This is a genomic window from Pelosinus baikalensis (assembly GCF_020819555.1).
In the GTDB taxonomy this organism is placed as follows: Bacteria; Bacillota; Negativicutes; order DSM-13327; family DSM-13327; genus Pelosinus; species Pelosinus baikalensis.
The window spans coordinates 1-57,671 of sequence record NZ_JAJHJB010000021.1 but is presented as its reverse complement, the minus strand read 5'-3'; the positions used below and the strand labels follow the sequence as shown (position 1 = coordinate 57,671).

At 39.7% G+C, this 57,671-nt stretch carries 50 protein-coding genes and 3 pseudogenes (1 of these 53 running past the window's edge); 46 read left to right on the top strand and 7 right to left on the bottom strand.

The features are described 5' to 3' along the window. From LMF89_RS15050 to LMF89_RS14970, 17 genes are all read left to right on the top strand, one after another. Positions 1-1,427: the 3' portion of a diguanylate cyclase domain-containing protein gene (locus tag LMF89_RS15050; protein WP_229535812.1), read on the top strand. It extends 889 nt beyond the left edge of the window; the window shows 1,427 of its 2,316 coding nt (coding positions 890-2,316); the start codon falls outside the window, past its left edge; its stop codon occupies positions 1,425-1,427. Between the two features lie 138 nt (positions 1,428-1,565). Continuing rightward, positions 1,566-2,597 carry an N-acetyl-gamma-glutamyl-phosphate reductase gene (argC, locus tag LMF89_RS15045; RefSeq protein ID WP_229535811.1) on the top strand — a complete coding sequence of 344 codons (1,032 nt, stop codon included), beginning with the start codon at positions 1,566-1,568 and terminating at the stop codon, positions 2,595-2,597. A 31-nt stretch (positions 2,598-2,628) separates the two neighbouring features. Next, complete coding sequence (argJ, locus tag LMF89_RS15040; RefSeq protein ID WP_007961597.1) at positions 2,629-3,834, top strand: bifunctional glutamate N-acetyltransferase/amino-acid acetyltransferase ArgJ; 1,206 nt, start codon at positions 2,629-2,631, stop codon at positions 3,832-3,834. Between the two features lie 12 nt (positions 3,835-3,846). Further along, positions 3,847-4,731: an acetylglutamate kinase gene (argB, locus tag LMF89_RS15035; protein WP_007961599.1), complete on the top strand. Its 885-nt coding sequence runs from the start codon at positions 3,847-3,849 to the stop codon at positions 4,729-4,731. A 43-nt stretch (positions 4,732-4,774) separates the two neighbouring features. After that, positions 4,775-5,965 (top strand): acetylornithine transaminase, encoded by a 1,191-nt coding sequence (locus LMF89_RS15030; protein WP_229535810.1) that lies wholly within the window; start codon positions 4,775-4,777, stop codon positions 5,963-5,965. A 56-nt stretch (positions 5,966-6,021) separates the two neighbouring features. After that, a complete protein-coding gene (argF, locus tag LMF89_RS15025; protein WP_007961601.1) occupies positions 6,022-6,954 on the top strand; it encodes an ornithine carbamoyltransferase in 933 nt (310 codons plus the stop codon). 28 nt (positions 6,955-6,982) lie between these two features. Then, positions 6,983-8,197 carry an argininosuccinate synthase gene (locus tag LMF89_RS15020; RefSeq protein WP_229535809.1) on the top strand — a complete coding sequence of 405 codons (1,215 nt, stop codon included), beginning with the start codon at positions 6,983-6,985 and terminating at the stop codon, positions 8,195-8,197. Continuing rightward, entirely contained in the window at positions 8,194-9,609 is a 1,416-nt protein-coding gene (gene argH, locus LMF89_RS15015; RefSeq protein ID WP_229535808.1) for an argininosuccinate lyase, read from the top strand. Before LMF89_RS15020 ends, argH begins: the two co-directional genes overlap by 4 nt. Positions 9,610-9,848: 239 nt before the next feature. Continuing rightward, positions 9,849-10,922, top strand: a complete 1,074-nt coding sequence (locus tag LMF89_RS15010) for a branched-chain amino acid aminotransferase (protein ID WP_229535807.1) — start codon at positions 9,849-9,851, stop codon at positions 10,920-10,922. Positions 10,923-11,082: 160 nt separating this feature from the next. Beyond that, positions 11,083-11,901, top strand: a complete 819-nt coding sequence (cdaA, locus tag LMF89_RS15005; protein WP_007961606.1) for a diadenylate cyclase CdaA — start codon at positions 11,083-11,085, stop codon at positions 11,899-11,901. After that, the gene (locus LMF89_RS15000; RefSeq protein ID WP_229535806.1) at positions 11,901-12,824 is read left to right on the top strand and encodes a CdaR family protein; all 924 of its coding nucleotides are present in this window, start codon (positions 11,901-11,903) and stop codon (positions 12,822-12,824) included. Before cdaA ends, LMF89_RS15000 begins: the two co-directional genes overlap by 1 nt. Before the next feature lie 33 nt (positions 12,825-12,857). Then, entirely contained in the window at positions 12,858-14,453 is a 1,596-nt protein-coding gene (locus LMF89_RS14995; protein WP_229535805.1) for an NAD(P)/FAD-dependent oxidoreductase, read from the top strand. A 22-nt stretch (positions 14,454-14,475) separates the two neighbouring features. Continuing rightward, entirely contained in the window at positions 14,476-15,819 is a 1,344-nt protein-coding gene (gene glmM / locus LMF89_RS14990) for a phosphoglucosamine mutase (protein WP_229535804.1), read from the top strand. Positions 15,820-16,214: 395 nt separating this feature from the next. Further along, positions 16,215-18,044, top strand: coding sequence for a glutamine--fructose-6-phosphate transaminase (isomerizing) (glmS, locus tag LMF89_RS14985; RefSeq protein ID WP_229535803.1), 1,830 nt, complete (start codon positions 16,215-16,217; stop codon positions 18,042-18,044). A 281-nt stretch (positions 18,045-18,325) separates the two neighbouring features. After that, entirely contained in the window at positions 18,326-19,042 is a 717-nt protein-coding gene (locus LMF89_RS14980) for an alpha/beta hydrolase (protein WP_229535802.1), read from the top strand. 231 nt (positions 19,043-19,273) lie between these two features. Continuing rightward, the gene (locus LMF89_RS14975; protein WP_229535801.1) at positions 19,274-19,744 is read left to right on the top strand and encodes a Dps family protein; all 471 of its coding nucleotides are present in this window, start codon (positions 19,274-19,276) and stop codon (positions 19,742-19,744) included. 332 nt (positions 19,745-20,076) lie between these two features. Beyond that, positions 20,077-20,502 carry a universal stress protein gene (locus tag LMF89_RS14970; protein ID WP_229535800.1) on the top strand — a complete coding sequence of 142 codons (426 nt, stop codon included), beginning with the start codon at positions 20,077-20,079 and terminating at the stop codon, positions 20,500-20,502. Between the two features lie 49 nt (positions 20,503-20,551). Here the strand turns inward: LMF89_RS14970 and LMF89_RS14965 are convergent, their stop codons facing one another. Next, positions 20,552-22,003 carry a SulP family inorganic anion transporter gene (locus LMF89_RS14965; RefSeq protein ID WP_229535799.1) on the bottom strand — a complete coding sequence of 484 codons (1,452 nt, stop codon included), beginning with the start codon at positions 22,001-22,003 and terminating at the stop codon, positions 20,552-20,554. A 412-nt stretch (positions 22,004-22,415) separates the two neighbouring features. On the opposite strand from LMF89_RS14965, the gene LMF89_RS14960 reads away from it, so the two are divergent. Beyond that, positions 22,416-24,089, top strand: coding sequence for a ribonuclease J (locus tag LMF89_RS14960; RefSeq protein ID WP_229535798.1), 1,674 nt, complete (start codon positions 22,416-22,418; stop codon positions 24,087-24,089). Positions 24,090-24,434: 345 nt separating this feature from the next. Beyond that, positions 24,435-25,202, top strand: coding sequence for a 4-hydroxy-tetrahydrodipicolinate reductase (locus LMF89_RS14955; protein WP_229535797.1), 768 nt, complete (start codon positions 24,435-24,437; stop codon positions 25,200-25,202). Positions 25,203-25,383: 181 nt separating this feature from the next. Here the strand turns inward: LMF89_RS14955 and LMF89_RS14950 are convergent, their stop codons facing one another. Further along, positions 25,384-26,283: a PhzF family isomerase gene (locus LMF89_RS14950; protein ID WP_229535796.1), complete on the bottom strand. Its 900-nt coding sequence runs from the start codon at positions 26,281-26,283 to the stop codon at positions 25,384-25,386. 170 nt (positions 26,284-26,453) lie between these two features. On the opposite strand from LMF89_RS14950, the gene LMF89_RS14945 reads away from it, so the two are divergent. From LMF89_RS14945 to LMF89_RS14905, 11 genes and pseudogenes are all read left to right on the top strand, one after another. Continuing rightward, the gene (locus LMF89_RS14945; RefSeq protein WP_229535795.1) at positions 26,454-27,359 is read left to right on the top strand and encodes a LysR family transcriptional regulator; all 906 of its coding nucleotides are present in this window, start codon (positions 26,454-26,456) and stop codon (positions 27,357-27,359) included. A gap of 1,437 nt (positions 27,360-28,796) precedes the next feature. Further along, the gene (locus LMF89_RS14940) at positions 28,797-31,133 is read left to right on the top strand and encodes an ATP-dependent DNA helicase (RefSeq protein WP_229535794.1); all 2,337 of its coding nucleotides are present in this window, start codon (positions 28,797-28,799) and stop codon (positions 31,131-31,133) included. Between the two features lie 387 nt (positions 31,134-31,520). Further along, positions 31,521-32,411: a LysR family transcriptional regulator gene (locus LMF89_RS14935; RefSeq protein ID WP_229535793.1), complete on the top strand. Its 891-nt coding sequence runs from the start codon at positions 31,521-31,523 to the stop codon at positions 32,409-32,411. 412 nt (positions 32,412-32,823) lie between these two features. After that, positions 32,824-34,128: pseudogene (locus tag LMF89_RS14930) on the top strand (cation:dicarboxylate symporter family transporter). A 263-nt stretch (positions 34,129-34,391) separates the two neighbouring features. Beyond that, complete coding sequence (locus LMF89_RS14925; protein WP_229535792.1) at positions 34,392-35,417, top strand: aminotransferase class V-fold PLP-dependent enzyme; 1,026 nt, start codon at positions 34,392-34,394, stop codon at positions 35,415-35,417. Between the two features lie 259 nt (positions 35,418-35,676). Further along, complete coding sequence (locus LMF89_RS14920) at positions 35,677-35,973, top strand: hypothetical protein (protein ID WP_229535791.1); 297 nt, start codon at positions 35,677-35,679, stop codon at positions 35,971-35,973. Beyond that, positions 35,973-36,107, top strand: a pseudogene (locus LMF89_RS26255) (hypothetical protein); the annotation flags it as partial. The gene LMF89_RS14920 and the pseudogene LMF89_RS26255, both read left to right, overlap by 1 nt. Positions 36,108-36,114: 7 nt before the next feature. After that, on the top strand, positions 36,115-36,219 hold the full coding sequence (locus tag LMF89_RS26250) for a helicase C-terminal domain-containing protein (RefSeq protein WP_369412612.1): 105 nt from the start codon (positions 36,115-36,117) through the stop codon (positions 36,217-36,219). Positions 36,220-36,623: 404 nt separating this feature from the next. Beyond that, positions 36,624-37,064: a MarR family winged helix-turn-helix transcriptional regulator gene (locus tag LMF89_RS14915; protein WP_229535790.1), complete on the top strand. Its 441-nt coding sequence runs from the start codon at positions 36,624-36,626 to the stop codon at positions 37,062-37,064. 41 nt (positions 37,065-37,105) lie between these two features. Continuing rightward, positions 37,106-38,833 (top strand): ABC transporter ATP-binding protein, encoded by a 1,728-nt coding sequence (locus LMF89_RS14910; protein WP_229535789.1) that lies wholly within the window; start codon positions 37,106-37,108, stop codon positions 38,831-38,833. Beyond that, complete coding sequence (locus tag LMF89_RS14905) at positions 38,830-40,698, top strand: ABC transporter ATP-binding protein (RefSeq protein ID WP_229535788.1); 1,869 nt, start codon at positions 38,830-38,832, stop codon at positions 40,696-40,698. The genes LMF89_RS14910 and LMF89_RS14905 overlap by 4 nt, the downstream gene beginning before the upstream one ends. Before the next feature lie 156 nt (positions 40,699-40,854). On the opposite strand, the pseudogene LMF89_RS14900 reads toward LMF89_RS14905, so the two are convergent. After that, positions 40,855-41,121: pseudogene (locus LMF89_RS14900) on the bottom strand (transposase); the annotation flags it as partial. Positions 41,122-41,392: 271 nt separating this feature from the next. Here LMF89_RS14900 and LMF89_RS14895 point away from each other — a divergent pair. From LMF89_RS14895 to LMF89_RS14860, 8 genes are all read left to right on the top strand, one after another. Then, positions 41,393-42,910: an ArnT family glycosyltransferase gene (locus LMF89_RS14895; RefSeq protein WP_229535827.1), complete on the top strand. Its 1,518-nt coding sequence runs from the start codon at positions 41,393-41,395 to the stop codon at positions 42,908-42,910. Positions 42,911-42,935: 25 nt separating this feature from the next. Beyond that, on the top strand, positions 42,936-44,129 hold the full coding sequence (locus LMF89_RS14890) for a nucleotide sugar dehydrogenase (protein ID WP_229535787.1): 1,194 nt from the start codon (positions 42,936-42,938) through the stop codon (positions 44,127-44,129). Then, the gene (locus LMF89_RS14885) at positions 44,129-45,148 is read left to right on the top strand and encodes an NAD-dependent epimerase/dehydratase family protein (RefSeq protein WP_229535786.1); all 1,020 of its coding nucleotides are present in this window, start codon (positions 44,129-44,131) and stop codon (positions 45,146-45,148) included. The genes LMF89_RS14890 and LMF89_RS14885 overlap by 1 nt, the downstream gene beginning before the upstream one ends. Before the next feature lie 243 nt (positions 45,149-45,391). Further along, positions 45,392-46,255 carry a lysophospholipid acyltransferase family protein gene (locus LMF89_RS14880; RefSeq protein WP_229535785.1) on the top strand — a complete coding sequence of 288 codons (864 nt, stop codon included), beginning with the start codon at positions 45,392-45,394 and terminating at the stop codon, positions 46,253-46,255. A gap of 109 nt (positions 46,256-46,364) precedes the next feature. After that, positions 46,365-46,550 (top strand): hypothetical protein, encoded by a 186-nt coding sequence (locus tag LMF89_RS14875; RefSeq protein ID WP_229535784.1) that lies wholly within the window; start codon positions 46,365-46,367, stop codon positions 46,548-46,550. Between the two features lie 20 nt (positions 46,551-46,570). After that, positions 46,571-47,371, top strand: coding sequence for a glycosyltransferase family 2 protein (locus LMF89_RS14870; protein ID WP_229535783.1), 801 nt, complete (start codon positions 46,571-46,573; stop codon positions 47,369-47,371). Further along, positions 47,355-47,759 (top strand): GtrA family protein, encoded by a 405-nt coding sequence (locus LMF89_RS14865; protein WP_229535782.1) that lies wholly within the window; start codon positions 47,355-47,357, stop codon positions 47,757-47,759. The genes LMF89_RS14870 and LMF89_RS14865 overlap by 17 nt, the downstream gene beginning before the upstream one ends. A gap of 93 nt (positions 47,760-47,852) precedes the next feature. Continuing rightward, positions 47,853-48,002 carry a hypothetical protein gene (locus LMF89_RS14860; RefSeq protein ID WP_229535781.1) on the top strand — a complete coding sequence of 50 codons (150 nt, stop codon included), beginning with the start codon at positions 47,853-47,855 and terminating at the stop codon, positions 48,000-48,002. A gap of 41 nt (positions 48,003-48,043) precedes the next feature. On the opposite strand, the gene LMF89_RS14855 is transcribed toward LMF89_RS14860, so the two are convergent. From LMF89_RS14855 to LMF89_RS14845, 3 genes are all read right to left on the bottom strand, one after another. Next, positions 48,044-49,474 (bottom strand): sensor histidine kinase, encoded by a 1,431-nt coding sequence (locus LMF89_RS14855; RefSeq protein WP_229535780.1) that lies wholly within the window; start codon positions 49,472-49,474, stop codon positions 48,044-48,046. Further along, a complete protein-coding gene (locus LMF89_RS14850) occupies positions 49,458-50,084 on the bottom strand; it encodes a response regulator transcription factor (protein WP_229535826.1) in 627 nt (208 codons plus the stop codon). The genes LMF89_RS14855 and LMF89_RS14850 overlap by 17 nt, the downstream gene beginning before the upstream one ends. A 635-nt stretch (positions 50,085-50,719) precedes the next feature. Next, a complete protein-coding gene (locus LMF89_RS14845; protein WP_229535779.1) occupies positions 50,720-50,998 on the bottom strand; it encodes a winged helix-turn-helix transcriptional regulator in 279 nt (92 codons plus the stop codon). 192 nt (positions 50,999-51,190) lie between these two features. Between LMF89_RS14845 and LMF89_RS14840 the strand changes: the two genes are divergently transcribed. Next, positions 51,191-52,090, top strand: coding sequence for an aldo/keto reductase (locus tag LMF89_RS14840; RefSeq protein WP_229535778.1), 900 nt, complete (start codon positions 51,191-51,193; stop codon positions 52,088-52,090). A gap of 128 nt (positions 52,091-52,218) precedes the next feature. On the opposite strand, the gene LMF89_RS14835 is transcribed toward LMF89_RS14840, so the two are convergent. Then, positions 52,219-53,097, bottom strand: coding sequence for a helix-turn-helix transcriptional regulator (locus LMF89_RS14835; RefSeq protein WP_229535777.1), 879 nt, complete (start codon positions 53,095-53,097; stop codon positions 52,219-52,221). A 90-nt stretch (positions 53,098-53,187) separates the two neighbouring features. On the opposite strand from LMF89_RS14835, the gene LMF89_RS14830 reads away from it, so the two are divergent. From LMF89_RS14830 to LMF89_RS14800, 7 genes are all read left to right on the top strand, one after another. Next, complete coding sequence (locus tag LMF89_RS14830) at positions 53,188-53,358, top strand: 4Fe-4S binding protein (RefSeq protein ID WP_229535776.1); 171 nt, start codon at positions 53,188-53,190, stop codon at positions 53,356-53,358. A gap of 21 nt (positions 53,359-53,379) precedes the next feature. Then, positions 53,380-54,366, top strand: coding sequence for an aldo/keto reductase (locus LMF89_RS14825; protein WP_229535775.1), 987 nt, complete (start codon positions 53,380-53,382; stop codon positions 54,364-54,366). 55 nt (positions 54,367-54,421) lie between these two features. Beyond that, the gene (locus tag LMF89_RS14820; protein WP_229535774.1) at positions 54,422-55,279 is read left to right on the top strand and encodes an NHL repeat-containing protein; all 858 of its coding nucleotides are present in this window, start codon (positions 54,422-54,424) and stop codon (positions 55,277-55,279) included. Positions 55,280-55,541: 262 nt separating this feature from the next. Beyond that, the gene (locus tag LMF89_RS14815) at positions 55,542-55,802 is read left to right on the top strand and encodes a hypothetical protein (RefSeq protein WP_229535773.1); all 261 of its coding nucleotides are present in this window, start codon (positions 55,542-55,544) and stop codon (positions 55,800-55,802) included. Between the two features lie 349 nt (positions 55,803-56,151). Beyond that, positions 56,152-56,487 carry a PadR family transcriptional regulator gene (locus LMF89_RS14810; protein WP_229535772.1) on the top strand — a complete coding sequence of 112 codons (336 nt, stop codon included), beginning with the start codon at positions 56,152-56,154 and terminating at the stop codon, positions 56,485-56,487. A 16-nt stretch (positions 56,488-56,503) separates the two neighbouring features. Further along, entirely contained in the window at positions 56,504-56,980 is a 477-nt protein-coding gene (locus LMF89_RS14805; protein WP_229535771.1) for a permease, read from the top strand. A 1-nt stretch (position 56,981) separates the two neighbouring features. Next, complete coding sequence (locus LMF89_RS14800) at positions 56,982-57,506, top strand: permease (protein ID WP_229535770.1); 525 nt, start codon at positions 56,982-56,984, stop codon at positions 57,504-57,506. Positions 57,507-57,671: the final 165 nt, after the last annotated feature.

Here is a 57,671-nt window from a genome sequence, read left to right as displayed (position 1 = left end):
AAGAAAGTTTAATAGAAAGCGAAGAGCAATTTCGGCAAATGTTTACCAAACAAGAGGTCATCATGTATCTTGTGGACCCAGAGACCTACGACATTTTAAATGCCAATGAAGCTGCTCAAAAATTCTATGGCTACTCACTAGAAACCTTTAAACAAATGAAGATCACTCATCTAAATCTTCTTTCCACAACTGAAATACGAGAGGTGCTTACGAAAGCATTTCAGGAAAAAAGCGGACAGTGGGAGTTTAAGCATCGACTAGCCAATGGGGAAATTCGAGATGTGGAAGTTCGCATGACTCTTATTGGCTTGCGGACAAAACAATTTTTCTTTATTATTGCTCATGACATATCAGAGCGCAAGAAAACAGAAGAACGATTGCGTTATGTGACCTTCCACGATTCACTTACAGGGCTATATGCCAGATCCTATTTTGAAGAAGAAATACGACGCTTAGACATGCGCCGCAGTGGGGCAGTCGGCTTAATGGTATGTGATTTGGATGGTTTAAAATTAGTAAATGATACATTAGGTCATGAGAGCGGTGACCAAATGCTCATTAATGCTGCCAGTATTTTTAAGAATAGCTTCCGTGATGGTGATGTGGTATCAAGAGTCGGTGGTGATGAATTTGTTGTAATTATGGAGAATATTACAAGAGAGCACATGGAAGAAGCTTGCCAGCGATTAAAAAATGGAATCCGGATGAATAATGAATCAAATCAGGATGTACCCGTTAGTTTATCCATCGGGTTTGCTATCAGCAGCGGACCTTCTATGACGATGAGAGAGCTATTTAAAGAAGCAGATAATAATATGTATCGAGAAAAGCTGCACCGCGGACAAAAGGCACGCAGTGCAATTGTACAAACCGTTGTCAATCTTCTGGCAGAACGGGATTTTATTATCGATGGTCACGGAGATCGCCTACAGGATATGGTATCAAGTCTTGCTAAGGCAATTGGTCTATCGGAAAGAAAAATACGTGATATGCGTCTTTTAGCTCAATTTCATGATATTGGGAAGGTAGGTATATCGGAGAAAATTTTAATGAAGGAAGAGCCACTCACTCCTGAGGAAGCGATGGAAATGCGAAGGCATTGTGAAATCGGTCAGCGGATTGCTTTATCCGCACCGGATCTTACTTCGATTGCCGATTGGATTTTGAAGCATCAGGAATGGTGGGATGGCACTGGCTATCCATTAGGTATTGCAGGTGAAGATATTCCCATTGAGTGCCGTATACTTGCAATTGCCGATGCGTATGATGCGATGACAAATGATCGTCCCTATCGCAAAGGTATGCCTCATGACAAAGCAATTGAGGAACTAAAACGCTGTGCAGGAACACAATTTGATCCTATGCTTATTGAAAAGTTCTGTGAGATCATGGGAGCTTGTGATGAAAAAAATAGAATCGAATCATGATTTTATAATGAAAGAGAATAATAAGGTGGACAGGATCATCCTAAATCATTCGAGAAATAAGAGCAAATAGCGTAAAAAAGTTATTGCATTATTATGCATGTATAATGTATAATTATAACATTATAAGGGGGGACGGTAATGAAAGTAAGCGTCATCGGTGCAACAGGGTATGCTGGAGCGGAATTATTACGTATTTTAAGCAATCATCCAGAAGTAGAGGTTGCTGCGATTACCTCAGAAAGTCACACGGGTACGAGCATTGCAGAAATATATCCTCATCTGGTGGGGTTTTATGATAAAAAATTAACGAGCATGAACGATCTTGACCAATTTGCTGATAGTCAGGCGGTATTTATTGGTTTGCCTCATGGTCATGCCATGGCTATTGGCAGACCATTGGCAGAACAAGGCATAAAAGTGATTGATTTAGGAGCTGATTATCGTTTTCATGATGAATCCATATATGAAGCTTGGTATAAAGTAGAACATACTCACCGTAATTCCGGTGCGGTATACGGGCTGACAGAACTATATCGTCAGAAAATCAAGACGGCCAGTATTGTAGGTAATGCAGGTTGTTATACTACGGCTAGTATTTTAGCCTTGGCTCCTTTGGCAAAATCCCATTTAATTGATACTAAAAATATTGTAGTAGATGCTAAATCAGGCGTTTCCGGTGCGGGACGCGGACTCAGTCAGAACGTTCATATGGCAGAGATGGCTGAAAATCTGAAAGCTTATAGTATTGCAGGGCATCGTCATACACCTGAGATTGAACAGGCATTGCAGGAGATTTCCGGTCAGGATTCTCTGATTAGCTTTACACCTCATTTGATTCCCATGTCACGAGGAATCTTGAGTACTTGCTATGCTACCTTGCAAGAAGGAGTAAAACCGGAAGACGTTGATCAGGCATTTTATGAGATGTATGGTCAAGAATTCTTTATCAGGCTCTTAGGACGGGGCGGGTATCCTGCTGTGAAGCATACGCGAGGGTCTAATTTCTGTGATTTAGGCTGGCACATCGATTCTCGTACCAACAGAGTCATTGTGGTATCGGCGATTGATAATTTAGTAAAAGGTGCAGCAGGTCAGGCTGTACAGAATTTAAATGTAATGTTTGGTTTGGACGAAGGCAGCGGCTTAAAGCAAGTTGCGTTATACCCTTGAATTAGCTTGGAATTATAAGGAGGTTTCTTACATGTATACAGAAATTAAAGGCGGTATTACAGCACCTAAAGGATTTAAGGCTGCTGGAGTGCAGGCAGGGATAAAAAAGAGCGGTAAACATGATGTAGCAGTCATTTACAGTACAGTACCTGCTAGTGTGGCAGGAGTATGTACGACTAATACCATGGCAGCAGCTCCAGTGGCTGTATCTCGTTTAGCTTTTGAAAGCGGTATTGCTTCTGCGATTGTTGTGAATTCTGGATGTGCCAATGCTTGCACGGGTGAACAGGGACTTTCTGACGCCAATGCGATGGCTCAAATTACAGCCGATCTTCTAAGCATACCAAAGGAAGATGTTCTAGTGGCATCTACAGGTATTATTGGAGTGACACTGCCAATGGAGAAAGTAACAGCGGGCATAAAAGCGGCTGTTGCCCAGTTAGGTCCAGATGAACAAGATTATTCTACCCAGGCGATTATGACTACGGATACGTTTCAAAAGCATTGTGCTTATGAATTTAAGCTAGGGGGTGTGCCTGTACGTATTGCTGGTATTGCCAAGGGATCAGGAATGATTCACCCTAATATGGCTACGATGCTGGCATTTATTACAACTGATGCTGCTATTGCTCCGGCTCTGCTGAAACAAGCGTTGACAGATGCTGTGAATGTATCGTTTAATATGATTTCTGTAGATGGAGATACTAGTACGAATGATATGGCAACCGTACTGGCAAATGGCTTGGCAGGCAATAAAAAGATTGAGACTAAGAATGAGGATTACGCTGCCTTTACAAAAATACTCACAGAAGTATGCATTTATTTAGCAAAAAAAATTGTTGTTGACGGTGAAGGTGCAACCAAGTTCTTGGAACTGAATGTAACAGGAGCTGCCAGTTTTGCCGATGCGAAAAAGACTGCCATGGCGATTGCGAAATCACCGTTGGTTAAAACCGCATTCTTTGGTGAAGATGCCAATTGGGGACGAATTTTATGTGCTGTAGGTTATTCAGAAGCAGCGGCAGATCCTACTAAAATATCCTTGTCCATTGGTGATTTGACCATTGTAAAACAAGGTCTAGGTGTTACAATTGACGAACTTGAATTAAAAAAAATTATGGCTGAACATGATATTAGAGTCGTTGTGGACTTAGGATTAGGCCAAGCAGAAGCTACGATGTGGACTTGTGATTTTTCTTATGAATATGTAAAAATTAACGGAGAATACCATACATAAGGAGGTAGAAATGTGAAAAATTCCTTGGAAACTGCTGCCGTATTAATTGAAACCTTGCCATATATGCAGGATTTTTATGGCAAAACAGTGGTAATTAAATATGGCGGTAATGCCATGATTAATAGTGAATTGAAAAATAGTGTAATTCAAGATATTACATTATTAAAATATGTAGGAATGAGACCCATCGTTGTTCATGGCGGTGGTCCGGAAATTACCAGTGTTTTAAATAAATTCGGTAAAAAGACAGAGTTTATCAGTGGTCTTAGGGTAACAGACGAAGAAACTGTATCCATTGCAGAAATGGTGCTTGTTGGTAAAATTAATACAGAAATTGTGAACTTGCTGAATCGCCATGGATCCAAAGCAGTAGGCTTAAGCGGGAAAGATGCCAACTTGATACTTGCAAAAAAACATTTTGCTGAAGTACATGAAAATGGTGGAATCAGCATGGTAGACATTGGGTTTGTGGGAGAAGTAGAATCAATCAATACCAATATACTCAATACCCTTATCGACAGCGGTTACATTCCTGTTATTGCACCCATTGGAGTAGGGAAAAACGGTGAAAGCTACAACATTAATGCCGATTATGTAGCGGGCGAAGTCGCGGGTGCTCTGGGGGCCGAAAAACTAATAATGTTAACAGATGTAGAAGGGATTTATCGCGATTATCAAGATAAAGGCTCCTTTATCTCCTCTTTATCTCTTGAGGAAGCCCAACAGATGATCGCACAAGGAAGTATCGGAGGCGGCATGATTCCTAAGGTAGAAACATGCATCAAAGCGTTGCAGGGTGGCACTGGAAAAACACATATTATTGACGGAAGACAGCCTCATTCCATATTACTTGAAATATTTACTTCTCAAGGTATCGGTACACAGGTTGTAAAATAAAAGGGTGTTTGAAAAAATTTTACATGAAGGAGGACGTAACGATATGAAAACACAAGAGATTATTCAAACTGTTGATGACAATTACATGCCGGTATTTGCCCGTTATAGCATTGCATTATCACACGGTGAGGGTCCGTATGTGTATGATAATGACGGTAAGAAGTACTTGGATTTTCTAGCTGGTATTGCAGTAAATGTGCTAGGCCATGGGCATCCTGCCTTAGTGGCAGCGATTAGCCAGCAGGCTGGAAAATTGATTCATTGCTCCAATTTATACTACACAGAAGTGCAGGCAAAATTGGTGGAAAGTTTAGCGAAAGTCAGTGGTCTGGGGAAAGTTTTTATGGCAAACAGCGGTGCCGAGGCCAATGAAGGCGCCATAAAACTAGCTCGCAAGTATGCAAAAAAAATAAATGCAGATAAAGTCGAGATTATTAGTGCTCAGCATTGTTTTCATGGACGAACGTTAGCGACTCTTACTGCCACTGCCCAGCCTAAATATCAGAAAGGGTACGAACCTCTGCCTGGTGGCTTTAACTATGTGCCTTTTAATGATATAGAGGCTCTTAAAGCTGCTGTAACGGAAAAAACTTGTGCGATTCTTCTTGAACCCATTCAAGGGGAAGGCGGCATCAACATGCCGGATGAAACGTATTTACAGCAAGTACGCCAGTTGTGTAATGAAAAGGAAATACTGCTTATACTCGATGAAATCCAAACAGGTATGGGACGTACTGGTACGATGTTTGCTTATGAGCAATATGGCATTGTCCCTGATATCGTCACATTAGCAAAAGGATTAGGAGGCGGCGTGCCCATTGGTGCGTTTATTGCCAGTGATAAAGTAGCTTCTGTTTTTACCAGCGGTGACCATGGTTCCACCTTTGGCGGTAATCCACTGGCTTGTGCGGCTGCTAATGCTGTACTATTGGCGATTAAGGAAGAAGGATTGCTGGCAAATGCCAAAAAATTAGGAAACTACTTTGCAAAAGGCTTGCTAGTCTTACAAGCTAAGTATCCTAAGTTAATTACCCAGGTACGTGGTAAAGGTCTGATGCTCGGGGTGCAGTTAACTCTTCCCGGCAGAGATATTGTAAATGCTTGTTTGGCAAAAGGTGTGATTATCAACTGCACCGCAGGTGATGTATTACGATTTGTTCCACCGCTTACCATTGAGCGTGCTCATGTGGATGAAGTATTGGCTGTGCTGGATGCAGTGCTGGCTGAAATATAAGAATAAAAGAAAGTTATATTGCAAGGATGATATAACTATGTATGGGGGTTATTGTTGTGGGTATAGAGGTGAAGGATTTATTATCTATTCATGATTTGTCGACAAAAGAAATCAATGACATATTGGACTTGGCTAAAACGCTAAAAACACAGTTGAAAAACGGTGAACAACATCATTTGCTAAAAGGAAAAACGCTGGGAATGATCTTTCAAAAAGCATCGACCCGTACCAGAGTCTCTTTTGAAGTAGGTATGTGGCAGCTAGGCGGTGCAGCGTTATTTCTAAATGCCAATGATATGCAAATTGGCCGAGGGGAACCTGTCAAAGATACTGCCCGTGTATTATCACGGTATGTAGATGGCATCATGATTCGCACTTTTTCCCATGATGAAGTGATCGAACTGGCTCAGTTTGCTACGATACCAGTGATTAATGCTCTCACAGATTTGATGCATCCTTGCCAAGCGTTAACAGATATATTCACGGTCTTAGAACATAAAGGAAGGCTGCAAGGGTTAAAGATGGTTTATATTGGTGACGGCAACAACATGGTAAATTCCTTGTTGCAGGCTTGTGCAAAAGTCGGTATGGATATTTCCATTGCTACACCAAAAGGTTATGAACCAGATGCTGCTATTGTAGCGGAGGCTTTAACCGTTGCAGCCGAGACTGGCAGTAAGATTGTATTGTGTGAAGATCCTCTTGAAGCTGCTAAAGATGCAGATGTGTTGTATACCGATGTATGGGCAAGTATGGGCAAGGAGATCGAACAAGAAGACAGACGAGAAGTATTTGTCAATTACCAGATCAATCAAAACGTAATGAATGTTGCCAAAAAAGATGCCATCGTTTTACACTGCCTGCCAGCCCATAGAGGAGAAGAAATTACGGAGGAAGTTCTGGAAAGCAAGCAATCTGTTGTCTTCGATCAGGCAGAAAATCGTTTGCATGTACAAAAAGCAATTATGGTATTATTAATGGGAAAATAGAAAATGTTACATAAGGGGGATTACAAAGATGAGTGAAATTAAAAAAGTAGTATTGGCCTATTCTGGAGGATTGGATACTTCAGTTATTATTCCGTGGCTGAAAGAAAACTATAACTGCGAAGTAATTGCTATGTGTGCGGATGTCGGTCAAGGGGATGAATTAGCACCTGTTCACGATAAGGCCCTTAAATCTGGAGCCAGTAAAGTATATATCGAAGATTTAAAACAAGAGTTTGTGGAAAGTTATGTTTGGCCTACTTTGAAGGCTGGTGCTGTATATGAAGGGAAATATTTGTTAGGTACTTCTTTTGCGAGACCGATTATTGCGAAAGCCTTAGTCGCCATTGCGGAAAAAGAAGGGGCAGATGCCATCGCCCATGGTGCGACAGGTAAAGGTAACGACCAAGTACGTTTTGAACTTACCGTAAAAGCATTAGCACCTCATTTGAAAATTATTGCTCCTTGGAGACTTTGGGATATTCGTTCCCGTGAAGATGCCTTTGATTATGCTGAAAAACACAACATTCCCATTCCCGTAGCAAAAAGCCGTCCTTACAGCATGGATCGTAATATCTGGCATTTAAGTCATGAAGGTGCAGATTTAGAAAATCCAGCAAATGAACCAATGGATGATGTATATCTGGTATCAAAATCTCCTGAGAATGCACCGGATAAAGCGGTTTATGTAGATATCTGCTTTGAGAAAGGTATTCCAGTAGCCGTTGATGGTGAAAAACTTGGCGCCGTGGCACTATTAGAGAAATTAAATATTCTTGGTGCCCAGCATGGTATCGGGATTACAGATATCGTAGAGAATCGTTTGGTAGGCATGAAATCTCGCGGCGTATATGAAAATCCAGGCGGATCTATTTTGTACTATGCACATCGGGAATTAGAATATTTGACCTTGGATCGGGCAACGATGCATTATAAAGAACAAGTCGCGATCCGCTATGCAGAACTTGTATATGATGGCATGTGGTTTTCTCCATTAAAAGAAGCCTTGGACTCATTTGTTGATTCCACGCAGCAGACGGTAACCGGTACGGTTCGTTTGAAATTATACAAAGGTAATATTATGAGTGCTGGATCTAAATCTCCATACTCTTTATACCATGAAGGATTCGTAACCTTTGGTCGTGATGAAGTGTATAACCAGAAAGATGCAGAAGGATTTATTAACCTTTTCGGCTTGCCATTAAAAGTCAGAGCACTAATGCTGAAAGAGGCGGAAAAGAAATGAGTAAGTTATGGGGCGGTAGATTTGCCAAAAATACAGATGTAATGGTGGAGGAATTTACCTCCTCCATTTCTTTTGATAAGCGTATGTACGCAGAAGATATTGCAGGGAGCATTGCTCATGCTGCGATGCTGGCCAAGTGCGGCATTATTGCCAAGGAAGAAGCAGATACGATTATTGAAGGACTTAAAACCATATTAACAGATATTGAAGCTGGTAATTTTAGTTTCGAAATTTCCTTGGAAGACATCCATATGAATATTGAAAAACGCTTAACAGAACGCATCGGATCGGTGGGAGGAAAACTTCATACCGCTCGCAGCCGTAATGACCAAGTTGCCTTAGATACCCATATGTATTTGAAGCACGAAATTGCAGCGATCGGTACCTTACTGCAAGATTTGCAGCAGGCCATTGTAGACGTGGCGCAAAAATACCAAGGTGTGGTTATGCCTGGCTATACTCACCTGCAAAGGGCACAGCCTATTCTTTTCTCTCATCATATGATGGCGTACTTTTCCATGTTAACCCGTGACTTTAGACGACTAAAAGGTGTATGGGAAGGAACAGACATTCTGCCATTAGGAGCAGGAGCGTTGGCTGGTACTACTTTTCCCATTGATAGGCACTTTGTGGCAGAGCAGCTTAATTTTAGTCAAGTATATGAAAATAGTATGGATGCAGTAAGTGATCGAGACTATATTTTAGAGTTCTTATCCTTTGCCTCGATTCTCATGATGCACCTTAGCCGAATCAGTGAAGAGATTATTTTATGGTCTTCAACAGAGTTTTCCTTTATTGAATTAGATGACAGTCATTGTACTGGCTCTAGCATTATGCCGCAGAAGAAGAACCCCGATGTGGCAGAATTGGTCCGTGGGAAAACCGGGCGGGTTTTTGGTCATTTAATGGCCTTATTGACCACAGCCAAAGGGTTGCCATTGGCCTATAATAAGGACTTGCAGGAAGACAAAGAAGGTATGTTTGATACCATTGATACATTAAAATTTAGTTTAAGTGTTTATGCCTCGATGCTAAGAGCAATGAAAGTAAATGAAGAAGTTATGGGCTCCGCGGTACGTAATGATTTTTCCAACGCTACGGATATGGCCGATTATCTGGTGAAAAAAGGCTTGCCTTTCCGTCAGGCTCATGAAGTCGTAGGAAAATCAGTGGCCTATTGCTTAGGTACTAATAAGTGGCTGATGGACTTATCCTTAGCTGAGTTTAAAGAATTTTCCCCTCTGTTTGAAACTGATATTCTTGAAGCCATAAAAGTGGAAACTTGTGTGGATGCTCGGAATTCTTATGGCGGAACTTCGTCCACTGGAGTAAAACAGCAATTTACGGTAGCTCAAGATATCTTGACGAAGCAACAAAGTGTACTTGACATGTATACAAAAGGCAATATATAATAACCATAAATTAGAGCAATTTAGCAGACCCTGTAAAGCGTTTTTGGAGGAAGAAAGCAGCCGCTTTCTTAATTCCTATTAAGACGACTAAGGGTCTGCCTGTTGCATTAAAAAGTTGATGTTTGTGAGATCTTTCTTCAATGAAACTGCAAAGGCGCAGAGTATGCTGGTAGTCCTATGCGTTTTTGTGGTAAAAGGACTACCAGCGTTTTTCTTAAATGATAAGGAGGCACTCTACTATGACTGAAATCGCATTTACAAAAAGCAATACACTTGGGATAATGCCACCTGAGGAACAGCTAGGGTTTGGCAAATATTTTACCGATCATATGTTTACGATGGATTATGATCCTCAAAATGGGTGGCACAATCCGGCAGTTATTCCTTATAATGAATATTCTGTTTTACCGGCGGCAATGGTTTTTCATTATGGGCAAGCTATCTTCGAAGGAATGAAAGCCTTTCGTACGGAAGATGATCGGATTATTATTTTCCGCACGAAAGATTATTTGGCACGGTTCAATCGTTCTGCAGATGCTCTGTGTATTCCGAATATTGATATAGATGTGGTGACCGAAGGTTTAAAAAAGGTAATTGAAGTAGATAAAGCATGGGTACCAACAAAAGTAGGTACAGCCCTGTATATCAGACCTTTTATTATTGCTACCGATCCTTATATAGGGGTAAAAGTATCGGATACCTATAAATTATTTATCTTATTATCACCAGTAGGTGCTTACTATGCTGCAGGGTTCAATCCTGTAAGCATTAAAGTGGAAGACAAATATGTACGTGCTACGTTAGGCGGTTTAGGAGAAGCAAAAACTCCTGCCAATTATGCGCTGAGCTTAAGAGCGCAAGAAGAAGCTAAAAAAGAGGGCTTTGCTCAAGTATTGTGGCTCGATGCTGTAGAACGCAAATACATTGAAGAAGTCGGTACCATGAATATTTTCTTCAAAATCAACGGAGAATTGATTACTCCTGATTTAGTCGGCAGCATTTTAGGCGGCATGACAAGAAGAACCGTATTAGAATTGGCGAAGGCATGGGGTGTAAAAGTTTCAGAACGTCGTATTTCGGTGGAAGAAGTCTTTGCAGCTCACGAGAAGGGGCAGCTGGAAGAAGTTTTTGGTACAGGAACGGCAGCTGTGATTTCTCCTGTTGGAGAATTGTCCTGGAAAGGCAAAAAGATTATTATTAATCAGAATCAGACAGGAGACTTTGCCAAAAAGTTATTTGATACTGTGACAGACATACAATATGGTAAAGTGGAAGATACCTTAGGCTGGGTTGACGAAGTAACCAAATTATAGATTAAAAATTAAAAAAAATGTCCAAAATAATACCTCTGACACCCTGAGGTATTATTTTTTTATTTATAAGGGGAAATATTAAAGGTTTTCCGTAATATTGGGTAGAATAAATTAATATTTATTGTTATTATTCTTACGATTATGATGAGGAGTTTGGCGTATGTTGCTACAAATTCAAGGAATTATCTCTACGATTAGTTTATTAGATCTTCTGGATATGGTCATAGTGGCTTTTGTTTTGTATAAGCTGTATGTCATGATCCGCGACACAAGAGCCCTGGCTTTACTGAAAGGACTGATTGTGCTTTTAATTGCCACAGTTATCAGTAAGTGGCTGGGACTTAATGTAATTAATTGGTTGCTGAACAAAACCATGACAGTTGTTTTGGTAGCCTTGCCGATTGTTTTTCAGCCAGAGCTTAGACGTGCCTTAGAACAATTAGGTCGAGGAAATTTATTCAAGAAAAGTGTGTTTTTGGATGAACAGGAACAAGAAAGTCTATTAGATGAACTAGGAAAAGCTGTAGCTGTGCTAGCTAAAAATAAAATTGGCGCTCTTATTGTACTAGAACGTGAAACCGGTCTTAGTGATTATATTGAAACCGGGATCAAAGTAGATGGTCTTGTTTCCAATGAGTTTTTAATTAATATTTTTATTCCTAATACCCCTATGCATGATGGGGCAGCCATCTTAAGGGGAAGTCGAATTATGGCAGCAGGCTGTTTACTGCCATTGACGGAAGATCGAAGTTTGAATAAAGAATTGGGTACAAGACACAGAGCCGCGATTGGTATTACGGAGCAGTCAGATGCTGCAGTGGTGATTGTGAGTGAAGAAACAGGAATTATTTCCCTAGCCCGAGGTGGGAGACTGGTACGAGATCTGGATGCAGAGTCATTAAAAGAAAAAATACGTCCGTTGTTTACCAGTAAAAATCACACCTTCGGCAACTTCTTGAACTGGAGGCAGTATTCATAATGGATAGACTTCCAAAGAAAAATATGACAGCAAAAATTATAGCGCTCATTTGTGCAATTATTTTATGGGTTTATGTAATGAATGAACAAAATCCTCCTGTAGAAATTAATATGGAGATTCCTCTGGAAGTACGCAATCTTTCCAGTACCGTTGTAGCTGTGGATGTTCCTGACTCGGTTCGAATCAGAGTACGAGGGCCAAGGACGATTATTGCCGGACTTGCGAAACAAGATATCAAGACATACGTTGATTTAAAAGGTTTATCAGAAGGCGTTAATACCGCCAAAGTGCATACCACGATTCCCACAAGTATTGAAGTGGTGGAAGTAAGCCCTGATCCTATTACTTTTCACTTAGACAGTATTGTCAGCCGGCAGGTTCCCGTGGAAGTGAAATTAAGTGGTGCACCACCTGCTGATATCATCGTAGACAAAATAACCTACAGCTCTCAGAATGTCGTTGTGGTGGGACCAAAAGGTCTATTAGAGACAGCGGCTAAAGCTGTAGCCTATGTAGACGTGGCAGGAAAAAGCGCGGATTTCACTTTAGGGGTTCCCTTGAAGTTGTTAGATCACAATGGTAAGGGCGTAGGAGAAGGCCTGCAAATGAAGCCCAATAGTATGTACGTTTCTTTATTCTTTGTCCCCAGTGTCGTTAAAAAGACTGTTGATATTAAACCGAATATCACAGGACAGTTAGCAAAAGATGTTGCGCTAAAGCAAATTCTTACGAACCCAAATAAAATAGAGGTCAGCGGTAACCGCCAAATCATAGACCAAATTGATGCAGTTTATACCGAACCGATTAGCTTGGATGGAATTGATAAAGATGTGGAAGTGGAAGGAAAACTGCAGGTTCGAGAAGGCGTTACCTATAGTAGAAACACTATAAAAGTGAATATTACTGTAATCAAACAGCAATGATAGAAATATGGCAATGCGAAGGAGCGAAAATCGTTGTTACGGATCATTAATATGCGGGTGCTGCTAGACAATGAGACATCTTTAAATAAGTTGGCAGCAAAAAGGCTTAAAATACCACCCCAAGCTGTGCTTGAGGTGGTCATTGTACGTCGGGCTTTAGACGCTCGTCGAAAAAGTAATATTAGTTTTGTTTACACTCTGGATGTGAAGGTTGCAATACCCGAAGGCCAAGTACTGTCGCATTTGAAAGGTGATAAGGATATATCTGTAGCCAAGGAATATGTGCCAGAAGTGATTGTACAAGGGCAGAATACATTAGAACACCCCCCAGTTGTGATTGGTTTTGGACCTGCTGGTATGCTGGCAGCCTTGACCTTGGCGCAGCATGGTTATAAGCCAATTTTATTAGAACGGGGACGAAATATTGAGCAGCGAACCCGGGATGTAAGTATGTTTTGGCAGACGGGGCAATTTGATGCCATTTCCAATGTGCAGTTTGGCGAAGGGGGGGCAGGTACCTTTTCTGATGGTAAGCTGACCACTCGCGTCAATGATCCTCTCATGCGCCAAGTTCTGGATATTTTGATTAAGGCCGGAGCACCAGAAGAAATCGCCTATTTGCATAAGCCCCATATTGGTACAGACAAACTGCGTGAAATCGTAAAATCCATCAGGCAAGAGATTATTGCTTTAGGTGGGCGAGTGGAATTTGAATCCAAGGTTACCGATATTGACGTAAAAGAAGGAAAGCTAAAAGGTATAGTTGTCAATGGGACTACTTACATACCCTGCTGCGCAGCCCTATTTGCTATTGGGCACAGCGCTCGGGATACCTATGAGATGCTGCACAAGCAAGGAGTGGCCATGGAGGCAAAAGCCTTCTCCATGGGGGTACGAATTGAACATCCCCAAGAAGTGATTGATACATCTCAATATGGCATATCGGCAGGACATCCGCAGCTAAAGGCAGCGGATTATGCTCTTGTCTATCATGCAAAAGACACTGGTCGTACGGCCTATTCTTTTTGCATGTGTCCAGGCGGTCTGGTAGTGGCTGCTTCCTCTGAAATTGGAGGAGTGGTGACCAATGGTATGAGTTTGTACAAAAGGGCTTCAGGAGTGGCTAACAGCGCTTTGGTGGTCAATGTAACGCCGGAGGATTTTGGTGGCGAAGTCTTAGGCGGTATCAATTTTCAGCGTAAATATGAGCAATTGGCTTTTGTCTGTGGCGGCAGCAATTATCATGCTCCTTTGCAGACTGTAGGTGATTTTCTTGCAGGGACAACTGGCAGTACCGCTTTTGCAACGAAGCCTAGCTATAAGCCGGGAGTACAGGCAGCGGACTTGCGCCAATGCTTGCCTGATTTTGTAACCAATACCCTTGCACAAGCATTGCCAGATTTTGAACGTAAAATTAAAGGTTTTGCCAGTCCGGAGGTGGTTATGATTGGGGTAGAAACGAGAACCTCAGCTCCAGTTCGAATCTTGCGTGGCAGTGACTATCAGTCGTTAAATACGAAAGGGTTATATCCGATTGGGGAGGGTGCCGGCTATGCTGGTGGTATCATGAGTGCCGCACTTGACGGCATTAATTCCGCAATTTCGATAATAAAAAAGAGCAAGGTCTAAGAAAAGGGGGAACGTAAAATATATGGGTAGACTTTTTGGAACAGATGGCGTACGTGGGGTAGCCAATGCACAGTTAACGCCAGAATTAGCTTTTAAATTAGGCTGGGCAGCAACAACCTATTTTGGTAGAGAATATCATACCAGTCCGGTCATGGTGATTGGTCGTGATACACGGGTTTCAGGACATATGCTTGAAGCTGCATTAGCAGCTGGGATTTGCTCCGCAGGAGGGCAGGCAATATTATTAGGGGTGGTTCCCACTCCGGCAGTAGCCTATTTAGCAGGAAAAATCAATGCCCAAGCTGGGATTGTTATTTCTGCATCTCACAATCCATATCCTGACAACGGAATCAAATTCTTTGCAGGGTCAGGTTATAAATTGCCTGATGCTGTAGAAGATGAACTGGAAGAACTGGTATTTACCTATAAAGAAGACATGGAGCGCCCCGTTGGTGATGGAGTTGGCACCATACTGCATCGCCATGATCTACTAAAGGAATATATCGATTATTTAGTAAATACAGTGGATGTAGATTTCACAGGATTAAAAATGGTAGTGGATTGTGCTCATGGAGCAGCCTATGAAGTAGGACCGATCGTATATGAACGGCTAGGTGCCAAGGTCATTACCATAAATAATAAACCTACAGGCATTAATATCAATGCTAACTGTGGTTCTACCCACATGGAAGGACTGCAAGAAGCTGTAGTCCACCATAAAGCCGATTTTGGCATTGCCCATGATGGTGATGCAGATCGCTGCCTGGCAGTAGATGAAAAAGGTGTTATTGTTGATGGTGATCAAATGATGGTCATTTGTGCACTAGATCAATTAAAGGCGAACAAACTAAAAGATAATACTTTAGTTGCTACTGTGATGAGTAATATCGGCTTATACCAAGCGATAAAAAAGGCAGGCGGTAAAGTCGAAGTAACAGCAGTAGGTGACCGTTATGTACTAGAAGCGATGCTGGAAAAATCATTCATGCTAGGTGGAGAACAATCAGGACATGTGATATTTGCCGAGCATAGTACAACAGGGGATGGTATATTAACAGCTCTTCAATTGATTGCAGCTTTGAAAAAGAGCGGTAAAAGCATGGCGGAACTCGCAGGTGTTATGACTCGTTATCCCCAATTGCTGGTGAATGTTTCTGTAGCAAGTAAAGATGGCTGGGAAAAAAATGAGGCGATTACTCGCTCCATCGAAAAAAGCAATGCCCAGCTAGGAGAAAATGGACGTATCTTAGTCCGCCCTTCCGGTACAGAGCAATTAATTCGTGTCATGGCAGAAGGTCCATGTATGACAGAGCTGGAGCAGATTGTACATGACATCGCTGCTGTGGTAAAAAAAGAACAAGGATGAGTTGACCAAAGTCGTTGTTTATATTACAATGTAAATGCAAAGGAGCACAATGGTGCTCCTTTGCATATGTATAATATTAATAGGGGGTGAGAAATGGATAAAGCAAAGAAGATTGGTGGAAACTACATTTTACAAGAAATCAGAACCAAAAGTAATCATTATAGCGCTGGAGCTTGCGTGACATAGTACCACATCTCGGTGGCAGCCTGTATAAGGGCATGTTGACGCAAAGTTGACGAGGAAGAGGTTTATCGAGACGATTCAGCGGATACCTCTCGGCTACTCTGCGGCCGCTAAACAGCGACAAAACTGTAAGGTAACTTGCAGGACAAAGCGACTGGGGCAGATTGACAGAATGATTTGAATTTTATTTGAAATTTAGGAGGAATTACCATATGTGTGGTATCGTTGGCTATATAGGCCCTGAACAGGCCTCAACATTTTTGATGGATGGTTTAAGCAAACTGGAATATCGGGGTTATGATTCTGCAGGAATTGCTGTATATGATGGAACACAGATTCATGTAGAAAAAAGTGTAGGTCGCTTAGCAAATTTAGAAAAGAAATTAGAAAGCAACCAGCTTGTTGGGAGCTTAGGTATTGGGCACACTCGCTGGGCAACTCATGGTCGTCCTTCTGATGTAAACTCCCATCCTCATACGGACTGCTCAGGAGATTTTGTTGTAGTGCATAATGGTATTATTGAAAACTACATGCACTTAAAAGAAAAACTCATTGCAAAAGGTCATATTTTTGCTTCTGAGACAGATACGGAAGTAGTAGCTCATCTAGTAGAAGAATATTACAAAGGTGATTTCGAAGCGGCAGTAAAGCAAGTATTATCAGAAATTGAAGGCTCCTATGCCTTAGTATTTATGACAAAACATGAGCCAGATAAAATTATCTGCACGAAACAAGACAATCCATTGGTCATTGGTTTAGGAGAAGGCGAGAATTTTATCGCATCTGACATTCCAGCCATCATTAATCGCACCCGCAGAACCTATATCTTAAGTGACGGAGAATTGGCTGTTGTCACCAAAGATTCTGTATGGGTTATGAATCGTCAAGGGGTCCCCATTACCAAAAAAGTATTTGAAGTACATTGGGATGCAGAAGCTGCTGAAAAAGGCGGCTATGAACATTTCATGATCAAAGAAATCTATGAACAGCCAAGAGCCATTCGAGAAACCATGTCCAGCCGTTTAGCAAAAGATGATAGTCATATCATCTTGGATGAACTAAAATGGACCAAACAAGAAATGGCAGCGATCAAAAAAATAGTGGTTGTAGCTTGCGGCACTGCTTATAATGCTGGTCTTGTAGGCAAATATTATCTTGAATCCTTGTCTCGTATTCCTGTAGAAGTAGACGTAGCTTCTGAATTCCGCTACCGTTCACCTCTAGTGGATGAAAATACCTTAGCAATTGTGGTGAGCCAATCCGGTGAAACACTAGACACTTTAGCCGCTTTGAAAGAAGCAAAACGTCTTGGAGCTAAAACACTGGCTATTACCAATGTAGTTGGATCTTCGATTTCCCGTGAGGCTGATCAAGTCATCTATACTTGGGCAGGTCCAGAAATTGCGGTAGCTTCAACAAAAGCATATACGACCCAACTAGTTCTCATGAGCATGTTGGCGATTTATATTGCAGGACTCCGTGATACCATTACACCAGAACGCAGTCGTGAGCTAATCTCTGGTTTGCGTAATCTGCCAGCCCAATTGCACGAAATATTAGAAGATGTGGAATCCATTAAGACTTTTGCACAAAAATATGGTTTTAATGAAGATGTATTCTTCATTGGTCGTTCTTTAGATTATGCTGTAGCCTTAGAAGGCGCTTTGAAGCTGAAAGAGATTTCCTACATTCATGCAGAAGCCTATGCTGCTGGGGAATTAAAACATGGTACGTTAGCTCTCATTATTGAAGGCGTACCCGTTATCGCTCTAGCTACGCAACATGATGTATACGAAAAAACACTCAGCAACATCAAAGAAGTCAAAGCTCGTGATGCCGTTGTTATTGGCATCGCTCAGCGCGGTGATGAGCAAATCAAGAAATATGTGGATCATACCATCTTCATCCCACAAGCTGATAAATTCTTAGCACCAATCCTCGCTGTTCTTCCCCTCCAATTATTGGCCTACTACGCTGCCGTAACTCGCGGCTGCGACGTAGATAAACCAAGAAACTTGGCGAAGAGCGTAACAGTAGAATAGTAAAGTTATTGAATAACGGGGAGTGATTTCACTCCCCGTTATTTGTGATATTTTACTTTTGAGTACGTGAGCAAACGCCTTATTCCATTTTGAACGTATCGATCCTGATCTACGACACAGCGGGCAAAATGTACTGAAGATGTCAGGACGTTTCAGCAGCCGACGTCCTTTAACAAAACGTGCTTAATAATCCACGCAATAACATAAGAGAGCGTATTGTGAAGTTTTATAAAAAAGACCTCAAATAAGGCAAACACTATGTTTTATGGGGGAGGAACGTAATGATAAAGACGAATTTGATGATTCAAGGTATTCCTGGAATTCTGTGGGGAGAGCCATCGGCTAAACTATTTATTGCTGTTCACGGAAACATGTCCAGTAAGGATGATGACGCGATTGTAGTCTTTGCAGAAGAAGCAACTGCCAAAAGGTATCAGGTGCTGAGTTTTGACTTACCTGAACATGGAGACCGTAAAGATGAAGATTATGCTTGCAAAGTTCAAAACTGTGTTAGAGACCTTACTACTATCATGGATTATGCACGGACTATTTCAAATAATATAAGCTTGTTTGCTTGTAGCATGGGGGCATATTTCAGCTTACTTACATACCGGGATTTGCCACTCGAACAATGTCTGTTTCTTTCGCCTGTATTAAACATGGAGCGCATCATAAATAATATGATGTCATGGTTCAATGTAGGTGAGGAAAGATTAAAAGTCGAAAAAGAGATTGAAACGCCAATAGGACAAACACTTTACTGGGATTATTATTGCTATGTAAAATCCAATCCTATCGACACATGGGATAAGCCAACTGCGATTCTCTATGGTTCAGATGACAATCTTTCTGAGTTTGATGTAGTCTCAGATTTTGTTGAACGTTATCATTGCAAATTGCATGTGTTGGAACATGGGGAACATTATTTCCATACGAACGAACAATTGCGATATTTTAGACAGTGGCTGGGAGATACTATTTTTCAAGTCAAGTCCTGACCTCGTGCTTTTTACCGCTGCGAGACGTAGATGAGCCAAGAAACGTGGCGAAGTCCGTAGCAGTAGAATATTATGAACCGCTCCTGTCCTCAGAACGTTTGAGGGTAGGGGCGGTTTTGGTGCGTATGGGAAAGGGGATAATAACATGGCTTTGCTCTGTCGCAAAATTCTTACTGTTTACATAGAATATTATAAAGGTTACTATCTAAAAAGTAAGGAGGCTTTATCTCAATGAGTAAACACTGTATACACGATCAGGAACAAGTTTGTGAGGTAGTTGAAGGTCTAAACATATATTTAGCAAATCTCAATATACTGTTTGTGAAACTCCATAACATGCATTGGAATGTGGTAGGCATAGGTTTTTTTGACTTACATGAACAAACACAAATACTCTATGAGGCAATTGCAGATAAATTTGATGCTGTTGCTGAAAGGATTAAAATGTTAGGTTATCAACCTCTAGCTTCAACACAAGATTATCTTGAAGTTGCCACAATACGGGAACTTCCCAATACAAATTTAAGTTCTCAAAGAGTAGCTGAAATAATAATAGATGACTTTTGTTGTATGGTGAGCTTACTAAAAAAAATTAAAAATATGATTAAAGACGCCAATGATGATTGCGGACTATTAGGTGAAGGCATTTGTTTTTTTGAAAAATATATCTGGTTCTTTAATGCTTATTTAACAAGATGTTAATAGTTCGGTTAGCGAAGGTATTGTTCTCAGATAGGTAATTCGCCACAATAAAGGCTTAAAAGTAAATTCACAAAGTCTAAGGAGTAATTTTTAGGATAGGCCACTGTCATGGTATCTGAAAAACTGGCACATACCCCGCCAGCGGTCTGTCCTCTTATTCGTACGCTCTGATTGATGGGCTGTAGTGAGATTCTTGTAAAATTTCTATTTTTCTGAAAATTAGATGTACATATATATACTTTCATCATATAATAAAAGCTATTGAAAGTATTTTTGTTAAAGGGTGAAAATGCTGGAGGTATTATATGTTGTTACTAGGGAGCTGATAGGGTTTGTTTAAGAAAATACTGTTAGCCATAGATGGTTCTATGCATGCTCACCGTGCTGCGGAAAAGACGGTTGAGTTTGCATTGCAGTTGGGAAATGTAACTGTCACACTTTTTCACGTCACTCTAGAAATTCCATCAAAGAACAGTTTAATTCAAGCCAATTTTGACATTCAATCACTCCTTGAGAAAGAGGCACGCCTGGCCATAATACAAACAGAACGTCTTTTTAAGCAAGAGAAAATTTCGTATAATTTAGCAGTTGGCCTTGGTGATCCAGCGGAGGAAATCGTTAAGAAGGCAGAAACAGAAGGCTATGATCTGCTGATTGTTGGAAGTAGAGGACTAAATAAATTGCAAGAATTTGTTATAGGAAGCGTGAGTAAACAAATTGTTCATGTAGCTAAATGCCCCGTGATGATCATCAAATAAAAACTCACTACCCCAAAAAAATGGAGTAGTGAGTTTTAGTTTTATCTTATTAGTGTCCGCTTGGAGCATAGAGCCCGATTCTTTCAACAAGCAATTCACTTTCTTCATTCAGACCAATAATCGTTACTTTTTTGTCGAGTTGCTGGTATTTGAGAATTACTTTTGCAATGGCATTCACAGCGGAATGATCCCACACGTGCGAATTAGCAAAGTCAATGATAACGACGTTAGGGTCTTCATTGTAACGGAACTGGCTGGCAAAATCAGAGGTAGTACCAAAAAACATCTGACCAGAAATGTTGTAACATTTACTGCCATCTATTTGTATAGAAGCAACCGTGCGAAGCTCAGCCACTCTCCAGGCAAAGATCAAGGCACTCAACAAAACTCCAGCCATGACACCTTTCGAAAGATCATGAGTGGTCACGACAATTGCTACAGTAGTAAGCATGACGATAACGTCCCCAGTGGGGATTTTTTTCATATTCTGCAAAGAACCCCAATCAAATGTCCCAATGGAAACCATGATCATTACCCCGACGAGGGCAGCCATGGGAATTTGTTTCACCACATTACCCAAGACAATAATTAAAAATAATAAGAAAACGCCGGCTACGAAAGTGGATAAGCGTGTACGACCACCAGACTTCACATTAATGACGGATTGACCAATCATCGCACAGCCTGCCATGCCGCCAAAGAATCCTGCAATGACATTTGCAAAACCTTGTCCGCGGATTTCTTTATTCTTATTACTCTTGGTATCTGTCATTTCATCAACGATCGTTGCCGTTAGAAGTGATTCCAGGATGCCTACGAGAGCAAGAGACAGTGAATAGGGAAAAATAATTAAGAGAGTATCCGTACTAAATAATACTTGAGGTAAATGAAAGATGGGGAGCGAATTTGTAATGGTTCCCATGTCCCCGACAGTATTCACATGCAGTCCTAAGCCAATCGTGGTCATGGATACAATAATAATTGCTACTAATGCAGAGGGAACAGCTTTCGTAATCAATGGTAAAAGATAAATGATAGCCAGTGTAAAGGCTACTAGTGCGTACATGACCCAGTTCTGTCCAATAAAATGGGGCAACTGCGCTAAGAAAATCAGTATAGCTAGAGAGTTAACAAATCCTGTCATTACAGAGTGGGGTACAAAGGTGATAAAGCGTCCCAGTTTTAGAATGCCCATGGCATATTGTAAAATTCCTGCCAATATGGTTGCGGCAAATAAGTATTCTATACCATGGTCTTTCACCAGCGTTACCATAAGTAATGCCATAGCACCTGTAGCAGCGGATATCATGCCTGGTCTTCCGCCAACAATAGAAATAACAACAGCGATGCAAAAAGAAGCATAGAGACCAGTCATGGGACTTACCCCAGCAATAATGGAAAATGCAATGGCTTCAGGAATTAATGCAAAGGCTACTGTTATGCCTGCCAAAATATCCATGCGGGTGTTCGAAAACCAAGACTTATATAATTGTAGTTGCAATAGAAAAAAACCTCCTGTTTTGATATAATAATGGCTTTCCACTTTCAGAAAAGCCGTGTCCGATGTTTGATAGAATTCATTATACATAGATTGCTTACAGAATACAATTTAATAGTATTTTCTGAAAGAAATAAAAAAATGAAAATTCTATACAGAAGACATATAAATAAAGAATTTAGTAGATTATTTATTTGTACATTCATAAGGAAATATCTGGTATAGATACTGCTGTGAAAACTTGTATATTCAAGCAACATAGAGTATAATAATAAACAATAGTTATGAGCGGATATTTGGATTTGTGAACATTGAGATGAAATCATCCATCTTTTAGGCAGTGGTTGATTTGCGGAACATCTTATTAGTGAATATGTAAATTAATATATAAACTCAAATAATGGAGGTATTTTTCTTGGAAAAACAAAATAAGCTCGCCATCATTCCACTAGGTGGACTCGGCGAAATCGGCAAAAACATGACAGTGATTCGCTATGGCGATGACATCGTCGTACTTGACTGTGGTTTAGCATTCCCCGAAGATGAAATGTTAGGGATTGACTTAGTGATACCCGACATTACTTATCTTCTTGAAAATCAGGATAAGATACGGGCAGTTGTGATCACCCACGGTCATGAGGACCATATTGGATCCTTATCCTATTTCTTAAAACAAATTGATGTACCAGTGTATGGTACGCGGCTGGCGATGGGCATAGCCGAAGTTCGGTTAAAAGAAAATAATGTAGCGAATTATACCTTGATTCCAATAAAACCAGGTGATGAACTGACCTTTGGCAGTATTCAGGTAGGGTTTATTCAAGGAAATCATTCTATTCCTGATGTTGTAGGAATATATTTTCGTACGCCAGTAGGTACGATTGTTCACACAGGCGACTTTAAAATTGATTATACACCAGTAGATGGCAAAGTAATTGATCTTCCTAAATTCGCGCAACTCGGAAATGAAGGTGTACTAGTCTTAATGTCAGACAGTACCAACGCGGAACGTCCCGGCTTTACCAAATCGGAGCGTACCGTTGGCGCTGTTCTAGATGAGGCATTTAACGGTGCGAAAGGTCGAATTCTTTTAGCAACTTTTGCATCAAACGTATTGCGTGTCCAGCAGGCGATAAATTCTGCTTGTAAGAATGGCCGAAAAGTGGCAATTATCGGCCGCAGTATGATAAACGTTATAAACATTGCCAGAGAACTTGAATACTTACTCGTCCCTGAAGGAACAATAATTGATATAGATGAGATAAAAAACTATCCCGATAACCAGATCTTAATTTTGACGACTGGCAGCCAAGGGGAACCGATGTCTGCATTGACGCGAATGGCGTTGAGCGATCACCGAAAAGTAGCGATTACTCCAAGTGATACAATCATCATTTCTGCTACACCAATCCCTGGCAACGAAAAGTCAGTATCGAAAACGATTGATGCCTTATTACGTTTGGGTGCAGAAGTCATTCATGAACGTTCCATGGGGATTCATGTTTCTGGTCACGCCAGCCAAGAAGAATTAAAGTTAATGTTAACTCTGGTTCGGCCTCAATTTTTAATCCCAGTACATGGAGAGCATCGAATGCTGATTACTCATGGTAAGCTTGCACAAGACCTGGGAATCCCGAAAGAGAATATCTTTATAGGTACAAATGGACAGGTTTTTGAATTTGAGCAAGGCGTCGATGGGGTAACCGGAAAGTTAGCTGGGAAAGTAACCGCAGGCAAGGTTTTTGTTGATGGGTTGGGTGTAGGTGATGTTGGTAACATTGTTCTTCGTGACCGTCAAATGCTATCTCAGGATGGGGTTCTTATTGTTGTCGTTACGATGGATAAAGGATCAGGTGGCATTGTAGCTGGACCGGATCTGGTTTCTCGTGGTTTTGTCTATGTACGTGAATCTGGCTCCTTAATGGGAGAAGCCAAGCAACAGGTTAAGCAGGCCTTAGATAAATGTGAGGCCGGTCAAGTCACTGAATGGGCTGCGATTAAGACTAGTATCCGTGATGCACTGGGTAAATTTATTTATGAAAAGACCCGTCGGCGTCCAATTATTTTACCCATCATTATGGAAGTATAAAAATATTTATTGTGCAGGTAGATGTAAGTATCTATGCTGCAAACTTTCAAAAGGAGCCTGTCATCGACAGGCTCCTTTTGCCTTGCATCTGCCATGAGTGTGTTAAAATAAATCTTGATTTTATTAGTGAAATAATATAGTATATAAACAACTAACAACTTTGCATTTAAGATAGATTGTTAGGAGAAAAATGTATTTTAAGTATGTATGGATTATAGTAAGAATGAAGCTGGTTAATAATTCAGCGTATAGAAATGAATATTGTAAGCAAGTTATAGGTGGAGTCTGCACAACGGGCCTCATCTTTTCTTTTTAGAAAGAATTGTAGTTAAAGGAGGATTTATAATGGAGAAAATCAAGATTGGTGTTTTTGGTTTTGGGAAAACTGGTAAAGTTATCGCCAGCGAATTCTTGAATGACAATCTATTCACGCTAGTGTGGGTAGTGCGTAAAAGTCACGATGATCATCATAAATATGCCAGTCGACTGTTGGGATATGAGTTTGATGCAGGTGAGATTTTTACTGGTGAAGACATTGGCGAAGACTTTTTTTTAGAAAGACCAGTAGATGCTCTTATAGATTTTTCGGATTCTACAGGGATTTATTTATATAAAAGAGCAGCGGAAGCGGGAATTACAATTATATCTGCCATCTCAAAATATGAACAGGAGGAACTAGATCTGTTGAAGTCCTTTGCACAGTGTACGACCGTACTTTATTCTCCCAATATAACATTGGGGATTAATGTGCTGATGGTAGCGGCCCAGATTTTGCAGAAAATAGCTCCTCATGCCGATATAGAAATTGTAGAGGAACATTTTAAAGGCAAAAAAGAAGTATCGGGAACAGCACAAAAAATTGCAAACTCGCTTGGCCTCAATGTAGAAGAACACTTAAATTCAATTCGTGTTGGCGGAATTGTTGGCCGTCATGAAATCATCTTCGGGATGCCAAATCAGACCATACGGTTGTCCCATGAAAGCATAAGCAGAGCAGCCTTTGGTCAGGGGGCTATTTTTGCAATAAAATTTCTTATTGGAAAGCCTCCAGGAATGTATACCATGGAAACGATCATTGCCGAGATGTTCAGACAAAATATTCCTGTATATTAAACTCCATAAATGTAATTCGACATGCTCAGAAGAGAAGCAGGGAGTGGTATGATGATAGGTTTTGATCATAAAAAAGAAATAACCGCCTATATGCTGAAAAAAAGCCAAGACAAGGAAACATTGTGTTGGCTTTTTTCTTACGTTCTTTGAGCGTAATGCTGATACTTCTTTTGTTTAGTAATTATATTTCTACTTGTGTTTTAAATACAATAACGGCTGTACCACCTATCTGAACCTGTGTTGGTTCACCATTTTCTATTTTTACCTTTACATCTACTGTTCCAACACGTCCAATAGCTTCTCCCTGAATCCCCGTGAACGAAAACAAGGAGTTGTCATGTTCAACTAATCCGTGCTTAACGAGATAGGCTCCAAGTGGGCCGATGGCATTTCCCGTTACGGGATCTTCGGAAATACCAATAGCCGGTGCAAACATTCTGCCATGGGTTAAAATAGTACTGGGGCGGGATGCAAAAGTAAAGACATAATAACCATTACAGCCAATGGATTTACTTAAGTTACTTAACATGCTCATATTAGGAGATAAATTATGAAGCGTTGCTATGGATTTAATCCCAATCATTACTTTTGAGTGTCCTGTAGAAACGATCTGAATTGGACAGCGCTCGTCTATTTCCTCTTCTGCTAGACCGAGGGATGATAATAAGAGTTCACGATCTTTAGTGGAAAGGGGCTCAGAAAATTCGATAGATCCTTGCGTCATCCATATTGTATAATTGTTATTTTTTACAATATCGATCGGTAAAATACCAATCCCTATTTTCTGAATGACCCTTTCCGATCCGAGTTGATTTTCTATGGAGCGAGCGTAATGAGCTGCAATGGTGGCGTGCCCACACGAAGGTACTTCAGTCGTTGGCGTAAAATATCTAAGTTTCACATCGTGACTTGCGTCATCGGGTGGAAAAATGAAAACCGTCTCAGAATTATTAAGTTCTCGCGCTATACGCTGCATATCAAGTTCGGATAATCCTTGTGCACTTGTGATTACGCCAGCAGGATTCCCACTAAATTTTTCAGATGTAAACGCATCGATTTGATAGACTGTATATACTTTCATCAATTATGCCTCCTCAAGCTAGTAATTTTGCTTTTCTTACTTGTTATATTAGTGGTAAACTGGACATAAGTAAAATTCAATTTATTAAATGTAAGTATTGAAAATAGTAATAGGGAATGTCTTGTGAGAAAATTGATCAAGGATTCTGAAGTGATTTTATGAGGTGTATCATGGATATTAGGCATTTGGTTACATTAAAAACAATTGCACGGCTGGGAAGCTTTACAAAAGCCAGTGATGAATTACGTTACTCTCAATCAACGTTAACCATACATATTCAAGCGATTGAAAAAGAATTGAATGGAAAAGTGTTTGAGAGAATAGGCAAAAATATCGTAATAACTGAATTAGGTAATGAGTTGCTTTCTATTGCTGATGTCATAGTAAAGGCACATGAAAAAATTGAAACATTGAAAAATGGAAAGAATGTCAATGAAAGTACCATTAGAATAGGTGCTCAGGAATCTGTAGCCTTATATCGATTACAGCCAATCATGAATCAGTTTCAACAAATTTTTCCTCAAATAAAGATAATTCAAGTCTTAGGTCAGAAGTCTGAGCTAATTGACAAGTTATTAACTGGAGAAATCGATTTGCTATTTGTTATGCAGCGACAGCATGACAATGCTAATTTAGTAGCGATAGATTTGGTCGAAGAAAAAATGGGCATAGTGGGACTAGGTCAAAATCTGCATTCATTAGATGATTTGAAAAATAAGAACTTTGTGTTCATATATCCTAAAAATGATTGCAGTTATCGGAATGTATTTGAAAAATACTTAGGTGGTTATTTAGAGTCAAGAAAAAATAGTATTGAAGCGCTAAGCATAGAAGCTATAAAACAAAGTATAGTAATAAACTCTGGAGTTAGCATTTTGCCCTATAGCACTGTTCAACGTGAAATTCAGTCTGGACAAATAAGTTTTTTTGAGCTTGATTTATCTTTAGAAGATAAAGTTAGTACTCAACTGATCTATCATAAAAATAAGTGGCTTTCTCCTTTGTTAAAAGAGTTCATAAAACTGATAGAACAGGAAATGCATAAAACGTTATCAGCAACAAAACACAATGAGTGACTTTCTTGACTTCTTCAGGTTAGGACAACAAGGACTTCACCTGTAACAGTAGGAATTAAATTAATGGTGCCAGAGAATAAATAACCTCCATGAGCTCACTCTAAACCTGTGATTAATAAAATGATAACCGCCCCTATCCTCAGAGTGTTGAGGGGAGGGGTGGTTTTTTGGTGAAGTTCTACATAAATGGATAATTTTGATCGAAGAGGGATATTTATGTTGAAAAATATTTTAAATTATTATATTATATACTAATTGCGAATTTAGTACTTTATATATTAAATTCAATTTAATTTTCAGTTTCGAAAGGCGGAATAATATATGTATGAATTAATAAAATACGGATCAGTTGGGTTATGTCTAGTTTTTATAATATATGCTATCTACTTAACGGCAACAGGTAAAGCTAAGTTTCAACAAAAGAAAAAATAAAATATGATAACCGCCCTATCCTAAGAGTGTTGAGGATAGGGCGATTTTTGTGTTAGGCAAGGTAGAGAATGAGCCGTTCTTTTTAGGAGGATATTCTTTGCTGTATGGAGGGAAAGGGTCAATGTTATTAACACTGCGCCGTGTTACTTAACCTCCGCTTATAATAACATTGACCCTTTCCGGCTATTTAGATAGAGTCATGGGAGAATTTCGCTCATGCTTGAGTTTTTTAGCAATTGACTTATTTGAAAAATGCAAGATCAAGATCATGAGACACCGTGTTTCTTTTCATGCCCTGATATGGAGGGGTAGTGGGGACGGTACTTTTTTGACAACTTAATAAAAAACAAAGCATGAAATAACAATACTTTACAGATAATCATTATCATCATATAATAAAAGTAATCAAACAAACACATTTAATCTCCGAGTAGGGATTTTAGATAAGAGAGAATGATTATAAGAAAGGATTGATCATAATGAAAACTTGTTAAGGTGTATATTGCTATGAACATAAAGAAGACAGAGAATTTAGTAGTGTCTTATCGTCACCGATGAAGCCATTTCTAGTTTCCTTGGCCATTGTACTTGCACTAGCTGTGGGGACAAGTTTTTTGTAGAGAGTTTTGTAATTAATTACCTGACTAACGGTCGATAAATAAACCAATTTTAAAATCCCAGAAGCCTTCAAAGTGGCTTCTGGGATTTTAAAATTCTGTTGGGCACGAACGCACCGTATCATTGGTAACGGTGTAAGTCTTAAATTGATGATTGGATTAATCGTAAAGTCTTGAAAGAGGACAAAGAGACATGAGTTGAGAAAGATGAAGAAAATCAAGGGTGCTAGTCATGGAATTTTATGGGTCTGTAATTTCTGGGTTATTTTTCCTTAAAACATTTAAAGGGATAGGCTGACTGGCGTGGAATTAGTGGAAAGCACTTTTAAAATTGGATTTTACACTTTAAAGGTTTAAACATGGGACAGGAAGTGAGGTGGTAGCTTACATGACATCGGATGTAGTTCGCATATCAGTAAAAAACTTAGTAGAGTATACCTTGCGTTCGGGTGATATTGATACTCGCTTTGTGGGTACTAGCAGAGCGGTAGAAGGAACCAGAATACACCAAAAGCTTCAAAAGGCTGGTGGCGAGAATTATTTAGCAGAAGCCCAATTGAAATATGAAATGAAATACAAAGAGTTTTTATTTCTTGTAGAAGGCCGTGCGGACGGGATCATTATCGAGGATCAGCAGGTGGTAATCGATGAAATCAAAACAACGGCTGTTCCTTTGGAACGGATTGATGAGAATTTTAACCTGCTGCATTGGGCTCAGGCGAAATGTTATGGACTCATTTATGGTGAGCAAAACAATATAGAGCAGCTCGTAATTCAACTGACGTATTACAATATTGATACGGATGAAATAAAAAGATTAAGAGAAACCGTTAGTTTGCAGGAGCTACAAACGTTTTTTTACGGCTTGCTGGATACCTATTTAGTTTGGGCGAGACATCTCAAGGAATGGAATCTGTTGCGAGATGCATCCATAAAAAATCTGAAATTTCCTTTTGCAGCATACCGCCAAGGCCAGCGTGAATTAGCGGTTTCCGTATATAAAACCATTTCGGATAACAAAAAACTGTTTGTACAAGCACCCACCGGGATTGGGAAAACCATTTCTACCTTGTTTCCTGCCGTCAAGGCTATAGGAGAGAATAAAACGAGCAAGATTTTTTATTTGACGGCCAAAACCATCACTCGTCAAGTGGCTGAAGAAGCAGTGAATGCCATGCGGGGATGTGGTTTGGCCTTTAAATCGATTACGATCACTGCGAAAGATAAAATCTGTTTTAAGGAAAAGACCATCTGCAACCCAGACAACTGTGAATATGCCAAGGGGCATTATGATCGGGTCAATGATGTCATTCTAGATGTATTTGTGAAGGAGAGGGCATTTACACGGGAAGTGATAGAAGCCTATTCGCGAAAGTATATGGTGTGTCCATTTGAGCTTTCCTTGGACTTATCCATGTGGGCCGACTGCATTATTTGTGATTACAATTATGTTTTTGATCCCAGAGTATATTTAAAACGATTTTTTCAGACGAGTCAGGGTGATTATACCTTTCTAATTGATGAAGCCCATAATTTGGTGGATCGAGCAAGAGAAATGTTTTCTGCAGAACTAACAAAAAGCTCTTTCTTGAAGGTAAAGAACCTCTATAAAGGCCATAGTATTAGCAAGACCCTGGGTAAAATCAATACGGTTATGCTGGGAATGAGAAAGGAATGCAGTGAAGAGGGTTATTATACACAATTGCATCAACCGGAGGAAATCTATCCTTTGCTTTGGACGTTTGTTAACAAAGCGCCTGCTTTATTAACTGACAATCATAAAACAGAGGGTTATGATGCATTGCTGGAACTCTATTTTAATGTACTAATATTTTTGAAAATGGTAGAGTTCTATGATGATCACTATATTACGTACGTAGAAAAATCCTCGTCAGAGGTTACGCTGAAACTGTTTTGCCTTGACCCATCCAAGTTGTTGGGTGAAGCAGTCAAGAGAGGCAAGTCCAGTGTGTTTTTCTCAGCGACCTTGGCTCCGTTGGATTATTTTTGTGAAATATTGGGTGGTGAAGCAACGGATGCAAAAATTGCGTTCCCATCGCCCTTTAAGACCGAGAATTTATGTTTATTGGTAGCCGATCAGATATCCACAAAGTTCAAAAATCGCGAAAGTAGTTATGATGAAATTGCTCACTATATTCATTTGGTGATCCATCAGAAAACCGGGAATTATCTAATTTTTTTCCCATCCTATCACTATATGCAGGAAGTGCATCATGTCTTTTCAGAGTTGTACCCTGAAATCGAGACCATGATACAGACCAATGTCATGTCGGAAGAAGAGCGGGAAAATTTCTTAGATCAGTTCCAGCCAGATCGTAATCGTATGTTAGTTGGCTTCTGTGTTTTAGGGGGCATTTTTTCGGAAGGCATTGACCTCAAAGGTGATAAACTGTTGGGGACTGCTATTATAGGAGTGGGACTTCCCCAGATATGTATAGAGCGCAATCTTATAATGGAACATTTTAAAAAGAAAAATGAACTGGGATATGAATATGCGTATATGTATCCCGGTATGAATAAAGTGTTACAAGCAGCTGGGCGTGTGATTCGTTCGGAAGACGATAAAGGCGTAGTACTTTTGATTGATGCGAGATTTTCCAATTACTATTATAAAAAGCTATTTCCAGCAAACTGGCGTTATTCTAGGGAAGTGCGAAACGTAAACCAGCTCAATGCATTAATTCAAGCATTTTGGGATAAGTAAAGGATTCACAATTCGAATAAAGAGGTACAGGTCTAGGCAAGGGGATGTTCTGTTGATTCTATTGAAAAAATGTGACTAGGGGGTAGGATTGGGTTTTTTATAGAACCGTATTTAAGATTAATCGGGGGGAACCGTATCATTGGTAACGGTGAAAAAAGTAGAACTCCTGCCCAATTTCTATCAATTTCTCAATACGTGCTGATCAGACAGATGAAAGACAGTCAATATTATTTAAGGCTTGATACCATTGGAATGAAAACGGCTGCAATTTTCTTGTTTTAAAGGAATTTGTGGCCGTTTTCATTTCAAGTGACAAGGAGGTGGGGATTGCAAACTGAAATTATAATGCTATCATATGGAGTAAATGTAAAATTGGGGGGTACTAGAATGGATACAGTGACGATAGAAGCATTTCTTGCCGTTATACGGCACGGCAGCTTAACTGAAGCCGCTAACTCGTTATTTATATCGCAGTCAACTCTTAGCGGTCGTCTTGCAGAACTTGAACGGGAAGTAGGGATGATCTTGATTGATCGCGGACGTGGAATGAGAACGTTAACGTTAACTGATCAGGGGAAGGAATTTCTAGTGATTGCAAAAAGATGGGAGGATCTCGTTCAAGATACGAAGCGGATTCAATCTCAAACCCAGAGTATAATGCTGTCTATCGGGGCGGTAGATACTATTCATACTTATGTTCTTCCCTCTCTTTACCAAGCCTTACGCAAATATGGGAAAGACTTGAATGTTCGTCTTAAAACCCACAACTCAACGGAACTTTACTTACAGGTAGACCGCGGTGAAATAGATGTGGCTTTCACTTTGTTGGATTTACCAATGAGGAATATTATTGTTCGAAAGTTTTATTCGGAGCCAAGGGTAGTGCTGCGCAGAGAAATGCCGCTTAGAAATACTAGTGAGTTTATTGATGCGGAGAGCCTGGACCTGGAAAGCGAAATATTTTTTGAGGGAGACCCGGCCTGGCATACTTGGTATCAACGGTGGAAAGACAAAAACGGGTATCCATCTCTGCAGGTAGATACGGCACAATTATTGGTCTCGCTGCTGAATAAAGATGGGGCGTGGGCAATAGTTCCGCAATGCATTGCTCAAAAAATGGTGGCAATGGGACCATTTGCATACTATCGATTAGTTGATCCACCACCTGAGCGGATTTGTTATAAAATTCAGGCAAAATATCCAAAATCCAGCTCAATAGAAGGTATTAACATACTAAATAAGTGTCTTGATTCATTATTCAATAAGGATGAGAATTAAATATTTTTATTATTGTAAATAATTAGAAAATTTAAAAATATCGCAAAATCAGATTTTAAATTACGATTAATCCAATTTTACTATAGTTATAATTACGTATTACAATGTTCTTGAGCATAAGATTTTCAATATTTCCAAAAGACTGACAACTAGGCTTCATGAATGAAAAATGAATAGGAAGGGGTGATAAAAACGACGAAAATCCCCAAAAAGGGAGTGAGGCTTACTACCGATATCTTTAGGTGTTTATTTTTACAGAGAAATCCTTAGTCATTAACTTATGACTAAGGATAAAAAAACCATAAGATGTAGCACTTCCCATCAAAAGTAATATATCGGAGAATCAAACGCCTCAAAAGAAAAATGGAGTTATGTAATCATTTCCGGATGCAGAAACGTTACAAAAATAATTATGGGAGGATATAGTATGGTAAACACATTAAAAAGAACTAATATTCCACTGGCATATCAGATATTGTTTGCGCTCGTACTGGGTAGTATCGTTGGAGTTATTTTTTATGGTAATCCGCTAGTTTCATCTTATTTAAAACCTATTGCAGATATTTTTATCAGATTAATTAAGATGATTGTTGTTCCGATTGTCTTCTGTACTCTAGTTACAGGGATTGCCGGCGGCGATGATGGCGAATAAAAACATATTGGGCGATTAGGGATTAAAACTATATTCTATTTTGAAGTTGTGAGTTTAATTGCCATTGGCTTGGGGGTTATGGTAGGTATCTTTTTCCAGCCAGGGACAGGTGTCGACTTAAGTTTGTTGTCAAAGGGAAGTCTCTCCAATCTTGAAACTAATGTGCAAAAATTAGGCGAAAGCGGTCTCGTGAGTACATTTGTTAATATCGTTCCTACGAATATCGTTAGTGCTTTATCTAATGGTGATCTTTTAGCTATTATCTTTTTTGCGGTTGTATTTGGTTTAAGTTTACATCATGTTCCACAAGCAGGCAGAGATGTAATCCTTAAGTTTGCTAACGGAGTATCTGCAGGTATGTTTTGGGTTACAAATCAAGTGATGAAACTTGCTCCTTACGGCGTTTTTGCCACTATGGCGGTTACTGTATCTAAGTTTGGCGTCCAATCTTTAGTGCCGTTGGGGAAATTAACCCTTTGCACATATGGTTTGGTAATTGTCTTTGGCATTGGTGTACACGGAATAATAGGAAAAATGTTTGGTGTAAATATTCTTGACTTCTTTAAAATTATGAAAACAGAGTTTATTCTTGCTTTTAGTACGGCAAGTTCAGAAACCGTATTGCCGAAGTTGATTGAAAAGTCAGAGGCTTTCGGATCCCCCAGGTCCATAACGACATTTGTTATTCCGATAGGATATACCTTTAATCTGGTTGGCGGAATGATTTACGAGGGATTGGCAATTATCTTTTTGGCGCAGATGTATGGTATTGAACTGACAACCTTAGATCTCATTAAATTAGTTGCAGTATTAATGATTACATCAAAAGGAGCAGCAGGAATACCGGGCGGGGCGTTTATTATCATTCTTGCTACACTCCCAATTATGGGAATTCCTATAGAGGGGACAGCTTTTATTTTAGGCATTGACCGGCTTCTTGACATGGGACGAACTTGGGTTAATGTAATTGGGCATGCATTGGCTACTGTTTTGATGTCTAAATGGGAAGGCGTATACGATGCTGAAAAAGGAAAGAAATATCTTGAAGGCGTAGGCAATAGTTAAGAAGATCATGCAAAATAACAGGTGGTATTGCTGTAATAGATGTGGCCGCTCTGATAGACAAAGATACATGTCTGTTTAGTATATGGATGGAGACACACGGGGACGTTGGGGCGGCCCAAACTAGGAGCCTGTCAAATGAATCATACGGCGGCTTTTAACATGTGAGAATAGTAAGTGACTGAATCGGCTAACAAAATCATTACTGAGGCAGGCAGTTATTTTCAGATGAATTATTAAAAGAAATTCGGGAAGCGTTTTACTATGTGGAAGATGATCCCACTATTGGTAAAAGACTTTTCTTTGATAATGCAGGAGGTTCATTCAGACTCAAAAAAGCAGTAGAACAATTTTCAAAAATTGATGCGATTCCAGATTGCCCAGAGCGCAATCACAAGATGGCATTATATTTACAAAAAGTACAAGAAGACGGGACAAATGACGTAAGAACTATTTTTAATGTAAAAGGCGGCAGCGTTTTTGCTTCACTTACAGCCTCACAAGCCATGTTTGATATGGTTCGAGCTGTTGCGGAAAATATAAGTGGCAGCAATATTGTAACAACGGTACTGGAACATCCTTCGGCCTATGATCCAGTCGAATATTATGCGAAACTGACAGGCAAAGAATTCCGGGTAGCAAAAAGCAATCCTGTAACGGCTGGCGTAGATGTAGAGGAAGTTGTCAAATTAGTAGATAAAGATACTTGTCTTTTGAGTGTTATGTATGCTTCAAATATCTCGGGCGCTATCTTCGACATTGAAAATATAGTAAAAAAGGCCCGTGAAATTAAGCCGGATTTATATATTATTGTAGATGCAGTACAGCATGCACCTCATGATGTAATCAATCTGCAAAAAATCCCCGTTGACGGGATTAATTTTGCTCCGTACAAATTTTTTGGGTGCAGAGGTTCAGGAATTGCCTGGTTATCTGATAGAGCAGCTGCGCTTCCTCATCATAAGTTAATTGCCAAACCAGCTGGAGACTGGGAGCTTGGCAGCCCTGCACCAGCGCAATTTGCCGTAGTCACTGAAATAGTAAATTATGTATGTTGGATTGGCAGCAAATTTATTGACAGCAGTGACCGTCGTGAATTGTTTGCTCACGGCATGTCCCGCATTGCTTTGCAAGAAAGAGCATTAATGTCCAGAATGCTTAATGGAACTGATAAAATCCCAGGTCTAAGAAATATAAAAGGAGTTAAAATATTTCTGGATTATGAAGACTTTACCAAGAAAGATTTTATCATTGCCATGGGTATCGAGAATCTGGGATACAACAAACGGTGAGAGAGTATGAAAAGAGAGGGGTCATCGTATATGAAAGAGTAAACACCAGCCCTTATTCAAAGCGAATGCTTGAATCATTCAGTATGGACGGTGCCATCAGAGTCTCACCACTTCATTGCCATACCATAGATAATATTGATACATTTTTAAAGGCTACAAAGGAACTTGTCGATTCTGTTAAAGCTCGCCGGGATATCTAGGAATGCTGGCGTGGGCAGCGGTTTTTCCAACTCCATCATTAGCAAAGGGAGTGTGAAATATGGAAAAAGAGGGGCTTTTACAGTTTTGGATGGAAGCGTTGCCGTTTATCAAGCAAGCTCAGCCTTATGACTCAGTTAATTTTATTGCTTGTGCGGTGCCAATATATGATAAGCAGGATGAAATTTGTGGCGCAATAGTTTTTACCGAATCGGTCGAGCGATATGACACCATGAAAGTGCTAGCAAGGAATTTATCAGCCGGCATAGGTGATCTAGCTAGTACTAGCCGACATGGCTCATCAGGTCAATACATTAGCTGCCGAATTAGAAGTAACGGCTTGAAATCTCTGACTTAATGGGGGGCAGATATCGCGCTGCATTCAAGCTGCTTTTAAAAAACAATGAAAACCGGGTGGGCTTAACACTCGCAGGAGTAGATGCCCTGAGTAAAGCTGGACATAACGTGCTGGTGGAAGAAAACCCAGGGATATGCGTATATGTATCCCGGTATGAATAAAGTGTCACAAGCAGCTGGGCGTGTAATTCGTTCTGAAGACGATAAAGGCGTAGTACTTTTGATTGATTCAAGCATTTTGGGATAAGTAAGGATTCACACTTCGAATAAAGAGGTACAGGTCTAGGCAAGGGGATGTTCTGTTGCTTTTCAATAAGATTATATTTAGGTTGGATGAGCTTGACAATTCGCCAATCAAATAAATTATAAATATTATAGATGGATGGGAAAACACTCTTTAAACGAGTGTTTTTTTATATAATGGATGGTTATCACTAATTAGAATGAATATTATTATGATCTATTTGGGCAAATGAAGTGCCCATTGGGCATCCGGATTGCTGCTGCAACTCTGGAGTAATAATAAGTTCTTGATACTATAAAAAAACTGTTTGACAAGAACATACTTATAAAGTACGATTTGGATATATCGTACACGAAATATTAGCATAGAAAATATTTGTAGACGAAACATATAGAAAGGCGGTAAAAATGGAAAACTTACATGATGGCGCACAAATTACAAAACTTTTTCAGGAAGTAATGCACCTTTTCAGAAAAAGGATGAGTAAAGTTTTTGAAGATATAGGTATGACTGCACCTCAAAGCATGGTTTGTGTTATCTTAAGTAAAGAAAAAGAACTTAAGATAACAGAATTAGGTACGAGGCTTAGTTTATCTAATAGTACGGTATCAGGGATTGTCGACAGGCTTGAGAAGCAGGGAATGGTAGAAAGAAAAAGAAGTGAAAAAGATAAAAGAGTCGTTTATGTCAGTATAACTCCTGCTTTTACGGAAATGCACCAGAAATTTCATAAATGGCTAGAGGAAAATATTGAACAAACAATGAACAAAGGCACTCCCGAAGAACTTGCTAAAATATTTGTGGGCTTAGATGCTTTAAAGAAACTTCTAGGCAACCGAGAAGAATGAATGAGCTCACTTATATCATTTAAGATTGGAGAGCGAAGTAAATGCTTAAATTGTATAGATTCCTAAAACCATATACAACATATATAGCTGTTATTATCATATTATTGTGTGTGCAGGTGCTTTCAGATCTCTATTTACCCACCTTAATGGCAGATATTGTTGACAATGGCTTAGCGAATAAGGATGTTGATTATATTCTTCATCTTGGCCGTTTTATGTTACTTATTGCGGCAGGAGGAACTTTATGCGCAATTCTTGCAACCTATCTCTCTTCAAAAACAGCCGTTGGTTTTGGAATCATATTACGTGAAAAAATTTTTACTAAAGTGGAAGAGTTTTCTTTGCATGAGTTTGATAAATTCGGAACGGCCACACTGATTACAAGAACGACTAATGATGTGACTCAAATTCAGCAAGTATCGGTTTTGATCTTTAGTATGATGATTACTGCGCCTTTAACTTGTATTGGTGGAGTGATCATGGCTCTGCAGCAGGATAAAGAGTTAGCCTGGGTACTTGTAGTTACAATTCCTATCCTGTTCACTGTCATTGGTATTACTTTGAAAAGAGGTTTGCCATTATTTAAGGTTATGCAGAAAAAAATAGATAAATTAAATCTTGTGCTACGAGAAAAGATTACGGGCATTAGAGTGGTACGTGCTTTTAATCGTATTGAAAAAGAAAGAGTGCGCTTTGATGATGCCAATGCAGACCTTATGGATAACGCAGTTAAGGTCAATATAATCATGGCTGTACTAATGCCGGCAATGATGCTGATTATGAATTTAACAACGGTAGCAATTATTTGGTTTGGTGCGATTCGAATAGAGGATGGAACCATGCAGATTGGATCACTGTTAGCATTTATTCAATACGCTACTCAAATATTATTCTCATTACTCATGCTTGTCATGTTATTTATTATGGTACCACGTGCACAAGTTTCGGCAGTAAGAATCAACGAAGTGCTTGCAACGAATCTTGACATCGTTGATCCTGAAAAAATAGAACTAGCCAGTAGTGAAAGAGGTTTTGTAGAATTTAAGAAAGTTTCCTTTCGGTACCCTGGCGCAGATCAACCAGCGCTGAGCAATATAACCTTTAGCGTAAAACCAGGAGAATTGACTGCAATTATTGGAGGTACTGGTTCAGGGAAATCCACGTTGGTTAACTTAATTACACGTTTTTACGATGTTGAAAGCGGTAGTATTTTGGTTGATGGTGTTGATGTTCGTGCAATGAGCCAGCAAGCACTTCGTGCTAAGATTGGTTTTGTCCCTCAGAAAACAGTACTTTTTTCAGGTACCATTGCTGAAAATATAAAATACGGAAAAGAAAATGCGACGATGGAAGAAATTGAACATGCAGCTCATGTTGCACAAGCAACAGAGTTTATCTTAGGGGTAGAAGCAGGCTTTGATCATGAGATTGCCCAAGGAGGAACTAATGTTTCTGGGGGACAAAAGCAACGACTCTCAATTGCCCGTGCTTTAATTAGAAAAGCGGAGATCTATATTTTTGATGATAGTTTTTCCGCACTTGATTTTAAAACAGATGCAAGGTTACGTGCAGCACTCAAACCTGAAATTGCGGATGCTACGGTTTTTATTATTGCGCAAAGTATTTCAACAGTTAAGGATGCTGATCGAATTATCGTCTTAGATGCAGGACAGATATCTGGCATTGGCACACATAAAGAATTGATCGATACCTGTAAGGTATATGGAGAAATTGTAGCTTCACAGCTTTACGAGGAGGAATTAGCATGAGTGAAGAACGTAATGCTGATAAATCCAAAAAAGGTTTTGGTTCAGGGGGCCCAATGGGATCCCTGGGTAAACCGGTAGAAAAAGCAAAGAATTTCAAGGGGACATTTTTCAGGCTGCTTGGATATTTAAAGCCTCAGAGAATTAAATTTAGTATCGTGTTTATCGCTGCCATTTTAAGCACAATATTTAGTATTATTGGCCCCAAGATCATGGGCCGGGCGATAACGAAAATAGCAGAAGGCTTTGAGGCCAAAATGATAGCTTTAAAGATGCATCAGCCTATTCCAACTATGGAGTTCACGTATATTGGTCAGATCGTATTCATTCTGTTAGGGTTATATCTTATTAGTGGGGCATTTAGTTATCTGCAACAATATATTATGGCTGGAGTTGCCCAAAAAACAGTTTATAATATGCGTAAAGAAGTGGATGAGAAGCTTTCACGCTTGCCGCTTAAGTTTTTTGATGGAAGAACACATGGGGAAATATTGAGCCTAGTTACCAACGATCTAGATAATATCTCAACGACTCTACAGCAAAGTCTTACTCAACTCATTACTTCCATTGTGACAATTGGCGGTATTATAGTTATGATGCTTTCCATAAGTCTCTTATTAACATTGATTGTTATTCTGACGTTGCCTCTCTATATTGCAGTAACCATGATGATTGCCAAACGCTCTCAATCACACTTTGCTGCTCAACAAAAATCATTAGGGGAACTTAATGGGCATGTTGAAGAAATGTATACGGGGCATAAAATAGTTAAGGCTTTTGGCCGTGAGAAGGAATCCACCGAAACCTTTAATTCTATTAATGCTAAACTCTATACTGCTGGCTATAAAGCACAGTTTATTTCGGGAATAATCATGCCTTTAATGAGATTTGTCAGCAATCTAGGATATATTATTATTAGTGTTGTTGGTGCTCTATTTGCAATGAAGGGTATCATTACAATTGGTGATATTCTGGCATTTATTCAATATTCAAGACAATTAACCATGCCAATCGTGCAAACTGCCAATATAGTGAATATTATTCAATCAACGGTGGCATCTGCTGAGCGCGTCTTTGAACTGCTCGATGAGGAGGATGAAGTACCAGATAGTGCTGATGCTAAGGTGATAGCCTTCCCTAAGGGAGAAGTAAAATTTGAAAACGTAGATTTCAGCTATCAGGAAGAGGTACCCCTTCTAAAGGCCATCAATATTGATGTCAAACAGGGACATACAATCGCCATCGTTGGGCCAACCGGTGCGGGTAAGACAACACTGGTTAATTTACTGATGCGCTTCTATGAAATAAATTATGGTAGAATAAGGATAGACGGAGTAGATATCCGAGATATAGAGCGTGGTGCACTGCGTAGTATGTTCGGGATGGTGCTTCAAGATACCTGGCTCTTTAACGGTACTATAATGGAGAATATCGCTTACGGTCGTGAAGGTGCGACAGAGGAAGAGGTTATACAAGCAACGAGAGCTGCTCATGCCCATCACTTCATTAAAACACTTCCTGATGGCTATAATACAATCATAAATGAGGAAGCTTCGAATATCTCCCAGGGACAAAAACAGCTTCTGACGATTGCTCGTGCAATCCTGGCAGATCCTACAATCTTGATTCTTGACGAAGCTACAAGTAGTGTTGATTCAAGAACTGAGGTTTACATTCAAAGAGCGATGACTGAACTTATGCATGGAAGAACTAGCTTTGTTATTGCCCATAGACTGTCTACGATTAGAGAGGCCGAATTGATACTGGTTATGAACAAAGGCAGTATTATTGAAATGGGTAACCATAAGGAGCTTCTTGCTCAGAACTGTTTCTATGCAGATCTGTATAACAGTCAGTTTGTAGGATAAAAATAGGGCCATTGAATTAACAACGCTATGAATTATCAATTGTCGATTATCTCAAAAGTAGGGAGTACATCACCTTGCATTTTTTGAGGGTAACAAGGTCAATGGGAGACGACTCTAAATTCAAATCTTGAATTTAGAGTCGTCTTTTTTTTGAGATTGGAGCGTCATATCATATTTTGATCGTTCAACAATATCAACGTCAGATAAGTCAAAAATAGTTTTTAACAATAAATATTTGAACACACGAATAGGGCTGATGGCATTGCGCCCATTATCTAGACAAATTTTATTGATCAGTTAATTATAAACAAAAGAAAAATCAATTAACTCGTTAATTTTTCGCAAAAGGTTATCCTTGGGAAAGACCAGATCATAAATAGCCATATATGGACTTAAACACAATCTCTGTTGCCGTTCAATCACAGTATCCACCTATTTAATTTTGATCGGTCTTTTTGGGAGTTGAATTGATAAACAAGGCTAAAGATATCGTAGCTTGATCTTAAACTTTAATCTAATTCTAATCTTTGTCTAATGAGAGTGTAATGTTCCAAGGGTATTATAAAGCATCAATCAAAATGAGGAGTGAAAAGTCGTTTAAAGAATAAATAGAAAAGATAAAAGTGGCGCTTCTATAGGCCATATAGTTTTAGTCGGCAAACTATTAGGGTTTCTAATATTTTAAAAAAGGATGATGCTATTGTCTACTAACAAGCTTTTATGGATAACAGTTATGGCAACATTTCTGATAAAGTCTTTGCTGGCGTATGTGATTCCGTTCACTGGTGATGAGGCCTTATTCTATACATGGGGAACGTTTCCGGATATCGGCTTTTATGATCATCCGCCAATGATTGGCTGGCTGCTTGCTCTAATTATGAAATTTAGCGCAAGTCCGTATGCCCTCCGCCTCCCACCGCTTATGTTCCCGTATATTGTTAGTGCTGTTATTTATAGTCTGTTAAAAGTTCTCGATAAAAATCTCGCTCGCTGGGCGGTAATCTTATTTTTAGTATCACCGTTCAATATGATGAATATATTAGTTACCACCGATACGCCGCTTTGTTTGTTTGTTTCACTGTCGGCGGTCTGCTTTTATCACGGTCTGCACCGTAATAATCTGCTGTACTTAATTTTAGCAGGGATTTTCCTCGGGGGCGCTTTTTTATCAAAATATTTTTCAGTCTTACTTCTCATTGCCTATGGCTTCTATGTGCTGATTTATCAGCGTAATCGCCGGGGATTTGCCGTGCTTGCCGTTGTGGTTGTTTGTACCATACCTTTTGGTCTGCTGAATCTATACTACAACTACACTCATGCCTGGTCGAATATTATGTTTAATGTATTTAACCGAAATCACGATATAGGCACCTTTAAGTTTGGATATTTCTTGGCTTATCTGGGGCAATTGCTGTTTTTGCTGACGCCTGTTGTGATCTACTTCTTACTTCGTCCGGTGAAATTAACGCGGCAATTTGTGGCTGCAGAGTCACTCCGACGTTACCATTCCATTTTATGTTTTGTGCCTCTGGGCATATTTGCCCTGCTGTCTTTCACCAAATCAATTGGCATTCACTGGCCGCTGGCTTTCATACCATTTGTGTTCATTCTTACCATCTTTCGCTTTAATGAAGCAACTTTACGCAAAGCGTCGTTGTTGGTGGCGGGGTGTACGTTTGCTATAAATTTCTTAATAGCGTACATCGTGATTGAACCACCTGAAAAATTGACACAAAGCAAGACTTATCAGCAAGCGTTATTCTATCTTAAACCCCAGGCAGTAGTGGATAGCCTCAAGCCTTATACTAAGGATTATATTTTGACTACCGAAAGCTATTCTAAGTCGGTATTGCTCTATTACTATACAGGTCAATATATAAGTGTCTTTGGGCCGGGTTCGTTTCACGCCCGCCACGATGATATATACACTGATTTTCGGCAATTTGACAAAAAAAGTATAATAATTGTTTGCACCAAGCCGCCTGATAAGAATAAATACATGCCGTATTTTCAAACCGTTTCTGTTAAAGAAATAGGGTTAGATAATACAAAATTGTATTTGATCGAAGGTAACGCATTTAAGTATGAGGTTTACCAGGAACAGGTTTTACGGCCGATCAAAAATAACTATTATCAGATTCCGGCGTGGCTACCAACGCAGGGTAATTATTTTATCGACAAATATTTTCCGGAAGAATATATAACGCACTAATTTTAACATTATATGAGGTGAAGCTATGTTTATGTATGATATATGTGTGATTGGAGGATGTGGGCATGTCGGATTGCCCTTATCCATAGCGCTGGCTGAGCGTGGCAAAAAAGTAATAGTCTATGATATTAACACAGAGTCAGTAAATACCGTAAGACAAGGGAACATGCCCTTTCATGAAAAAGGTGCTGGTGAGGTGTTGCAAAAGGTACTTGCTGACAGCACGCTGAAACTTTCAGATTCGCCGAATGTAATTTCTGATAGTGAGATTGTAATTATGATTATTGGCACACCAGTGGATGAACATTTAAACCCGAAATTCCAAGTGATGATTGATTCTGTGAATCAGTGCATTCCTCATTTTCGCAATGGACAAACCTTGATTTTGCGTAGCACAGTATATCCAGGTATTAGTGAGCGGGTAAATGATTGGTTACGGGAAGCGGGATTAGCCATGAATGTTTGCTTCTGTCCAGAACGGATCTTAGAAGGTGAGGCTATGGCTGAGCTATACTCCTTGCCACAGATTATTTCGTCCTTCACACCGGAAGGCTTGCAAAAATGCCGGGATTTATTTGGCTTGCTGACGGATGAACTGGTGGAAGTGCAGCCAACCGAAGCGGAATTGGCTAAGCTGTTTACCAATGTCTGGCGGTATATTAAATTTGCTGTCGCTAATCAATTTTATATGATTGCCAATGATTATAACTTGGATTTTTACAATGTACATCATGCGGTAACACACCAGTATGACCGTGCTAAAGATTTACCGAAAGCCGGCTTTGCCGCCGGGCCTTGTTTGTTTAAAGATGCGATGCAACTGGGGGCTTTCAATAATGGTAACTTTTATCTGGGGCATTCAGCCATGCTAGTCAATGAGGGGTTACCAAATTATGTAGTGCAAAAATTAAAAGCAAAATATCTGCTAAAAAATATGACTGTAGGTATTTTGGGCATGGCATTTAAAGGCAACTCTGATGATATCCGTGAATCCTTGTCGTACAAATTGCATAAAATCTTGCAAGTCCATGCGGGCAAGGTTTTGAGTGAAGACCCTTATGTGACTGATGCTTCCTTGCTGCCCCTAGCGAAAGTCATTGAGGAAGCCGATATTTTGATTATTGCGACACCACATAAACAATATAGAGAGCTGAATGTTCCGGAAAATAAGATTATTGTCGACATCTGGAATGTGTTGGGAAGAGGAGGTCTAATATAATGAAGCTGCTTGTCACAGGTTCAGCCGGATTTATAGCCGGTTATCTGGTGGAAGAATTATCGAAACGCGGCCATTCGGTTGTAGGGATTGATAACTATAGTAAATATGGCCCTGTAGAAAAATCGTATGATCATCATCCCAATTATATTTTTGCCCAAGGCGATGTTAAGGATACTAAGCTGATGAAAGAACTAATCGCTGACTGCGATCAAGTTGTGGCAATTGCGGCGATGATTGGTGGGATCACTTATTTTCATGAATATGCCTATGATTTGCTCGCAGAAAATGAGCGAATTACTGCAGCTACCTTTGATGCTGCCATCTGGGCACATCAACATAAAAAATTACAAAAGATAAATGTCTTATCCTCTTCGATGGTGTATGAATCTACTATCGTTTACCCCAGCCCGGAAGGCGAACAATTACGATGCCCGCCGCCGCTGTCTACTTATGGGTTTCAAAAGTTGGCGTGCGAATATTTTGCTAAAGGTGCCTGGGAACAATACAAACTTCCCTATACGATAATCCGCCCATTTAATTGTGTGGGAACTGGTGAACGAAGAGCTAAAAATGAAAAAGAAATTTTTTCCGGAAATGTTAAACTAGCCATGAGCCATGTCGTTCCCGATCTGGTGCAAAAAATACTAAAGGGGCAAGATCCGCTTCATATTTTGGGTGCTGGGAACCAAATACGTCATTACACCTATGGCGGTGATTTAGCAGAGGGAATTGCGCTGTGTATTGAAAGCAAAAAAGCAGATAATGAGGACTTCAATCTGTCAACATCGGCTTCGACTACTGTATTAGAGCTGGCAGAAGCCATTTGGAACAAGGTAAATAGGGACAAGCCATTTCGCTACATATCGGATACACCATTTGTGTATGATGTGCAAAAGCGGATACCTGCAGTAGAAAAGGCGAAAAGATTGCTTGGTTTTGAGGCTAAGTCGAATTTAAGCGATATGCTTGATGAAGTCATTCCCTGGATACAAATGCAAGTTAGGGCAGGGAATATTTAAATATGTAAAGGGGCGGAATTAAGACTCCCCTACAAACAATGAAACAGAGAGGTTTTTAACATGCTTGATTTAGTTGTGCCAGTATACAATGAAGGGGCAAACATCGTAAAGCTGCTTAATCAGATAGAGATCAGTATCAAGACAGAAAAACAATTCCCTGCATAATCCTTCAAGATGTAACATTTAATTATTTTACCGCTATACGGCATATGTTGCAGTAATAGCTAAAAAAGGAGGAATCGTATGCATTCTCTGGCTATGTTTATAAGTCGGATATTTTTAATACTTCCGAATACTATTCAGTCACTGATAGCAAAATTTGTAGGATTAGCTGTCTGGGCAGCTGTATCGAGTCGCAGAAAAAGCATGATGTTCAAAAATATTCGCGAAATTTTCCACACAACTGAAAGTGAAGCTTATCAAATTGGAAAAGCAAGTATTACAAGATTCGGTGGTATGCTGGCAGACTTATTGCAATATCCACGCCTTTCAAAAGAAAATATTGCAGAAATGGTCAACTTCCAAGGACTTGAACATTTGAAGAGCGCTCTAGATTGCGGCAAAGGCGCTGTCATGGTTACAGGCCATTGCGGCAACTGGGAGCTTCTTGGCGCGGCATTGGCTTATCAAGGATTTCCTATGGTAGCCGTAACCAAGCGTCAAAGAAATCTAAGTTTCGATAGATTTATCAATGTGTTCCGCCATATACTACCTGATGTCACTGTGCTATATAAAGACAACTTACGCGATGTCATTCGCGCATTGGGTGAAAACAAAATACCTTTAATTTTTATTGACGTCGACGGGCATGACACCGGAGTTTTTGTTAAATTTTTCGACCGATGGACTTCTACTCCGCCCGGCGCAGCAGTTCTAGCGAGAATGTGTGGCTGCCCAATAGTGCCTGCATTCATCAGTCAAGCCTCAAACGGCAAACATCACATTACACTACAAGCACCTATTTGGGTAGACAATTCCGTCAATAAAGAAACGGTCATATACAATACAATGCAGCACTTGTCTTCCATATTAGAACAACATATTCGCCGCTTGCCCCACGAATGGTTTTGGCTCCAGGATCGTTGGCGTACTAAAAAAAACGAATAATGGCTTGTGAGCCATTAGTGAAAATGGACAGTAAAAAGCTTGGGAAAACGCAATAGATCGCCGGTATCCTTCCTATTTATTGGAGCTGGCAGAAGCTATTTGGGAAAAGGTGAATGGGGACAAGCCATTCCGCTACATATCGGATACACCCTTTGTTTATGATGTACAAAAACGGATACCTGCCGTAGAAAAGGCGAAAAAATTGCTTGGTTTTGAGGCTAAGTCGGATTTAAACGATATGCTTGATGAAGTCATCCCCTGGATACAAAAGCAAGTTAAGGCAGGGAATATTTAAATATGTAAAAGAGGAGTCCTTTGATCAGGACTCCCCTGCAGACAATGAAACAAGGCGGTGATAACATGCTTGATGTAGTTGTACCAGTATATAACGAGGGGGCAAATATCCAAAATTTTCTTAATCAGATAGAGAGCAGTGTCAAGACAGAAAAGCGGCTTACGATTATCTATGACTGCGAGGATGATAACACCTTACCTGTTGTGAACGAGGTACGTTTAAAGTATAACTTTCCAATTTTGCTAAAAAAGAATATCTATGGCCGCGGTGCGCTCAATGCTATAAAAACAGGTTTACATACCTTTGAAGGCAAAGTAGTGTTAGTTTTAATGGCCGATTTATCAGATAGTCTGGAAGTAGTGGATGAAATGTACGATAAAATTGTAAAAGAGGGCAATCATCTCGTTTGCGGTTCACGGTATATGGAAGGCGGGAAACAATATGGGGGACCGTTCATTAAAAAAACGTTGTCCCGCCTTGCCGGTGTAAGTCTTCACTGGGCAGTAGGGATTCCTACCCACGATATATCAAACAGTTTTAAAATGTATCATAAGGCTGTCATTGAATCTATTCAAATTGAGAGTACCGGTGGCTTTGAAATCGGCATGGAAATTACGGTAAAAGCATATTTGAATGGCTATCGAATAACTGAGGTTCCTTCTTCCTGGTATGACCGGACAGCAGGGGAATCACGTTTTCTATTGTTCAGATGGTTGCCATTCTACTTGAAATGGTATTTATTTGCACTGTGTAAAATATGGTTTAACGTAAAATATGTACAGGTCCAGCAGAATAAAGGAAAAAATGTTATCCCCAAATAGCGGACTGTATAATCAGTTTCTGCGCTATTTTTGTGTTGGCGGTATCTCTGCTCTGGTAGACTGGGGCTTGTTTTACGCTCTCCACCTAATGGTCGGGCTTCATTATATTGCTGCGGCTTCCGGCAGCTTTGTAGTATCAGTTATCGTCAATTTTTTCTTGGGAAGAGAGTTTGTCTTTAAAAATCAGTGTAAGTTCAATGCCAAAATTGAGGCATTAAGTATAGTAGCCATGAATACGACCGGATTGCTGTTTGACCTATTGATTATGTCCTTAGCTATTAAATTAGCGCATGTACATCCGGTGGCAGCCAAGATTGGAGCTACAGGCCTCGTGTTTATCTGGAATTTTTCCATACGAAGATGGTGGCTGTACCGACAGACTTTTTAATATCACCTGGTGATCAACATAAGCGGGCACTTCATAAAATGCGAATGGTCAATGTCTATGCTAGAGGTTTGAATGGAGCATTCTCGCTAGCTTATGGAAAATAAATTAAAACAAGAAAGGGCGGATGCGGATGAAAACCTTGTTGGCGCCGTAAATCTGCATAAATCTAAAGATATATGTCCTAAAGAAGCAATGCTAAATGGATATTTAAATCATAAAACAACGCTACTTAGATTTTATTGAGAATAATTTAGACATCTATATAGGTTAAACAAAAACACATTTCATACTGTAAGTTGTTTTTCGAAAGACAATGGAAGATGCAGTCTAATTGTAGTACCTTCACCTGGTATACTTATCAACTCAATGACACCATCGTGCTGCTCGGCAATATATTGTGCAATCGATAGACCGAGGCCGGTTCCACCTGTAAGCTTTGAACGAGATGTATCAACCCGGTAAAAACGGTCAAAAATCTTGGATTGGTGTTCTTGTGATATACCAATTCCAGTATCTTGAATCGTAATAGCTAAGTAAGTGCTGGTTCGGTGTGAGGCGATCGAAATGGTTCCACCGATAGGCGTATATTTGATACTATTTTCGATAAAAATTCGTAACATTTGCTTGATGGAGGCAGAATCAGCATAAATAACAGCAGTATCATTTTTAATTAAAAGTATACAGTGGTTTGGGGCGATAAGGCGAGTTTCCTGTACGATTTCTTTAATTAGATCCTTTATATCGAGGTTAGACTTGTCCAGAACCTGTTTACTTTGGTCGGCTCGTGCCAAAAAAAGTAACTTCTCAATGAGTTCATGCATATTGGCTGCTTCCGATTTTATTGCGCTGATTCCTTCCTCTAAGACAACAGGATCTTGTTTACCCCAACGGTCCAGCATATTTGCATAGCCGCTGATAACCGCGATGGGAGTACGCAGTTCATGAGAAGCATCAGCAGCAAATCTCTGCTGCTGTTCAAAGCCCATCTGAAGCCGATCTAACATATGATTGAATGTTTTTGCCAATTTGTGCAGTTCATTATTGTTATCACTAATAGGAATGCGCTTACCTAGGTCGTTAATCTCGATAGCTTTAGCAATTTCCGTTATATCGCGAATGGGTCGCAAAATATTGCGGATGATAAATAGACCTAACATGATGAGAATCAATAGTCCGAGGAAACTGCTTGCTTTCATGATATATGATAAATTCTCTAGAAAGTCATCATTTTCTGCGATTATTTTCAGAAAGTGCAATTGATATGAATGTTCATTTAGTTGTACCGATTGCTTTAGGGAATAAAAATGAGTATGGTTCACCTCGAAGTCTGGCAACACTTTTTCACTAAGTAAAGCATTCTCAAAAAGATGAATGCCTTCCTGATTTTTCATCTGAAGTTGGAGAGCGCTAAGTTTGTAGGGAGAATTGTCTAGTAGCAAGGTGTTTTGGTCGTCAAAGACCCTGAGGATAACATTGGGTACGAGAATATTTTCATTTAACATATGTTCATCCAAGGAATGACCCTCTGCTATATAACTCCTTACGTTATTGGCACTTATAGCCAGGTCGTCTCGTGCCTGAGAATACAAGATATATTGTACTCGCCAGACTGAAATTAAACTGATGATGAATAGAATGCACAATGAAATTGCGATATAGAGTATTGATAATTTAATCGAATTGGGTAAAGCAATACTCTTAATCTTTGACCACATAGCCTACTCCTCTGACCGTATGGATGTATTTTTCTTCGAACTGTTCGTCTAGTTTGCTGCGTAAATAGCGAACATAGACATCTACTACATTTGTATTTCCTGTATATTCATACCCCCAGACCTCTTGTAGAATGTGTTCGCGTTCCAACACGATGTGCTTATTGCGGATCAGATATTCGAGGAGGCCATATTCTTTTTTTGTCAATTCCACGGGCTGTCCACCGACCTGTGCTTCGTAACGGTTTGGAAATAGGATAAGATTTTTTACTATTAATTTTCCTTCGTCGGCTATTTGGCGCTTGCTCACATTTTTACGAAGTGTTGCACGGATTCGGGCCAGAAGTTCTTGAATGGCGAATGGTTTGGTTAGATAGTCATCGGCGCCAATATCTAACCCCGCTACTGTATCTTCGATTGTACTTTTGGCAGTTATCATAATGATAGGGATTTCCGATATATCTCGAACCCGACGGCAGATTTCGATACCGGTCATCTCCGGAAGCATGATGTCTAATAAGATGAGATCAAAGGTTTCTTGGATAATCCGGTCTAGAGCTCGGCGACCGTTGGTTTCAATGATTGTTGTAAAGCCTTCGTGTTCCAGTTCCATTTGCAGGAAACGGGCGATTTTCCACTCATCTTCCACTCATCTTCCACAATTAATATAGTTGTATTTTTCGTCGACATGAAAACGATCCCTCCTTAAATAATACTTCTTAATTATATAAGAACATTTTTTTGTACAGATAGGAAGAGCAAATAACTTTTTTTAATCTAATTCTAATCTTTGTCTAATGAGAATGTAATGAGATCAAAATGAGATGGGAAGAAGTCGTAGTGGATATTTTCGATCCTTCGCTTATAATAACATTGACCCTTTCTGCTGTAGATAAGAAAGTCACTGTGTCGAAGGACCTGTCCCCCTTGACATTTGAGGTTGCTTTTCACACGGTCTGACGGTTCTTTGACTCAAATAGTTAAAATTCGCCGTTAAAGATGATGCGCAAAACCGTATCACTGATAACAGCGAAGAAACTCCTGTAAGGATTCTAGCGCGAATCCGTGCAGGAGTTTTATGTTTATGGTCAATATCAAGAAGATAGATTAAGGAGAGTAAATTTCGATTATTGAGTTGACTCGCCGGAGCTGTCCCCTGTTTTATGAAATTCTATAATTAACATGTTACATGAATTAACAGTATTATAACTGCATAAATATTTAACGAGGAATACAAGCTGCAAATATTTATGCTTCATCAGTATGTATATGCATATAATGCTGACCCCATTTTTCCATGTGTTCTAAAACGGGAATGAAGCTTTTACCTGTAGGAGTTAGGCTGTATTCTACTTTTGGCGGCATTTCATTATACACTTGACGGTTTACCAAATGATCTCGCTCAAGATCCTTAAGATGTTGTGTGAGCATTTTTTGTGTCAATAGAGAATCATCAAATGCATTTTTTAGTTCACCAAAACGCATTACATTATTTTGTGCTAAGAACCAAATAATGACAGTTTCCATTTACCAGATATAAGACGTTGGGTTAATAATATTGGACAATCTTTTTCCCATTCTTTCATAAAAAGAATACCTTCCTTAAGTAATTGTAATTACAATAAATAATTGATAGTTACTTAAAGTATACCATACCACAAAAAGGTACATATTTCTAGATAGTCCACTAGATAGTATACTTAACGCGGGGGTGTTAATATGAATCAAATAAGTTTGGGGAAATCTTCATTGAAGGTCTCTCAGATAGGCCTTGGTTGTATTAATTTTGGGACTAAAGTTCATGAGGAACAAGCATTTGAGCTAATGAATGCATATGTTAGATGCGGTGGTAATTTCTTTGATACAGCTAATAACTATGCTGTTTGGAATGGTGGGGATGGTAGTGAAAGTGAAAAGACTATAGGACGGTGGTTAAAAAAAGAAGGTAACAGAGGCAATATAATACTTGCGACCAAACTCGGTGCAAAGCCAGGCAATATGAATGTTAATGATTTTACAAATATGCAAGGATTAGGTAGAAAAGTAATCCTAAAGAGTGTACAAGAATCCATAGAAAACTTGCAATCAGACTATTTAGACTTACTATATCTTCATGTGGATGATTTTAAAACGCCTCAGGAAGAAACTATGGCTACTTTATCAGAGTTAGTAGACAAAGGATTGATTAGAGCAATTGGCTGCAGCAATTTTTATACATGGCGTATAGAAAGCGCTAGAAAAATTTGTGAAAAATACAATTATCATTTTTTTAATGCAATTCAACAGCGATATAGTTATCTAACTCCAACCATTGATACGGATTTTTATCCTCAAGTTGCAGTGGATCAAGGATTGCAGAAATACATCGAGTATTATAGAGACTTGACATTGGTTGCGTATTCGCCTCTGCTTAAGGGGCAATATAATCAGCAGCAGATATTGCATGAGGGTTACGATACATTGTTTAATCAAAGAAAATTAAAGAAACTGTTAGAAGAAGAAAAGAGTCCTAATCAATGGGTTCTAAAATATATAATGCAGCAATTCGGTGGTAGTGTTGCACTGCTTACTACATCTTCAATAGAACATTTAATGGAAACTATGAATTGTTCTATCTAACATAGCAACTACCCTTAGGTTAAGGTTTGGTGAATTGCTATGGTTATAATTGCTTCTGAAGACAGTGCAAAATGGCCTCAACCCTTTGCGGGGTTGGGGCTTTGTTTTGTTATAAAAATAGTTTAATGTTAGCTCGTTCCAGTCAGTCTTATCAGTTTAGCAAGTTTCTCGGCTGTATTTTCGTCGGGAAACGGTGTATAGACGACTATTTTTAGTTCCGGCGCCGCGGGGAGTGACAGTACTGTTGGGCGCAGAACTAATCGCCCCACTTTAGGGTGATTGAATTCTTTTCGCTCCGGAGGAGTTGTTGCAATGTCATATTGCTCCCACCACTCTCGGAAAAGGGGATTGGCGCATTTTATGTTTTCAACAAATTCTATATACCATGATTCCCCAATATATTGATCGGTACCAAAGCGGAATACCGCGAGGCACCGCCTGGCAAGGGTTTCCCAGTTTAATAGCCTATCTGTCATGGCGGGATGGGTAAATAGCAGCCATACGAAGTTTTGTTCTTGAGCAGGTAGGGTTGAGAAATCTACGAATACTTCACAGGCGCTACGATTCCACGAGACAATATTCCAGCAACGGTCCAATGCATAGGCAGGACAAATACCAAAAGCATCAAGTATATCTTGTAGACCAGGGATAATGGGAGGAGTGTTTTCATTGCGTTGTGGCAGAGAGGGAGGATGATCCCGTGCCAGCAAGAATAGATGCCGACGTTCTGCCCAGTCCAGCTTGAGAACGTGGGTGATACTTTCTAGTACTTGTTCGGATACCGTGATTGGACGCCCCTGTTCTAACCAAGTATACCAAGACACGCCTACTCCTGCCAGTTGTGCGACTTCTTCCCGACGAAGTCCGAGGGTCCGCCTTCTTAATGAGACGAGGAGGTTATACTCTTTAGGGTTTAGCCGTTCACGACGGTTGCGCAGGAATTTAGCCAATTCGATTCGGCGGTTCTTTTCCACAGCTTGGTTTACCAAACAGGTAGTATTACTCATAGGATAAACTCACTCCTATTATTAGTATGATGCCTTTGAGATAATAGTATCACGAACGTTAGGCGAAAACAACTGGGGGGGATATGGGATATGAACCGACGTGAGATGTGTCTTATTTGCAAAGAACAATGCCCGGTAAACGCGGTAGTTCTTGATGATCGCAAGCGCCCATATGTTGACTCTCATAAATGTGTTGGGTGTGGTGCCTGTGAGAATGCATGTCCGCTAGATGAGGCAGCTATAAAAATAATTTCAATATAAGAATTAAAGGAGATTAATAATATGAAAACAAGAATTTTAGGGAAATTTGGTCCAATAGTATCGGCAGTTGGCTTAGGTTGTATGGGAATGAGTGAATTCTACGGTAAAAGCGAGTATGCAGAATCGCGAAAGACTCTGTTAGGGGCCCTCGAATCTGGGGTTACCTTTCTGGATACGGCTGATTGTTATGCTAACGGTCAAAATGAAGAGTTGCTGGGTGATATTCTAAAAGAATGGTGCGGTGATGTATTTGTAGCTACTAAGTTCGGCATCGTAAGAGAACCAGGGGTTTATGAACGACAAATTAGTGGACGCCCCGAATATGTCCAACAGGCGGCTGAGGCCAGTTTGCGGAGGCTGAAAAGGGACGTAATTGATTTGTATTATCTACATCGGATTGATGTAAACGTTCCAATCGAGGAGACGATCGGCGCAATGGCTAATCTGGTCCAGCAGGGCAAGGTCCGATACATTGGCATATCCGAGGCCTCGGCATCCACTATTAGAAGGGCTCACAGCGTGCACCCACTGACGGCGGTTCAGTCAGAATACTCGCTTATGACCCGCCATATTGAAAATGAAGTGCTGCCGGTTCTGCGAGAATTAGGTATCGGTTTTGTTGCATACAGTCCTCTATGTCGCGGTCTACTTACTGGGCAATTGAATCAGGCTCTATTGGAGAAGGAAAGCGATTTCAGGAAAAGCATGCCGCGCTTGCAAGGTGAAAACTTAGTCCATAACTTAAAACTTGCTGATCGGCTAGCAAAGATTGCCGAGCAAAAGGGAGTGACAGCCGCCCAGATTTCGTTGGCTTGGGTATTGGCAAAAGGTGAAGACATCGTTCCTATTCCAGGCACCAAGAGGCACAAATATCTTATGGATAATATAGAAGCAGTAACTATTGAATTAAGTGCTGAAGAAATCAGTGAAATTGAATCTGCAGTACCTATAAAAGCTGTGTTAGGAGACCGTTATACAGAAGCAGGGATGGTAGGAGTGGAAGCCTAATGAAGTATGTGGATTCTAAAATAAATGTAATCCAGTTCTATACGGAGGAGCGTCTATGGGTAACTCAATGAAGAAAATAGCTTGGGTGGGAGTTGGGCTGTTGGTAATCGTTCTATTCATCGGTTGCCAGGAAATAAAATCTTTGGAACAAGTGTTACCTAGTGAAACTGGCCAAGATCAAATAGCAGATGCTATACACACAGACACAAATACAATAGATGGATTTCGTTCGCCGACTGCGATCGCTTTTGACTCCGCAGGCACAATGTATGTGGCCAATTGGAGTGGCGGGACGGTAGAGCGAATTACCAGGAATGGTCAACGTTCAGTATTGGCCTCAATAAGTGGCTCGCCAGCGGGACTAGCCTGTGATGCAGCTGGTTTTGTCTATGTTTCGGACTACAAAGATAGCATTTATCGGGTCAGTCCGTCTGGTGATATCAGTGTTTACGCAAAAGGCCTGCATACTCCAACAGGTATTGCCTTTAACAGAAAGGGTGACTTGTTAGTGACTAACCGGAGTAGTGGGGAGATCGTCAGAGTGGAATCAGGTGGAAAGAGTAGTATTATCGCCCGGGGGCTACATACTCCGGTTGGTGTAGTTGAACATGCAGATGGAAGCTTATATGTGGCTAATTATGGGTATGGCATAACAAGGATTGTGGCTGGAGAAATTCAGACAATATCAACTGAATTTCAGTCAGCAGGCTGTGGTATTGTTGCAACAACTAGTGGGGAAATACTTGCAGTAGATGCCAGTGGTGGGACTGTAAAAAAGATAACTGCTAATGGGAGAGAAGTCACATCCATTGTGAGTGGTTTGAAAAGTCCTGTAGCACTGGCCTTCAATTCGTCCGGGCAGCTCTTTGTCGGAACGTGGGGAGATGGGAGTGTCCGTCGATTAGTCTGGTAACACGGAGAATCCTGTATTGCCAATTCACTAAGTTTTACAAGAATTTGGCAGGATATTTTTGCTTTTTATGGAATCTCATAGTTTATCATTTGTGGGTTTATTTGCATTTGGGGAACTGCCCTCTGAATTTACTATGGAAGGTGAGGTTTTAGGGACGGCTTAGATATAATTTTGTAGAAAATTATAGGAAGAAGTGAGGTAAGATGATGAACTACAATAAAACTATTTCACCGTGTTACGTCAATTAAGAAGCGGAAGAAGTTTGGAAAAAGTAATAGTTAATCTTTACGCAAAAGGTTTGGAAGAAGATGAAGCAGAAAAAATAGCCAATAAAGCCTATTGTAAATATAGGGAAGAAGAAAGTCAAAGAGAACTTCAGGAAAGCTATACAAAGCCATTAATACCTTTACCCTTTTTGAAATCAATTACTACAAAAATTATTGCATTTGTACTGTCAATGTTAGCAGGACATTTTATAAATCCTAAACTTTTGACAAAACAGGATGAAAAAAGAGTAGAGTAATCTTGATATACAATGTCCAGATAAAAGCAACTATTTTAGAATAAATGGGAGAGATATGGGGACAGACAGTCCAGCGGGGCGGTTACCCTCGTCGCCACCATATAAATCCAGATTTTATGAAGTCACGAATTTCGTGGCTTTTTTGCTTTATGTGGTTTTAGAAGGTTTGGGATAGCTTCACTAGCTAAAACCCGAATTGTCGTAATAATAGAGATAAATGGATGGTAAAACGAGTTGTTTCAAGATAAAGGAAACAGTCTTAGGGTAAAAATTCAATTGACATTATAATGTTTTAAACACTATAATGCGATTAACACATATGTATTGATTTAAAATAAAGGGGATTTTTATGAATAAATTAAATTATGGCCGTCATTTGCCGGCATTTATATTATTATTTTTAGCTAAAGAGAGTACACATGGTTCTAGGTTGCTTAGCAAAATGAATGAGTCCATGCCATATATTAAAGCAGATGGGCCTGCTATTTACCGCGCACTTTCTGAATTAGAAAAATCAGATGCTGTTGAAGCTTGCTGGGATACAGCAAATCCAGGAGCTGCAAGAAAGTGTTATACCATAACAGGACAAGGACGTAGGCTGCTTAAAGAATTTAAAAATGATATTGAGGAAAGAAAAAGAAATCTTGAATACTTTCTATCTGAGTTTGATCGATTAGATTTTTAGGAAAAGGTGGTGTGAAATGGTATCAAGTGTTTTATATTCAGTTGCCGGAATTTTATTGCTAGTTTCATTTATTAAGGACAAGAACAAAACTAAAAAAAGCATCAAAGTTGCGTGGATGTCATTTGAGAAATTGGTTCCAATTGTGCTTGCAATGATGCTTTTTATAGGAATCACCTTGGCTGTTCTTAACCAAAGTGTAATTACAACTCTGATCGGATCAGAGTCTGGTGTGTTAGGTGCAATTATAGCATTAATAATTGGGTCTATTGTATCACTTCCAAGTTTCGTGGCATTTCCTCTAGGAGGGACGTTGCTTAAAGCCGGGGCTGGCTATATGCAAGTTGCTGCATTGGTTTCAACAATCATGGCTGTTGGTATTGTCTCTTTTCCAGCAGAGATAAAATATTTTAATAAGGATATCGCTGTAAAACGAATTGTTTTATCATTTATGATTTGTATAGTATTTACTGCTGTAATAGGGATGGTGATGTAAAATGAAACTATTGAAAGTATATAAATGGGCACTACTATTTCTTTTAATACAAATAACAATCTTTTTTATAAATAATAAGATTGGTAAAAATGCATTTGATATTACACTATCAAATTTGAAGGAAATGCTTTTATTAATTCCTCCGATCTTTATTATTATGGGCCTGATGGATATCTGGGTTCCAAAGGAAACCTTGATAAGATATATGGGCCATGGATCAGGGGCAACTGGACTTCTCATAGGTTTCGTACTTGGAACTATAGCGGCAGGACCATTATATATAGCATTTCCAATGGGGGTTCTTCTCCTAAAAAAAGGAGCGAAGTTGTCCAATGTAATATTTTTTCTAGGCGTATGGTCAAGCACAAAACTTCCTATAGTAGTATTTGAAGCAGCTTCATTAGGAGTAAACTTCACATTGATTCATATAGCAATCAGTATACCTTTATATCTTCTCATGGCATTTTATATTGAGAAAACAGTCTCTAAAGAAGCTATATCATTAATTGTTGCTAATGCAGATTAAGTAAAAAATAAGTTGACTCGAAAAATAAGACTATCTTTATATAGATAAGAGTTGTAAAGAAAGTTGGGGACGGTCCTTTTTTGACAACTCTATGTTGACGAAAAGGAACATCCCGTGCGCCAAGAAGCGCATGGTGTATAGCGGGTGGGACTCCCGTCTGGAAAG

Coding starts and splice junctions, on each gene's coding strand:
- argC (WP_229535811.1), top strand. CDS start 1,566: ATGAAAGTAAGCGTCATCGGTGCAACAGGGTATGCTGGAGCGGAATTA.
- argJ (WP_007961597.1), top strand. CDS start 2,629: ATGTATACAGAAATTAAAGGCGGTATTACAGCACCTAAAGGATTTAAG.
- LMF89_RS15030 (WP_229535810.1), top strand. CDS start 4,775: ATGAAAACACAAGAGATTATTCAAACTGTTGATGACAATTACATGCCG.
- LMF89_RS15020 (WP_229535809.1), top strand. CDS start 6,983: ATGAGTGAAATTAAAAAAGTAGTATTGGCCTATTCTGGAGGATTGGAT.
- argH (WP_229535808.1), top strand. CDS start 8,194: ATGAGTAAGTTATGGGGCGGTAGATTTGCCAAAAATACAGATGTAATG.
- LMF89_RS15010 (WP_229535807.1), top strand. CDS start 9,849: ATGACTGAAATCGCATTTACAAAAAGCAATACACTTGGGATAATGCCA.
- cdaA (WP_007961606.1), top strand. CDS start 11,083: ATGTTGCTACAAATTCAAGGAATTATCTCTACGATTAGTTTATTAGAT.
- LMF89_RS15000 (WP_229535806.1), top strand. CDS start 11,901: ATGGATAGACTTCCAAAGAAAAATATGACAGCAAAAATTATAGCGCTC.
- glmM (WP_229535804.1), top strand. CDS start 14,476: ATGGGTAGACTTTTTGGAACAGATGGCGTACGTGGGGTAGCCAATGCA.
- glmS (WP_229535803.1), top strand. CDS start 16,215: ATGTGTGGTATCGTTGGCTATATAGGCCCTGAACAGGCCTCAACATTT.
- LMF89_RS14980 (WP_229535802.1), top strand. CDS start 18,326: ATGATAAAGACGAATTTGATGATTCAAGGTATTCCTGGAATTCTGTGG.
- LMF89_RS14975 (WP_229535801.1), top strand. CDS start 19,274: ATGAGTAAACACTGTATACACGATCAGGAACAAGTTTGTGAGGTAGTT.
- LMF89_RS14955 (WP_229535797.1), top strand. CDS start 24,435: ATGGAGAAAATCAAGATTGGTGTTTTTGGTTTTGGGAAAACTGGTAAA.
- LMF89_RS14950 (WP_229535796.1), bottom strand. CDS start 26,283: ATGAAAGTATATACAGTCTATCAAATCGATGCGTTTACATCTGAAAAA.
- LMF89_RS14945 (WP_229535795.1), top strand. CDS start 26,454: ATGGATATTAGGCATTTGGTTACATTAAAAACAATTGCACGGCTGGGA.
- LMF89_RS14940 (WP_229535794.1), top strand. CDS start 28,797: ATGACATCGGATGTAGTTCGCATATCAGTAAAAAACTTAGTAGAGTAT.
- LMF89_RS14935 (WP_229535793.1), top strand. CDS start 31,521: ATGGATACAGTGACGATAGAAGCATTTCTTGCCGTTATACGGCACGGC.
- LMF89_RS14920 (WP_229535791.1), top strand. CDS start 35,677: ATGGAAAAAGAGGGGCTTTTACAGTTTTGGATGGAAGCGTTGCCGTTT.
- LMF89_RS26250 (WP_369412612.1), top strand. CDS start 36,115: ATGTATCCCGGTATGAATAAAGTGTCACAAGCAGCTGGGCGTGTAATT.
- LMF89_RS14915 (WP_229535790.1), top strand. CDS start 36,624: ATGGAAAACTTACATGATGGCGCACAAATTACAAAACTTTTTCAGGAA.
- LMF89_RS14910 (WP_229535789.1), top strand. CDS start 37,106: ATGCTTAAATTGTATAGATTCCTAAAACCATATACAACATATATAGCT.
- LMF89_RS14905 (WP_229535788.1), top strand. CDS start 38,830: ATGAGTGAAGAACGTAATGCTGATAAATCCAAAAAAGGTTTTGGTTCA.
- LMF89_RS14895 (WP_229535827.1), top strand. CDS start 41,393: ATGCTATTGTCTACTAACAAGCTTTTATGGATAACAGTTATGGCAACA.
- LMF89_RS14890 (WP_229535787.1), top strand. CDS start 42,936: ATGTTTATGTATGATATATGTGTGATTGGAGGATGTGGGCATGTCGGA.
- LMF89_RS14885 (WP_229535786.1), top strand. CDS start 44,129: ATGAAGCTGCTTGTCACAGGTTCAGCCGGATTTATAGCCGGTTATCTG.
- LMF89_RS14880 (WP_229535785.1), top strand. CDS start 45,392: ATGCATTCTCTGGCTATGTTTATAAGTCGGATATTTTTAATACTTCCG.
- LMF89_RS14865 (WP_229535782.1), top strand. CDS start 47,355: ATGTTATCCCCAAATAGCGGACTGTATAATCAGTTTCTGCGCTATTTT.
- LMF89_RS14860 (WP_229535781.1), top strand. CDS start 47,853: ATGGAAAATAAATTAAAACAAGAAAGGGCGGATGCGGATGAAAACCTT.
- LMF89_RS14855 (WP_229535780.1), bottom strand. CDS start 49,474: ATGTGGTCAAAGATTAAGAGTATTGCTTTACCCAATTCGATTAAATTA.
- LMF89_RS14850 (WP_229535826.1), bottom strand. CDS start 50,084: ATGGAACTGGAACACGAAGGCTTTACAACAATCATTGAAACCAACGGT.
- LMF89_RS14845 (WP_229535779.1), bottom strand. CDS start 50,998: ATGGAAACTGTCATTATTTGGTTCTTAGCACAAAATAATGTAATGCGT.
- LMF89_RS14840 (WP_229535778.1), top strand. CDS start 51,191: ATGAATCAAATAAGTTTGGGGAAATCTTCATTGAAGGTCTCTCAGATA.
- LMF89_RS14835 (WP_229535777.1), bottom strand. CDS start 53,097: ATGAGTAATACTACCTGTTTGGTAAACCAAGCTGTGGAAAAGAACCGC.
- LMF89_RS14830 (WP_229535776.1), top strand. CDS start 53,188: ATGAACCGACGTGAGATGTGTCTTATTTGCAAAGAACAATGCCCGGTA.
- LMF89_RS14825 (WP_229535775.1), top strand. CDS start 53,380: ATGAAAACAAGAATTTTAGGGAAATTTGGTCCAATAGTATCGGCAGTT.
- LMF89_RS14820 (WP_229535774.1), top strand. CDS start 54,422: ATGGGTAACTCAATGAAGAAAATAGCTTGGGTGGGAGTTGGGCTGTTG.
- LMF89_RS14810 (WP_229535772.1), top strand. CDS start 56,152: ATGAATAAATTAAATTATGGCCGTCATTTGCCGGCATTTATATTATTA.
- LMF89_RS14805 (WP_229535771.1), top strand. CDS start 56,504: ATGGTATCAAGTGTTTTATATTCAGTTGCCGGAATTTTATTGCTAGTT.
- LMF89_RS14800 (WP_229535770.1), top strand. CDS start 56,982: ATGAAACTATTGAAAGTATATAAATGGGCACTACTATTTCTTTTAATA.